Source organism: Membranihabitans maritimus, from assembly GCF_021729145.1.
GTDB lineage: Bacteria > Bacteroidota > Bacteroidia > Chitinophagales > Saprospiraceae > Membranihabitans > Membranihabitans maritimus.
Genome location: NZ_JAJSLW010000014.1, coordinates 57,672 through 115,342, shown reverse-complemented (window position 1 = coordinate 115,342; position 57,671 = coordinate 57,672). Strand labels below are relative to the sequence as shown.

Annotated in this window: 41 protein-coding genes (2 of these 41 cut by a window edge); 6 read left to right on the top strand and 35 right to left on the bottom strand. The window is 39.9% G+C overall.

Going from position 1 to position 57,671, the window contains the following annotated elements:
• From LVD47_RS16725 to LVD47_RS16715, 3 genes are all read left to right on the top strand, one after another.
• Positions 1–664, top strand: the 3' portion of a protein-coding gene (locus LVD47_RS16725; protein ID WP_236978973.1) for an efflux RND transporter permease subunit. 2,498 nt of this gene lie to the left of the window's left edge; 664 of the gene's 3,162 nt are visible here — the last part of the coding sequence; the start codon falls outside the window, past its left edge; its stop codon occupies positions 662–664.
• A complete protein-coding gene (locus LVD47_RS16720) occupies positions 657–2,105 on the top strand; it encodes a TolC family protein (RefSeq protein WP_236978970.1) in 1,449 nt (482 codons plus the stop codon). Before LVD47_RS16725 ends, LVD47_RS16720 begins: the two co-directional genes overlap by 8 nt.
• A gap of 211 nt (positions 2,106–2,316) precedes the next feature.
• Positions 2,317–3,603, top strand: a complete 1,287-nt coding sequence (locus LVD47_RS16715; protein WP_236978968.1) for an APC family permease — start codon at positions 2,317–2,319, stop codon at positions 3,601–3,603.
• Positions 3,604–4,258: 655 nt separating this feature from the next.
• Here the strand turns inward: LVD47_RS16715 and LVD47_RS16710 are convergent.
• Positions 4,259–4,453, bottom strand: a complete 195-nt coding sequence (locus tag LVD47_RS16710) for a type II toxin-antitoxin system VapB family antitoxin (RefSeq protein WP_236978966.1) — start codon at positions 4,451–4,453, stop codon at positions 4,259–4,261.
• Positions 4,454–4,674: 221 nt separating this feature from the next.
• Between LVD47_RS16710 and LVD47_RS16705 the strand changes: the two genes are divergently transcribed.
• On the top strand, positions 4,675–4,854 hold the full coding sequence (locus tag LVD47_RS16705; protein ID WP_236978964.1) for a hypothetical protein: 180 nt from the start codon (positions 4,675–4,677) through the stop codon (positions 4,852–4,854).
• A 318-nt stretch (positions 4,855–5,172) separates the two neighbouring features.
• Positions 5,173–6,540 (top strand): hypothetical protein, encoded by a 1,368-nt coding sequence (locus tag LVD47_RS16700; RefSeq protein WP_236978962.1) that lies wholly within the window; start codon positions 5,173–5,175, stop codon positions 6,538–6,540.
• A gap of 42 nt (positions 6,541–6,582) precedes the next feature.
• Here the strand turns inward: LVD47_RS16700 and LVD47_RS16695 are convergent, their stop codons facing one another.
• The 11 genes from LVD47_RS16695 to LVD47_RS23760 all read right to left on the bottom strand — a co-directional run bounded on the left by LVD47_RS16695 (position 6,583) and on the right by LVD47_RS23760 (position 22,640).
• Positions 6,583–7,725 carry a metallophosphoesterase family protein gene (locus LVD47_RS16695; RefSeq protein WP_236978960.1) on the bottom strand — a complete coding sequence of 381 codons (1,143 nt, stop codon included), beginning with the start codon at positions 7,723–7,725 and terminating at the stop codon, positions 6,583–6,585.
• Positions 7,726–7,844: 119 nt separating this feature from the next.
• Complete coding sequence (locus LVD47_RS16690) at positions 7,845–9,956, bottom strand: glycosyl hydrolase 115 family protein (RefSeq protein ID WP_236978958.1); 2,112 nt, start codon at positions 9,954–9,956, stop codon at positions 7,845–7,847.
• A 15-nt stretch (positions 9,957–9,971) separates the two neighbouring features.
• Positions 9,972–11,684: a RagB/SusD family nutrient uptake outer membrane protein gene (locus tag LVD47_RS16685; RefSeq protein ID WP_236978957.1), complete on the bottom strand. Its 1,713-nt coding sequence runs from the start codon at positions 11,682–11,684 to the stop codon at positions 9,972–9,974.
• A 24-nt stretch (positions 11,685–11,708) separates the two neighbouring features.
• Positions 11,709–14,696 carry a SusC/RagA family TonB-linked outer membrane protein gene (locus tag LVD47_RS16680; protein WP_236978956.1) on the bottom strand — a complete coding sequence of 996 codons (2,988 nt, stop codon included), beginning with the start codon at positions 14,694–14,696 and terminating at the stop codon, positions 11,709–11,711.
• 169 nt (positions 14,697–14,865) lie between these two features.
• Complete coding sequence (locus LVD47_RS16675) at positions 14,866–15,885, bottom strand: mannonate dehydratase (RefSeq protein WP_236978955.1); 1,020 nt, start codon at positions 15,883–15,885, stop codon at positions 14,866–14,868.
• Positions 15,886–16,162: 277 nt separating this feature from the next.
• The gene (locus LVD47_RS16670; protein WP_236978954.1) at positions 16,163–16,906 is read right to left on the bottom strand and encodes an RraA family protein; all 744 of its coding nucleotides are present in this window, start codon (positions 16,904–16,906) and stop codon (positions 16,163–16,165) included.
• 179 nt (positions 16,907–17,085) lie between these two features.
• Positions 17,086–18,558 (bottom strand): GH39 family glycosyl hydrolase, encoded by a 1,473-nt coding sequence (locus LVD47_RS16665; protein WP_236978953.1) that lies wholly within the window; start codon positions 18,556–18,558, stop codon positions 17,086–17,088.
• 43 nt (positions 18,559–18,601) lie between these two features.
• Positions 18,602–19,441 (bottom strand): SDR family oxidoreductase, encoded by an 840-nt coding sequence (locus LVD47_RS16660; protein ID WP_236978952.1) that lies wholly within the window; start codon positions 19,439–19,441, stop codon positions 18,602–18,604.
• A 4-nt stretch (positions 19,442–19,445) separates the two neighbouring features.
• Positions 19,446–20,849 carry a glucuronate isomerase gene (gene uxaC / locus LVD47_RS16655; protein ID WP_236978951.1) on the bottom strand — a complete coding sequence of 468 codons (1,404 nt, stop codon included), beginning with the start codon at positions 20,847–20,849 and terminating at the stop codon, positions 19,446–19,448.
• On the bottom strand, positions 20,842–22,515 hold the full coding sequence (locus tag LVD47_RS16650) for a sodium:solute symporter family transporter (protein ID WP_236978950.1): 1,674 nt from the start codon (positions 22,513–22,515) through the stop codon (positions 20,842–20,844). Before LVD47_RS16650 ends, uxaC begins: the two co-directional genes overlap by 8 nt.
• The gene (locus tag LVD47_RS23760; RefSeq protein WP_255785244.1) at positions 22,512–22,640 is read right to left on the bottom strand and encodes a hypothetical protein; all 129 of its coding nucleotides are present in this window, start codon (positions 22,638–22,640) and stop codon (positions 22,512–22,514) included. The genes LVD47_RS16650 and LVD47_RS23760 overlap by 4 nt, the downstream gene beginning before the upstream one ends.
• A gap of 147 nt (positions 22,641–22,787) precedes the next feature.
• On the opposite strand from LVD47_RS23760, the gene LVD47_RS16645 reads away from it, so the two are divergent.
• Positions 22,788–23,663, top strand: a complete 876-nt coding sequence (locus LVD47_RS16645; RefSeq protein WP_236978949.1) for an AraC family transcriptional regulator — start codon at positions 22,788–22,790, stop codon at positions 23,661–23,663.
• Between the two features lie 300 nt (positions 23,664–23,963).
• Here the strand turns inward: LVD47_RS16645 and LVD47_RS16640 are convergent, their stop codons facing one another.
• From LVD47_RS16640 to LVD47_RS16530, 23 genes are all read right to left on the bottom strand, one after another.
• Positions 23,964–25,535 carry a PQQ-dependent sugar dehydrogenase gene (locus LVD47_RS16640; protein WP_236978947.1) on the bottom strand — a complete coding sequence of 524 codons (1,572 nt, stop codon included), beginning with the start codon at positions 25,533–25,535 and terminating at the stop codon, positions 23,964–23,966.
• A gap of 140 nt (positions 25,536–25,675) precedes the next feature.
• On the bottom strand, positions 25,676–28,747 hold the full coding sequence (locus LVD47_RS16635) for a DUF7133 domain-containing protein (protein WP_236978945.1): 3,072 nt from the start codon (positions 28,745–28,747) through the stop codon (positions 25,676–25,678).
• A 6-nt stretch (positions 28,748–28,753) separates the two neighbouring features.
• Positions 28,754–30,256 carry a DUF7133 domain-containing protein gene (locus LVD47_RS16630; protein ID WP_236978943.1) on the bottom strand — a complete coding sequence of 501 codons (1,503 nt, stop codon included), beginning with the start codon at positions 30,254–30,256 and terminating at the stop codon, positions 28,754–28,756.
• Positions 30,253–31,383 carry a plastocyanin/azurin family copper-binding protein gene (locus tag LVD47_RS16625; protein ID WP_236978941.1) on the bottom strand — a complete coding sequence of 377 codons (1,131 nt, stop codon included), beginning with the start codon at positions 31,381–31,383 and terminating at the stop codon, positions 30,253–30,255. Before LVD47_RS16625 ends, LVD47_RS16630 begins: the two co-directional genes overlap by 4 nt.
• 2 nt (positions 31,384–31,385) lie before the next feature.
• Positions 31,386–32,657: a mandelate racemase/muconate lactonizing enzyme family protein gene (locus tag LVD47_RS16620; RefSeq protein ID WP_236978940.1), complete on the bottom strand. Its 1,272-nt coding sequence runs from the start codon at positions 32,655–32,657 to the stop codon at positions 31,386–31,388.
• Positions 32,658–32,773: 116 nt separating this feature from the next.
• Positions 32,774–33,832 carry a dihydrodipicolinate synthase family protein gene (locus tag LVD47_RS16615; RefSeq protein WP_236978937.1) on the bottom strand — a complete coding sequence of 353 codons (1,059 nt, stop codon included), beginning with the start codon at positions 33,830–33,832 and terminating at the stop codon, positions 32,774–32,776.
• Positions 33,833–33,985: 153 nt separating this feature from the next.
• Positions 33,986–35,002 (bottom strand): NAD-dependent epimerase/dehydratase family protein, encoded by a 1,017-nt coding sequence (locus LVD47_RS16610; protein ID WP_236978935.1) that lies wholly within the window; start codon positions 35,000–35,002, stop codon positions 33,986–33,988.
• Between the two features lie 18 nt (positions 35,003–35,020).
• Positions 35,021–36,247, bottom strand: coding sequence for an Nramp family divalent metal transporter (locus tag LVD47_RS16605; protein ID WP_236978933.1), 1,227 nt, complete (start codon positions 36,245–36,247; stop codon positions 35,021–35,023).
• Positions 36,248–36,404: 157 nt separating this feature from the next.
• Entirely contained in the window at positions 36,405–37,802 is a 1,398-nt protein-coding gene (locus tag LVD47_RS16600; RefSeq protein ID WP_236978931.1) for a sulfatase family protein, read from the bottom strand.
• Between the two features lie 35 nt (positions 37,803–37,837).
• Entirely contained in the window at positions 37,838–38,719 is an 882-nt protein-coding gene (locus LVD47_RS16595) for an amidohydrolase family protein (protein WP_236978929.1), read from the bottom strand.
• Between the two features lie 24 nt (positions 38,720–38,743).
• Positions 38,744–39,631 carry an amidohydrolase family protein gene (locus LVD47_RS16590; protein WP_236978927.1) on the bottom strand — a complete coding sequence of 296 codons (888 nt, stop codon included), beginning with the start codon at positions 39,629–39,631 and terminating at the stop codon, positions 38,744–38,746.
• Positions 39,632–39,690: 59 nt separating this feature from the next.
• Positions 39,691–40,707, bottom strand: coding sequence for an amidohydrolase family protein (locus LVD47_RS16585; protein WP_236978925.1), 1,017 nt, complete (start codon positions 40,705–40,707; stop codon positions 39,691–39,693).
• 30 nt (positions 40,708–40,737) lie between these two features.
• Entirely contained in the window at positions 40,738–42,099 is a 1,362-nt protein-coding gene (locus LVD47_RS16580) for a DegT/DnrJ/EryC1/StrS family aminotransferase (protein ID WP_236978922.1), read from the bottom strand.
• Complete coding sequence (locus LVD47_RS16575) at positions 42,096–43,616, bottom strand: PQQ-dependent sugar dehydrogenase (RefSeq protein WP_236978920.1); 1,521 nt, start codon at positions 43,614–43,616, stop codon at positions 42,096–42,098. Before LVD47_RS16575 ends, LVD47_RS16580 begins: the two co-directional genes overlap by 4 nt.
• A gap of 7 nt (positions 43,617–43,623) precedes the next feature.
• Positions 43,624–44,709, bottom strand: a complete 1,086-nt coding sequence (locus LVD47_RS16570) for a plastocyanin/azurin family copper-binding protein (RefSeq protein WP_236978918.1) — start codon at positions 44,707–44,709, stop codon at positions 43,624–43,626.
• A gap of 10 nt (positions 44,710–44,719) precedes the next feature.
• Complete coding sequence (locus LVD47_RS16565; RefSeq protein WP_236978916.1) at positions 44,720–45,505, bottom strand: amidohydrolase family protein; 786 nt, start codon at positions 45,503–45,505, stop codon at positions 44,720–44,722.
• Positions 45,495–46,397 (bottom strand): amidohydrolase family protein, encoded by a 903-nt coding sequence (locus LVD47_RS16560; RefSeq protein ID WP_236978914.1) that lies wholly within the window; start codon positions 46,395–46,397, stop codon positions 45,495–45,497. Before LVD47_RS16560 ends, LVD47_RS16565 begins: the two co-directional genes overlap by 11 nt.
• Before the next feature lie 93 nt (positions 46,398–46,490).
• Positions 46,491–47,966, bottom strand: coding sequence for a RagB/SusD family nutrient uptake outer membrane protein (locus LVD47_RS16555; protein WP_236978912.1), 1,476 nt, complete (start codon positions 47,964–47,966; stop codon positions 46,491–46,493).
• Between the two features lie 20 nt (positions 47,967–47,986).
• Positions 47,987–51,355: a SusC/RagA family TonB-linked outer membrane protein gene (locus LVD47_RS16550; RefSeq protein WP_236978910.1), complete on the bottom strand. Its 3,369-nt coding sequence runs from the start codon at positions 51,353–51,355 to the stop codon at positions 47,987–47,989.
• A 136-nt stretch (positions 51,356–51,491) separates the two neighbouring features.
• Complete coding sequence (locus tag LVD47_RS16545) at positions 51,492–52,454, bottom strand: FecR family protein (RefSeq protein ID WP_236978908.1); 963 nt, start codon at positions 52,452–52,454, stop codon at positions 51,492–51,494.
• A 238-nt stretch (positions 52,455–52,692) separates the two neighbouring features.
• Positions 52,693–53,268 carry a sigma-70 family RNA polymerase sigma factor gene (locus tag LVD47_RS16540; protein ID WP_236978907.1) on the bottom strand — a complete coding sequence of 192 codons (576 nt, stop codon included), beginning with the start codon at positions 53,266–53,268 and terminating at the stop codon, positions 52,693–52,695.
• A gap of 300 nt (positions 53,269–53,568) precedes the next feature.
• The gene (locus LVD47_RS16535; RefSeq protein ID WP_236978906.1) at positions 53,569–56,193 is read right to left on the bottom strand and encodes a family 10 glycosylhydrolase; all 2,625 of its coding nucleotides are present in this window, start codon (positions 56,191–56,193) and stop codon (positions 53,569–53,571) included.
• A 95-nt stretch (positions 56,194–56,288) separates the two neighbouring features.
• Positions 56,289–57,671 carry the 3' portion of a PKD domain-containing protein gene (locus tag LVD47_RS16530; RefSeq protein WP_236978905.1) on the bottom strand. It continues 210 nt past the right edge of the window, so the window shows 1,383 of its 1,593 coding nt (coding positions 211–1,593); its start codon lies off the right edge, out of view; it ends in the stop codon at positions 56,289–56,291.

Genomic DNA, 57,671 nt, shown 5'->3' with positions numbered 1-57,671 from the left:
TACTACAGACGATGCTATAAAAGCAGTCAGGGAAGTAGCTGATGCCACTTTACCAAAGGGGTATGATATTGCATGGGAAGGGTTGTCATTTGACGAAGCTAGACGGGGTAATGAAGCTATCGTAATATTTAGCATTGTTTTGATTTTCGTTTACCTCGTCCTGGTAGCTCAATACGAAAGCTTTATCCTGCCACTTATCATAGTGTTCTCCCTTCCTCTCGGTATTTTTGGTTCATTCCTTTTACTTACATCTTTGGGATTAGCTAATGATATATACGCTCAAGTCGGAATGGTAATGCTGGTTGGTTTGCTGGGTAAAAATGCTGTCCTTATCGTAGAATACGCCATCCAGAAACACAATCAGGGCATGACTGTCAAAGAGGCTGCCGTCGAAGGTGCTCGAGTCAGATTCAGACCCATACTAATGACTTCATTCGCCTTTATCGCAGGCCTGATACCCCTTCTTTTGGCTACCGGTGCCGGTGCTGTCGGAAACAGGACGATAGGCACATCAGCCTTTGGAGGTATGCTTTTTGGCACCATCTTCGGAGTCATTCTGATTCCCGGTCTATATTACATTTTTGCGAAAATGGCAGATGGAAGAAAATTAATTAAAGACGAAGATTTCGTCCCACTAACTGAAGATTTTAAATACAATGATTAAATTTATCAGATCCTTTCCGCTTTTCTTAACAGGGATTCTTATCCTTTTCATTCAATCCTGTAAGATACCTGAATTGACACAAAAGGAAATCAAACAAGAACTTCCTGAAAATTTTATATCCACCCAGGGAAATGACGTTGATACTATCAATTCTGCCCGAATTCCCTGGAAAGAATTTTTCAATGATCCGTATTTGACGGATTTAATTGATACGGCATTAGTTAATAACAAAGAAATCAACATACTCCTTCAGAGAATAAGTATCGCCAAAAATGAAATTTTCGCGAGAAAAGGGGAATACAAACCTTTTATCAATGCAGGTGCAGGATTAGAATTGGAAAAAGTAGGTCATTATACCCGTAATGGAGCTGTAGAAGAGAATCTGGAAATAGAGGAAGGAAAACCGTTTCCGGAGCTCCTTGGAAATCTTGATATTGGATTGTTTGCATCCTGGGAACTGGATGTGTGGCAGAAATTAAGAAATTCAAGTAAGGTAGCGGTTCTGGAATATATGGCTACCCTGGAAGGTAAAAACTTCATGATAACCAACTTGGTTGCAGAAATAGCCAAAAGCTATTATGAACTCCTGGCCCTTGACAATACTCTCGACAACTTGAAACAAAGCATCCGAATTCAGGAAAATGTTTTGGAAGTAGTAAAAACGCTTAAAGATGCAGGTAGAACAACATCTTTAGCTGTAAAGAGATTCGAAGCAGAAGTGAAAAAGAACCAAAGTGAAATCTATGCGATCAAGCAAGAAATAATAGTGACTGAGAATACAATAAATTTCTTACTTGGGAGACCGGCTCAAAACATTCCCAGAAATTCCGATTCCTTCAATTCTCTAATGCCCAAGTTGGTGGAAAACGGGATTCCATCACAACTTCTCGAAAACAGACCTGATATACGACAAGCAGAATTGGAACTACAGGCCGCTGAATTGAATATACAAGTAGCAAAAGCCAACTTTTATCCATCTTTTGATATACGAGCCGGACTGGGATTCGAAGCTTTTAATCCCAAATTTTTATTAGCTACTCCCAAGTCCCTCGCAATGTCAATAGCTGGAGATGCAGTGGCTCCGCTTGTAAATCGAAACGCCATTATTTCTGTCTATAATAACGCTAATGCAAAACAAATTCAAGTTGCATACGAATATGAACAGACTATATTAAATGCCTTTTTTGAAACCAAAAATCAAATTTCAAACATCAACAACCTGAATGAAAATTATGCTCTCAAAACGCAACAGGTGAATTCACTTTCTGAATCAATTGAAATTGTTAATCAACTGTTTCGATCAGCCAGAGCAGATTATATGGAGGTATTACTTACCCAGCGTGAAGCTATGGAATCTAAATTCGAACTTATTGAGACAAAAAAAGAACAACTTATTGCTGTAGTTGATTTATACAAAGCACTCGGAGGAGGATGGCAATAAGACTATGTTCAAGCCTCCGAATTAAAAAATCCAAACTTAATATTTGGTGTAAACAGAAGTACTACCTGCCACAGTTTTGATAATTGTTTTCTGCTGGCAGGCAGTGCTTTTTTTATTCTTACACAAAATTTTTATTTTGCAGTATATATCAATGATAATCAAAAGGAAAATGTATGTATCAGTTTTTTTTGAATAATCAAATCATTTTCCCATGGCGTCTAAAATAGGATTAAAAGAAGCAATGTCCATTGGAATTGGAGGAATGGTGGGAGGAGGAATATTTGCCGTTCTTGGCCTGGCAGTGTCATTGGCAAAAGGGGGAACTCCACTGGCATTTCTCATAGCCGGGATAGTGGCCTTAATTACTTCCTACAGCTATGTAAAATTATCCCTGTCATTCCCGGATCGTGGAGGTACGGTAAGGTTTATTAACCAGGGGTTTGGTAAAACTATTTTCAGTGGGAGCATAAATAATTTACTCTGGATTAGCTATATCATAATGCTTTCTCTGTATGCATCAGCCTTTGGAAGCTATGCGCCAAACCTCATGCCCCTAACAGGCCATTCGACTATTGATTTTCACATATTTTCCAGTGTCATAATTTTAATAGCTACATTTATCAACTATTACAGCATTGAAGTAGTAGGCAAAATAGAATCATACTCGGTAATTATAAAATTGGTAATACTTATTTCCTTTGTAATAATAGGTGCGTATGGACTAATCGGCAACCCCAATTTACAACAGTTAGCTCCTTCAAGCTGGGAAAAGCCTTTCACCCTGGTAACAGGAGGGATGGTCATTTTTGTAGCCTACGAAGGTTTTGAATTAATAGCCAATTCAGCCCCGGATATAAAAAACCCTGGAAAGAATATTCCCAGGGCCTACTACTATTCTGTTTTATTTGTTATTCTCCTTTACATAGTCATAGCAATTGTTACAGTGGGTTCATTACCCTTTTATAAAATCGCCAGTGCAGAAGATTATGTGTTAGCTGAAGCTGCACAACCCATGCTAGGTAAAATCGGATTTTCTATCATTACGATTGCCGCTTTAATTTCTACGTTTTCGGCTATTAATGCATCACTTTATGGAGGAAGCCGAGTAAGTTATGAATTAGCAGAGGATGACGAACTACCTCATGAATTCACAAGTATTTTATGGAATCAACCCATTGGCCTTATAATCACGTCCGGGATGACTTTACTCCTTGTTAATACACTTCCATTAGAAAGTATTTCCACTGCAGGAAGCGTAGGGTTTTTAGTAGTATTTGCGGTAGTAAACTATACAGGGTTTAAATTGGCTAAAACCATCAACGGTGTAAAATATATCCCGTTATTGGGGGCGGTTTTGTGCATTATGGCTCTGACCGCTTTAATGATACAAGAATATTCGACCAATACATTAGGAGTCCTGGTCGCTCTGGGGATTATTCTAATATGCTTTGCCATTGAGTATAGCTACAAAAAATCAGAAAATACCACGAAAAAATAATATTCGCTACACTATTTTTTCTTTCGTAAAATACTCTCCAATGTAAAGTCCAATTATTCCCGTTGACTTTTGACGATGCCCAATCCCATGTAAATGAATCTTCCGATATATCATAAAATACCATTCGTTGAAGAATATTGTCCTGTTCATTAAAGGTAGGTTGTGAACGAAAGATTCTCCTTTCTCCTTCAACCCTTAATTTATGAAATAAATTGATACCAGATATTCCATATAAAATATGGCCAAAAAAATTAAGAAGTTTTAGATTTTTACGACTTCCAACCCTAGGTGTATTTCTATAAAATCAAAATCCCGGTCGTTATGCAATAGTCGAATATGATTTTCAATTCAAAAAGTCGCAACGATCATATCTATGGCTTTTCTTGGAGTGATTCCATTTTTTCTTAAATAGAAGAAATTTTTTAGCAGAAGCTAAAGAAATTTCCTTTCCACACAGGCTAAAAAATGGCAAACTCTCTAATAAAAGTTTTCCTGTATTCTAGTCAGGTGAAGTAGAAAATCCTAGCAAAACTTCAACCATAATCAAATCTCCAATGATATCTATTTCCTCACCAAGAATGTCATCCAACGCATTCGTATGACGATTTACCAGACCATTAAACTAATCTATCCAAACCGAAGGATTCCACTAAAATCATTGACCAAGTCTCATTTGCTCCAAATTACCTTCCCAATTTAATTTTCCCCGGAAAGTTTTGATCCTTTTCTGCTCTTTTAATGTGACCAAAAGTTTGAGCCCTGCCTCTACAGTGGCTTTTTTAGTTTTGAGACCGGAAACCTTCATCGCTCTCTTCATTAAATTTTCATATATGACAATATTTGTACGCATAAGTGTGTATTTTAAAATCATATATGCACATTATTAAAACTACAATTCCCAAAAAATTTCAGTCCTATCATTCATTGAGAAGATCGGTCTATTGGCTAACACAAATACATAGCATATTTTATTATGCATTCTGCACTGATTATGAGAGATAAAAAAATTATACTTTATTTTTTCTGTCAGATCCTTTCTTCATAACTTAGTAATGAAGAAATGCTATTCGAATGGCGAAAACAAGAACAAGGAAGAAAAAAGCAACCTCGGAAAAAGAGCGTACCACTGAGTCCGGAAAGTTCTATCCGTTAAAAACACGAAATTTGCCTCTGGGACTGCACTATATAGCAGTCGATTGGGGAAATTCGGGTGTCGCCGATATAATAGTGGTCGCGACCCACAAAACATGAATAAAATGATCGGATTTTATCTCGACGATCCCTAATATCTCTTCATCAAGGATTCATTCTATTCGTTCAATATTCAGTATAGAAAATAGGAACAAGATGAAGAGGCTCTAACTTTCTATTTTCTCTTCATCCCCCCTATCGATTGCCAAATGATTCAATAGCCACTATTACCACAAATACTCCCCCTCTTTTATACAACATGGAAAATGATACACATCCCGGGTATGTGTTAAAAATATCAGTTGAATTATCTTTGTAACCATTTGAAATCATGTTACCTTCACAAACAATCTACACCATATAGGGTTACCTGAATATATGCCAAAATCGATTTTTACACTGGCTTTTTATTTCTGCATGCTTGGAGGAGGGCAGGCCACCAATTCCTTTCCCAATAATACAGTATTAATGTCTTATTTTCAGGTCAATGTAACCCCCAATGTAGGGGATCCACTCGCATTTGGCCCCGCCCGGGCAATCCGTGATTCTCTGAGCGCTCGAGGATTAGTTTTGATTTTTGATGAAAAACCGGTAGTAAAGGTAGCAATTGACTGGATAGGCATTTCGAATGAAGGAATGGATGTATTTCGCAAATCCCTTGCAAAAGCGGCAGGAACCAGTGAGGACAGGGTCTTAATTCATGCCTTGCATCAACACAATGCAGTGCGGTGTGATTTCCTGACCCCCAGGATCCTGGATCGGTATGAAGGTTCTGATCTCTACTACGATACGATCTTTCTGCACGACGCCATCGACCGTGTGGCTCAGGTGGTCAGGGAGTCATTATCGGAATTACAACCGGTAACCTCAATCGGTTATGGAAAAGCCAGGGTCAATCATGTTGCTTCCAACAGACGAATTATAGGAAGCAACGGGAAAGTGGAAAAAATGCGCTGGAGTAATACTAAAAGTTCTTTGCTACGTAATGAAGGAGAAGGTTTGATTGACCCCTGGTTGAAGACAGTTACACTATACAAAGGAGAACAACCCCTGGTGTCCATGTCATATTATGCCGTTCATCCGGTCACTGAGTTTGGAGATGGTATTGTATCATCTGAGTTTGTAGGCATTGCCCGAAAGTATCAGGAAATGAAAAGAGGGTACCCTCATATTTACTTTACAGGGGCAGCCGGTAATATAGGCGTTGGCAAGTACAACGACAATACCCGTAATATCCGATATACTTTTGCCGCCAGGATAGCATCAGCAATCGACAAGGCATTAGAATCCGAAATCCGGAAACCCGTTAATAAAAACAGCTTTAATTTGGAAACGACACTCGTATACCTCCCTCTAGCAAATCATTTGGACAAAGATAGCCTGGAGCAGATCGTTTCCGGCGGTAAATACGACCCCGAATTACCCTATCTCCGTGCTATAGCTTGTCTGGCTTGGTGGAACCGGGTACATAAAGATCCTTATGTCCGTATTTCGGCACTACATATAGATGATGTCCGGTTACTCAGTTTGCCCGGAGAACCCTTTGTGGAGTATCAACTAATGGCACAAGATTTATTTCCCCAATATAGAATATGTACCGCCGGCTATGAAGAATATGGGATGGGCTACATAGGTACTCGCAAAGCGTATCGGGAAGGGGGATATGAAACGTCTAAAATGGCATCCATGCTGGGGCCAGGTGCAGAGGATTCCATGATGCGGGGCATCCGGGAAGTATTGGAATAAAATATTTACGGATATTTAAAACAGACCTGATGACAGCTCATATTATAGCGCACCTTCCAAACGCTTAATCGGGATCTTAAATGAATCATATAAATCCAATTCAATTGTATTGTCAAATGTCATTTCAATTGGCAATGTATAATATTCACCGAGGAGGGACATCCCTTCCATAGTTTTTTCGACCCCCATTTTCAAGAACCCGAACCGTGTATCACAATACCTCTCCAGATACACCTCCGGTTGACCGGCACCGAATGCCTTTACCCGGGAATCGCTGACCGCTGCTACCGGATGCAAGTCTGCATAACCGCCGGCTCCCGCAACAATAAAGGGAAGTTCCGTACCGTCTTTATAAATTTTAGAAAACCGTTGATAATTGTGGACATGTCCGCTAAAAACAGCATCTGGTATGATTCCGGCTACATTAAATGCATCTTCCAGAAAGGATATCATGGGTTTACTGGAACCATGATTGATATCGGCCGAATAAGGTGCATGATGAATACATACCAGCAGTGCCCGATCTTCATGTTCCTCTGCGGAATAACGCAACTCTTCGACAAACCAGTCCCGCTGTTCCTGCGTAATGTGTCCGTGTCTATTGACATTGGCATACAGGCCGACGAACCGGGCCAGCGGAGTTTCCAATGTCCAGTATACATGGGGTTGTATAGAAGTATACCGGGTAGGCTTTCCTCCCCATCTGATCTCTCTACGTTCCGTATTGCAGAATACTTTTTGAAAAGCATCAAGGCTATTATATGACACAGGACTGTTCGGATTGACATCTCCGTCATGGTTGCCGGGAATGGCCACTATTGGAGCATTATAGTCCTTATACGGCTCCAGGAATTGACCGGGATATTCACTGGCCTCACCAAAGTTATATACGATGTCTCCTAAATGATACATAAAAGAGGGTGCTGTCGCTTCGGAAGAATTCACCTGTCTGGTTAGCGATGAAGCTACCAATCTCTGGAAATCAGAATGGCGTACACTCCCCGTGTCTCCTACCATATGAAAGAACATACGCTCATGCAACTTTTCGACCCGGTCGCCCATCAACTCTTCCAGGGAAATGCGGTAAGGATAAGCCCCAGATGGAGTAGGCAAGTCTTTAAATTTTATGGAATCATCTTCGATTTCCTTTAGTATCACCGGTGTATTATACTTTAATTCCTTCATAGTACAAAACTATAAAAGAAAGGCAAACTAAAGGTTAAGTCTGGCATCTATCTAACAAGGACTGCTAAATTACCATTTTCCTTATACAACCCTTCATCAAAAATCAACCCTTCCTGAAGTCAAAATTTCATGTCTTCTAGAAATTCTCTGGTCCGCTCCTCACATTCCTCAATATTGAATTTTGTCTCACCGCGATACCAATTTTTCCATTTCTCTCCCCTCGAATTAAATGCCTGTCCTTTATGAACTAAATCAAAGGCGCTAATAGCCTTATCCAGCTCTTCCCTGCATTGGGTTTTATCTCCCTCCAACTCATAGGCCTTCACTGCTGCCACCACCCCTTCTATCCACCGGGTAAAGCCCAAAAGTATTTTTTGTTGCGAAAGCAAGTTGACTTCAAGGAAATATTTTTCCCAGTCATTCAATTCTGACAAAGCTTCTTCTATCATTTCCCCGGCTTTTTCCAATCCGACACGTTGTTCTTTCACTTTTTTTTCCAATTGTTGAAAGGTCAAATCTCCGCATCGTTTATCGACTAAATATGGGTGGGTCCAGTTCATATCTACGCCTGCAATAGCACCATTTTCCTCCTCATTTTTCATTCGGTCCTCCCATCCATTAAGAAGTCGCAGGACTTTTCTCCTGATTTGACCATCTAGAAGAACAGGGGCATTTGTTTGATCATGCATCTGATAGCTGTCAAAATATTGTTGATAAGCAGCTTGGATTTTCCCGGATGCCGAACCAAAATTCTCAGCACACCACTCTTCCATAAATATCTGAGGGTCAAATTCATCAAAATTATGTAACATTTCACCGGAAGCATCCAGTCCAAGTACAAACGTCCTTATATTTGATACGTTTAAGACAACATAATCATCAGACTTGTGATCTTTGCCTAATTTCATAATTTCATGAACCTTATGGGGTGGCACCCCTTGTGCCAGATGAGGTCCGGTTCCCCACAACTGGTGGTGATAGTATATTCCATACTTTCGTCCATGCTCCCTTTTCGTATTAAAAAAGTCTTCCTGCATTTGCCAACCGGGGCTATTGTCTGAAAAAACAACTGTCACCCCATCGGGAAAATCAAGGTGTCCTTCCCTATTGAGATCAGAACCTTCCATCCAAAGAGTTGTGGTTACAGGGATTTCACCCCTTTGATCAACAGAACGAATAATATCCATCTGAGCTTCCATAGCATCAGAGATCAATTTTCCCCGGTCCGCATCCGACTGAGGGATTTTGTCATCCGCCATCCACATTGGACGGTCGGCTACTCCCCGAAGTCCTATCTGCCAAATTACATTCTCATATTTTGACCATTCCTTAGCATATTCAGTCCATACTTCCTCAAGAGCTTCAGGATGACTATAATAGGAGAATTTATAATCCTTACCTCGTTCCTTCCAATAGTTAAAAAATGTATAACCGCTTACACCCAGTGGTTCTATATGGTGCATACTGAGGAAAACACCCCTTGATGCTGCAATATCCACTAATTTGCGTTCGGGTGGATTTTTAATATCGATAAAACTCGCCGGGATAATCAAATTATACCGTAGCCGCACCATAGATTCTACTAATTTCCCCATAATATCGGGATGTACTACCTGGCTATAAAATGGATAATCAATATTGCGTGTACCACCTCCGTTCTTCCATTCTGTAAGTAAGTCCTCATCGTTAATAAACCAGCCCCGGTAGCGGAAAGAAGGTTCATTCTGTTCGATATTCACATTATCCCATGCCAACACCTCCTTTTTCTCCGGTTCGCGATCCTTCCAGAAATACAACGGATCTACCTCCAGGTATTCTTCGATAAAATGATAAATACCAAACATGGTACCTCGGGCGTCACTACCAACGATATACAAATCCCTATCTGTGCTTTTCACTTTGTATGATTCCCATTGACCTTTTAGGTCTAAAAAATTATTATCCGTAGATAGTAATTGTTCTCTAAATTCAGGATTGTCCAATGATCCGATATAAACACAGCCTTTCTTACAGTCTTTTGTATCCCTCACTATTTTCAGTCTATGCCCTGTAATTTTTTCCACGTCGGAAATCAAATCTTCTGCTGCAAGTTTTACAAAATTGGATTCGTCAGGTGAAACTAAAATACTTTTTTGAACATCAGCGGAAACCAAAGTAAAACTAATTTTATCCTTACAAGCAACCAATGCTACGACACATAGACACCAAATAAGATTTAATATTTTTGACATTATAAACCGTTTTTTTTAATTATAGCCAGGATTTTGCTCCAGAACAGCATCCTTATTTGCTTCTATTTCATCAAAAGGGATGGGCCATAATTCGTGATGATCCTTGATTTCATCACCGTTTAAATCATTGTACTTACGCACCCTGTCCACCAGGGTACCTGTTCTATGTAAAGTGATCCGTCGTTGTTCTTCATATACGAGTTCCCTGGCCCTTTCATCCAGTATATAATCTAACGTTACGTCCGATTCACTAATAAGTGTGGCATTAGATCTTTCTCTTAACATATTAATATCATTTGCGGCATTGACCAAATCCCCTTGACGCAAATATGCTTCAGCTCTTAGCAGATACGTTTCTGCCAAACGCAAATAATACATATCCCTATAGGTACTCCCAGCGGTAGTCTTTAAAGTACCCAAATCCTTGTTTTCAAACAACGCATCCGGGTGATCATGAGCGGTCGTAATTTTGGATGGGTACGGGTACCATCTCCAATTTTGGTTTATCCAGGTCGGGCTTGGATACTTTACTGCACTTGAATCAAACCAAACCGATTCAGGGTTTGTATATACAAAGTCCCGAATAATATTGTGAGAGGCATTGCGGATATCTGAATTCCAATCATCTTCCCATAAATCGTTTAGATAAAAATCTGTATTCATCATAAAAGATACACCCCTTCCGCCTGAGTTATAATTTGACTGTCCAAAACCTAATGAACCCTCATTCCCATCAGGATCCTGAAAGGTCAGCCAAGGTACCGGACCTGCCCATCTTTCCAAATTATTTCTGCTTCCTCCGGAAGATTCCAAAAAGCCCCCGGGCACATCAATTTCCATTTGAGCGACCCAAAGTGCTTCCTTATTTCCACTGCTCCTATTTTGATTCCCTTGCTGGAACAAATCCCAATACACATCTCCTTCACCCAAATCCAGGTATTCATCTATAGGATTTTCATTGGCTTTACTTCCAAATCTGTCAGTCATTAAAGACGTATTAGGGTCTTCAATTACAATGGATAATTCTGCTACAGCTCTATCATAATTTTCTAAAGAAATATATGTTTCTGCAAGCAAGTGATGTGCAACGAGATTGGAAACTTTACCATCCACTACTTCACTAATATCTGGAAGCTGGTCTGCTGCTACTTGAGCATCCTCTATAATTTGATTCAAAACTTCTATTTTCGTTGCTCTAGAAAAATTTGTTTTAGGTGAACTGACTTCATCCAAAAGCAAGGGCACACCACCATATAAATATACCAAATATCGAAAAGATAATGCTCTGAAAAATTTGGCTTCTGCCTCTATTGCTACCTTTTGGTCATCGGTTAATTCAGAATCTGGAAGTCTTGAAATAATTGTATTGGCATTGGCTATCACTTTATACCAATTATCCCAATGAAACTCAACCATGCCGTTGGTCGGGACCAACCATACATCATAATCTCCAAACCGATTGGCATCTCCTCTGGCGTGTTTAGCGACATCAGTAGCGAGAAAATGAGCAAAATAGTTTTGATTATTCCCACCATAATGAATATTACGTACCCTCGCATATAGATCCGTCAATGCACTTTCAAAGTTTGTTATCGTTTGATAGGAATTCTCCGGACTAAAAAAGTCTAGTGGTACTTCTTCAATAAATTCTTGCTCATCGCAAGAATATACTGAAAGGAAGAGTATCGTCAGAAAAATTAATCTTAATTTATAATTGAAATAACTCATGATTCTTATATTTTGAAATAACTTCTAAAATGATATATCCAAGCCCAAAGTATATGCCTTCATTAAGGGAAATGCATTGGCATTTCCAATACCTTGATTGGTTTCAGGGTCCCAGCCGTCCCACTTTGTCAAAGTCAGGACATTTTTTCCACTGACATATATTTTTGTATTATTAATTCCAATCTGTTCAAGTGTAGACTTTTTGAAACTGTAAGACAATGAGAGATCTTGCAGTCTTACAAAACTTCTTGAAAAATATTGCGAAGGCTTAATTTGAGCAGCCTCCCATGTTCTGGGATACTTTCCATCCGGATTTAATGTAGACCAATAATCGTAAAAAGTAAACCAATTAGAGTTCTGGGCTGTCCCAGGTGTTCCCGCAACCCCTGATGGATGATTCGCGCCCAGATATCCATTTTTGCCACCCTGTATTGAGTTCACAAAAATGCGTAGACTTAAGCCTTTGTATCGAAAGGTATTTTGAATACCAAACCGAAAGGCAGGTTCTGATCTCCCCAAAATCACACGATCATCAGATGCACTAATAGCACCATCATTATTTTGATCCACTATACGGTATGTTCCCGGGGAAAATCCCTCCTGAATTTCATCGTTGACTTGCCAAATCCCATCAATTTCGTAACCATAAATAGTGCCAATTGATTCCCCAATAAACAAACCACTGGCTACAAGATCATCCTCTTTACCGTCTCCGTTGTTGTCCAGTTGTAATAATTCAACTATCTTATTTTGGTTACGCGAAAAATTCAGATTTAGATTCCATCTAAAATTTTTCTTCTGAACAGGTATAGTTTGTAAGGACACTTCAAAGCCTCTATTTTCAATTCTTCCTAGATTCGTGGTTATTTGGGAAAAACCAGTAATTTGTGGCAATCGCAAATCCCATAACAAATCTGTAGTAGCCGTGGAGTAATACTCTATGTTTCCGCGGACCCTTTCATTAATTACCCCAAAGTCTACACCCAGGTTTAATCCCGTTGATGTCTCCCAGGAAAGATCACTGTTTGCCAATGAAGCAGGAGACAGCCCTAGCGAAGTACCGGAACCATCCCCATATACATAATGATTACTTTCCGATGACAAGACTCTTGCAAGAGAACTATATCGTGCTGCTTGATTCCCATTTTGGCCATAACTAGCTCTAATTTTCAAGAAATTAATATTCGGCATGCTAAAAAATGATTCTTCAGACACTACCCAACCCGCTCCGAGTGATGGAAATAATCCAAACTTGTTATTTGCTGAAAACCCACTAAATCCGTCTCTTCGCAGGGTTCCGGTGAGAATATACCGATTTTTAAAATTGTAATTAAATCTACCCATTTGGTAAGTGGATACCTGTTCCCAGGCATCAGAATTGATTTCGCGAATAATAGATTGCTCCAGGCTATTATAAGATAGACTTAAATTAGGGATATTTTCTCCTCCGGCATAAGTCCTATCAAATTTGACCTTATTATATCCTGCTACCAAGGTGAAATTTACACTGTGATTATTAAATTCTCTATTATAGGTAAGGATATTATCCAACATGACATCGTAATTGGATGCGTGTGCTTTACTGGCTGCACCACTCAACCCTGCTCCGTAAATATTACTTGTAGAATGCGAAAACCAGTTTAGATTATTATTAAAATTCAATTGATATGACAAACCTTTAATTTGAGGTACTTTAATTTTCGCGAATAAATTTCCGGAAACTCTGTTATTCAAATCCCTGTCATCTGCTTGTGCATTCAAAAACGGGTTAACATTATTATCTCCCAAATGATTCACTATTAATTCTCCATTTTGGTCCTTGGGGGCAACCAGGGGAGATGTCCCTCTGGATATACCATTTATGTTTGGATATACACCGGAAAAATCGGCAAAGGAAGCATAGGTATTCGTACCTACTGTCAACCAATTTGTAAGATCAGTTTCGATATTTATACGCGCCGTTGCCCGGGAATAATTATCATTCAAAATAAATCCCTTTTGATCCGTATAACCACCGGATAAATAGTAATTAGTATTCTCCGATCCTCCCGATATACTCAACACATGATTCATTATATGACCCGGTGAAGTAAGTGCACCCCACCAGTCATAATCCGTTCCGTTTTCTATTCCGGATAAAAGTTTGGGCAAAAGTTCCGATTGGTCAAATTCCCAATCAGGATTGGGTTCTGTATAGCCTGGCCCCAAATACGCATTTCTATATTCTATATCTTTTATTTTTTGCAACACTTCTTCCCTGTTCAATATCCTTGCATCTACTGTCGGATTTTGGGTAGAAATGGACCCCGAATATTGAATGGTGGGTTTTTGGGATACTTTACCTTCTTTCGTAGTTATTAAAATCACCCCGTTTGCAGCTTGTGCCCCGTAAATCGCTTTACTACTGGCGTCCTTTAATACATCTACGGATGCGATATCTGCAGGGTTTAAATCGGCAATTCTACCGCGAAATATTATCCCATCCACTACTATCAGTGGAGATGTGCTACCGTTTAATGTACTCTGGCCCCGAACCTGAATCGAAGGTTCTTCTCCGGCCTGATTCACCTGACCGATCTGTACACCAGGTACCGAACCCTGTAAAGATTGCATAATATTTACATTCGGAGATTCCCTGAAAGCCTCTATATCGGCTGAAGCTATCGAACCTGTTAGATCACTCTTTCGTTGCGTACCATATCCTACTACCACTACTTCTTCTAATCCTATCGCACCTTCTTCCAGAACAACATCGATTCGATTTTGAGCATTGACCATCACTTCTTGCGACTTCATTCCCACATATGAAAAGACCAATACCGTATCCGCACCCACATTTGCTAATTCATACTGTCCGTCAATATCTGTCGTCGTCCCATTCGTAGTACCTTTTACCAAAATGGTAGCTCCTATCACCGGTTCTCCGGAAGCATCTTGTACGCTTCCGTTCACTGTAATTTCCTGGGCAAAAATCCCTGTAGAAATAAGGCACAGTGTTATTACTATTACCATATTTCTGCAAAGCCGCTTAGGATTGCCCCTTTTGTAATTTAAAGAAATGTAATCATTCATAATTCCATCATTTAATTTATTTTAAAATCCCATTAATTATTCATTTTCAAATAGCATATCACTATCCGAAATATCCAATTTCATAGAAGTCAATTATATTTTCAGGTTGTTATACTATCTCATGTCTTATAGCATCAGTTTTATTATTTACATATGTCTCCAAGATTCCTTTAATGTATCCAATGGCAAAAACCTTCCCCATTATCTCATAACCCGCAGATATCCCTCCTGAAAATTCCTTTTGTATTTCACCGTACATGGCCGGAGCATGATCAGGCCGTAAGGGACCTTCAAAACCACAGTCGTAATAATGCTTTAGAAGTTCGGCCATAGGGGTCGGGCCATTGTCGTGGAAGGTCTCCCGGAACTTGTATTTATCGCCTTCCACATCCCTTAGATGGATAAAAAAGACTCTGTTGTCCTCAATCCATCGAGCCGAAATAGACTTGAGATCTTCTTCCATTAATCGGAAAGTGGCCTGGCAAAAAGTAATTCCATTGGAAGAACTCGGGTATTTCTCTATAATTCTGTCAAAAGCAGCCGCATTCGTTAGAATTCTCCCCACACCTTTAAGTGGACTCACAGGTGGATCATCCGGATGGAGAGCCATTTGCACACCTTCTTCTTCTGCAATGGGTAATACCGCATCCAAAAAATAAAAGAGGTTATCCCATAGCTTATCTTCAGTAATCTGCAAGTGCTCATCAACCAATTCATCCTGAACCTTTTTGAAATCAAATTCACTACAAAGTGCTCCTCCTCGCTCCGGGACATTCACCCGGGTCCGAAACCAACCTATGGATGCCATAAAATTATAACACAACAACGGGATCCCCAGGCGTCCCATGTTCCGTATCATCGTCTGATATTTCTCAATCCATTCATCCCTCCCCGGCAATCCGAGTTTTATCGCCGACATATCAAATTGATCACCTTCTAATCCATAAAGTTGCAACCCCGCATCATCAAATTCCTCCTGAATACTTTTCAATGCCTTAAAATCGTACGGCGCCGGTTTCCCCGACAGGGAAGGTATCGCTTTGGTAATAGCATAATCCACACCTATTTGCTTCGCAAGGGTCCACTTACGAGCGTCGTATTTGGGTGGTAAAAGCATGGAAAGTTTCATCGTCTAATTTTTTTCTATCTAACTAAAATGAAGCTACTGAACATTCAGGTTTTCAAGAGTCGCGAATGCCTGCCGACCTCAGGTGGGCACGAATAAATCGCTCCCGAATATTTTGGGTTGTCCAATGGACAACCATTCGTGCATTCGTGGCTAATTTTACATTGTTGTTAGCCCTTCTAGACTTATCATTATTTTTTTGTATTCAATTTCAGGTTATCTGTTCTTTGTATGAGCGAATTCCGCGAAGCGATCCATTTGGGAAATTTGCCGTAATAATTCAAAAATACCCTCCCTTATCCGTTATATCCTTTGCAGACCGGCCCTCCTTGACCCATCCAAAAATTTTCTTTTCGTTTTCCCTGATTTCTTCTGCTCTTTCCAAAACCTCAAATGCGATTTCACGGGGAATGGCTAATACACCATCGACATCCCCAATGATTACATCACCCGGTTTAATCAAAACATTTCCAATCTCCAATGGAACCTGATAATCCGTAATCAAGCATCTACCCAATGCCCCGTTGGAAGAACGGTACCGGTAAAACACCGGAAAATCCGCTCCAAGAATCTGGTGTGTATCCCGAATACCTCCATCAACACATGCTGCCTTCACCTTTTTTCCTTTTGCAGTAGCTGTCATTACACCTCCCCAGGAAGTTGATTTGTTATCGTTGCTCGTATCCCAAATTACAAAGGCATTTTCATGCATGGCATCCAACATTCGTGTCCGGTGTTCCATTTCACCCCGCACCACTGTAGTGGGAGCACTTTTTACCGTAAAGGCAAATCCTGCAATGGTTTTATATTCCCTGAGAGGCATAATCCGGTTGGGCAATGCACGATCCATACGTCCGAATTCTCGAAGTACATCGTTGATCGCTCCGCTATATAGGTTTTCATATCGGTTTAATAATGCCTGGTCATCGATAGGAAATGTTATATCCGGAATATTTTCCCGAAGCTCGATCAAACGATCCAACTTCATCATACTCACTTCTTTCTTATATTGATCGGTACTCATATAATTTATTTTTATTTAACGTCAGCTTGACGAATAATTGATTCTGTCATTATTTTTGCTAAAAATGCAAAAATCAATGCCAGAATAGACGATTTTACTTGTTTTCCACCCTGGGTTGGCACCCAGGGTTAATAATATTTCGCCCCTTCAGGGCTCTTATTTTCTCTGTCGAACTCACGTTATTTATTAATTTCTTCGATCCTGATCACACTTTTTTCGGCTATTAGAATAGGTGAATCATAGACAGGAATATTTCGAAAATTGAATTGGGTACCATTTTTATCCCAATCAGCATCCGGTATATCATATATTTTTCCATTTAGCATATCTATATATACGGGATCTTCAAAATTTCCTTTATTAAATTCAAAATCTATATTCGTCTTATCCAATTCATTATTTGGAGTATCTCCATTCTCCCAAATAGTGACCACTTGATAATCGAAGTTTTTAAGGGCGTATCCATACACTGAAAGAGAAAGGTCCGTGGATGAGGAATAAGGATAATTGGGTATTCTAACCAAAGAATGGTCAAAAATAGAAGTTATATTTTGGTATGCACCATACGAAGGTTTTAGGTAATCAACCGAATTATCTTTTTTGGCTTTAATAAGTCCTTTCGTATTGACCGTACGTATTGGTTCTTCCAATTCTATAACCTCATTGTTTTCTCTTCTATATCTTCTTATATAATTGAGGTCAATGATGGTAAAGTACAAGGAATGGAAATCATGCCCCAAGTCACCCAATAGTTTTCGTAATAACCATTTGGATTGTGAAATTTCCGTCCAGTCATAACTATTAAGGGCATACATAGGTTGGTTCTCCGAAGGAGCACCTAATTCTCCCTGGTTCAATTTTATTTTATCTGAATAGGATTGTACCATTTGATTCATCCTGAAATAGCGGTCATACACATCTTCAGGTCTGAATGAGTATCCATGTAAAGTGATTTCATCGACAAGGTTAAGTTTATCTTTTTCTTTCAACGTTTCCAGAAATGACTTTACGTATTCTACATTACCCGGCCCCGCTAAAGAAAGGGCATAAATGGTAGCATCCGGTATTCCATTTCGAATGATTTCTGCCGTTCGGATAAAAAGTTTGGTATATGCTTCCGGGGTATTTTTGGCATTTAAATCACTCTCATTCCAGATTTCCCAAATCTTTACCCTTCCCCGATATCTTCTGACTAATGCTGTCACCCAATTGTCCCATGCTTTCAAAGCCTCAGGAGAGGTCGGGAATCCCCCCGATAAATATATGTCACCTCCTCCTTCATAAATAGGATTTCCGTAAGAAGTTTGTAACCAGGGTTCGATCCCCTGAGCAATAACATCATCGATAATTTCATCCAGCCATTGAAAATTATATTCCCCTTTCCGGGGTTCACATTTTGCCCAACCGGCCTGCAGTCGAATTTTTTTAGCACCGAGAGGCCCCAGATATTGTTTCCATTCATTGTAATCAGAGTAATCCCTGTCCATAGTTTCCCCTCCAATTGCCCAATTGGACGCGACTATTTCATTGGAGCTACGGGATTGAACCGTGCCTATTAATGGATAGTTTATATCTCCCTTAGTTTGGGCATTGCACCAAACTGATAATGCCAAGGCCATTACCAAACACGAAATTTTAAATTTGATTTTCATTGATACCATTTTTTCTACATTACTTGTTTCACTTAAAATAATTTCACACTCCCGAGTCAGCCAAAAACCCACCGTCTACAGGAATTGTAATCCCTGTTACAAATCCTGCTGCTTCGTCATCGATCAACCAATTCAAACAACCCGTTAATTCCGACGCTTCCCCGAATTTTCGCATGGGCGTCTGCCGGATAATACTTTCTCCCCTTTCTGTGTAACCGTCTGGCGTAGTCAATAATTTTCGGCTACGATCATTGAGAAAAAATCCGGGAGCTATAGCATTTACCCTTATCTGTGCAGGAGCTAAATATCCTGCTAGCCACTGCGTAAAATTCATAATAGCAGCCTTGGCCATTCCATAAGCACCTACCTTGGAGAGGGGACGATAACTGTTCATAGAAGCAATATTGACAATATTACCTCCTCCACTCCCTGCCATTTGCCTCGCAAATACATGACAGGGAATTACTGTTCCCATGGTATTGGTATCTACTACGCTTCTGAATGTTTCCATATTGAGATTAAAAAAACCACGTATCCCATTTGTCCCATTCAATTCCCTATTCTCAAATTCCCGGGTAGTAGTTACTGCATCAGGCTGATTGCCACCGGCACCATTGATCAAAATATCGCAAGGACCAAAGGTTTCTACCGTTATTTTTCCAGCCTTTTCCACCTGTCCTTCATTTGTAATGTCAGTACTAATTGATAACGCCTCACCACCTGTATCCTTAATTTCATTTTCAACTTTCTTCAATTTATCCAAATCTCGGCCTAACAACACTATCCGCCCTCCCTGATCAGCCAAATTCCTGGCCATTTCAGAACACAGAGTCCCACCTGCACCGGTAATTACTATTACTTTATTTTCCAATTTATTGCTCATTTATCTAATCTTTAAAAATCCATTTTTTACTATTGAAATAACTGATGTCCTGTACCAATCTAGATAACAGGTCTATATCATGTGGCAAATGCCCTTGTTCTACCCATTCTGAAATTTGTCCGCAAAGAATCCTCCGAAAATACTCATGCCGGGAAAAGGAAAACACACTGCGGCTATCCGTAGTCATACCTATAAACTTCGATATCAAACTATAGTTAGCCGCTACAGATAGTTGACTCTTTATACCCGAATAATGATCATTGTACCACCAGGCTGGTCCAAACTGCACCTTTCCCCACACACCATCCTGCGTATATGAACCGGTTATAGCTGCCATCACCTCGTTGTCGGAAGAATTGAGCGTATATAGTATTAGTCGAGGAAGTTTACTTTCTTTCTCCAGTTGATCAAAGAAATTACACAAACCCGCGATATCACATGTTCGGCCAATTCCAGCATACCCTCCTGACGCACCTGCCAAATTCCTTAACCGACTACTGGTAAATCGCTGAGCTCCTATGTGTAATTGAAGAATCCAATCTCTTTTTGAATATTCCATACTCAAAAAAGATAGTAAATGCCTCTTCAAGGCCAAAAGCTCTTCGCCAGCCAATTGTCTTTCTTTTATCCATTTTGTAAAAATATCAGATACATTCATCGATTCATCATGGTGAAATTTAAAACCACCATCAATGGCATGGTCAGCTAATTGGCAGCCTCCTGCAGAAAATTTATCTAATTGCTCTATAATTGCGGCCTTAAAATTGTCTAAATTACTGATTCCACTCCCGAATTTCTCTTCCAAATTTATCAGCCATTTCGACATTGAAGGCTGGTCAAAAGCCAGTATAGTATCCCCCCTCAACGAAGGGAATACTTCAATTCCTCTTTTTTTTGATACTTCACTATGTGGTTTCAAATCATCCAACAGGTCATCTGAAGTACAGAGGACCTCAATATTAAACTTTTTCACAATATTGACTGCGCCGCATCCTTCCTTTTGCAATTCTTTATTACAGTATTCCCAAACCTCCTTTGCATTCTCTTCAGATAATGATTCGTCAATATCAAAGACACGTTTAAGTTCTAATGAAGACCAAAGGAATAGCGGATTTCCTACAGTTTGAGGTACAACTTTTGCCCAGTTGAGAAATTTTTCCCAACTTGAACTTTCTCCAGTAACACCGCGCTCTGCCACTCCACAAATTCGCATCGCCCGATGCTTGTATGGATCAGAGACAATCCAGGCTTCAGCTATATCTCCAAACACTTTATTGTCTGCAAGGTGTTTCGGATTTAGATGATTGTGAAAATCAATTGCGGGCAGATCTTTGGCAAAGTCGTGATATAGCTGCTCCGCAAGTTCATTGTGTAAATAAAAATCTTTATGTATAAATTTATTAACCATCTATTTTCTCTTTAGTAACTTCTTTTCTTTTTGTAAAAAACCACATTAAACCTCCTATAAAAAAGCAAACTAACCCCGAGGTGACCGATAGTGCTCCACTGTAATCGCTAATGGCCGGAATCCCCATACCTACAAACAGGGCTCCCGATACCACGAGTGATGTCGCATATAGAACTGTCAGTGCATTGTAAAATCCCGGATCAATAGCCGGAGGAATAGCAATTCGTGTATTCAGCCTTTTAAATAATCCCGAAACTTTTGACAAATATTTTTGATTATCAATATTCTGAAATGATGATCCATAGAAAATTACCAGGCAAAATACTGTTTCAATCAACGTAGCCATTTCCCAGGAAAAAACCGAAGGCATACTGTTTAATACAATACCCACAACGGCTCCGAGAATTACTGTATACATAGCCCCCCTGGGTGTGGCACGGCGATTTACAATTCCGAGTACGAGTGGAATCCCAATCGGTATAGCAAAAATTCCCGTAAACAATTTGTTAGCCTCAAATGCACCTCCAAAATCTTTGATAAACAAGCCCCCTATTAGCACTAATAACCCAACTAGAACAGTAGACAATTTAGCAACCATTAACATCTGGCGATCCGTAGCATTTTTATTGACCAATCGTTGGTACACATCCTTCGAAAGTACCGAGGCAATAACATTGTACTCAGAATTTAATGAAGACATGGTAGCGGCAAACATTGATGCAATCATTACCCCCATCAACCCAGGAGGTAAAAGCCGGCTGGATATCGCCACATATGCCATTTCTTTATCAGGCAAATCCGGCATAATGACCTGACTTACAATTGGGGGTATCATAAAAACGATTGGGAATATGAAAAATAGTGCTGCCGTAAGATATCCCACTTTTTGAGCCGCTTTTTCATCCTTTACTATATAAAACCGCTGGATAAAAATCCAGTTTTCATTATATTTTATAATAATCATGATGTAATAGACTATCAGCCAGAAAAATGCGCCTTTCGGACCATTGAAAAAATTAAAATGATCAGGGACTTCGGCCATCAAAGTATTGATACCTCCCACATGATTAATCGAGAGAAAAAACAATATTAGTGATGTAAAAATTAAAATAACAAACTGAACCGTGCCCATAATTGATACAGCCCAAATTCCGCCGTACAAAGTGAATGTTATAACGATAAGGGACGAAATAATCAAGGCCGTTGGCAATGAAAGTGGAGTAACAGCAATTAAAAATATCCCGATTGCATACAACCGTACCATATTATCCAAAATCCGCATGACAATCCCCACCCATCCAATAATTTGACGTACGGTCGGATTAAATCGCGTTTCCAGGTACTCTATGGGTGTTGATACTCCAGCGCGTCGCCATCTTTTTGCAAAAAATAAAGCCGCTATAATACATGCGGGAATCGTACTCATAAATACTGTTACCGAGACTAATCCGTGTTCATAGGCAATCCCGGCATACGCTACAAAAACAAAAGTACTGAACAAAGCCATAAAATTACTCACACCTGCTGCTATCCATGGAATAGTATTTGATCCTTTGGTATAGGCGTTTATATCCTTGACATACCATTTGAAAAAGATTCCGATTCCCGCCATCAATATCAAATAGAGGGAAATAGCTATATAATCCAATGTGACTAATGAGGTCATAGCGTCCTTACTTTAATGGCAACAATTTCATCATATAGATCTAAAAATTCAAGCGGCAACTCCCGGCCATTCGTTAATGCCGACAACACAAAACAACGAACAAAACCCAACCGCATATACATCATAATTCAGTATTTTATATTACACATACTCTTTACCACAAAACAAATGTAAAATGAAAAAACAAAGACCAATAAGATAAAATTTGCCATTATTTGAACTATATTTGCACGATAAATCCAAATCAGCAATAAATAGTATAAAATTGTGCTATGAAGCCCATTTATTTCCGTAAATACGCTACCCAACCCGACCATTCTTTCCTGGTAAAATATGCGGAAGTATCACATACTTATAACCAATTTCACTACCACAATGAATTTGAATTACTTTACCATATTGAGAATAAGGGTACCCGGTTTGTAGGTGATAGCATTCAGCGATTTAACAATGGGGACCTGGTGTTGGTAGGCTCCAATATACCTCACTATTGGCTAAGTGATGAAGAATACTTCCAAAATCCTGATTTAAAAGCCAAGGTGGTTTTAGTACAATTCGCACCGGATTTTTTGGGAAATACTTTTATGCATCTACCGGAGATGAAACTGATCGATGATCTTTTGATAAGAGCTACACAAGGAATTCAAATTTGTGGAGAGGAGGCGAAATATATTGGTCAAATACTTAAACAATTGCCTAAAAAAGAGGGTTGGGAAAAAATGCTTCTCATGATAGAAATCCTTTGTAAAATGAGCCAATCCCGAAATTACAATTTATTGGCAAGCAGGGGTTTTTGTGAAGCCAGTAAATTGGGTAATGAAGAAAAAATTAGTCAAATATTTAATTTCATCGTCAAGAACCACAATAAAAATATAGCCCTTGAAGAAGTTGCCAACGTAGCCAACATGAACCCTTCAGCATTCTGCAGATATTTTAAACGTTCAACCAGCAAAACCTTTTCTACCGTGCTCAATGAAATCCGGATTGGGTTTGCCTGTAAAGACCTCATCAATACCGACAAGTCCATATCTGAAATAGCCTATACAGTGGGATATTCCCATGTCTCATATTTTAATAGAAAGTTTAAAAAAATAAAGAAGGTTACCCCACAGGAGTATCGGGAGAAGTTTAGAAGGGTGGTAGTATAATAATTCGCATTCTAAATTCAAGGCTCTTTAGTGTTTTTCTTTTTTATGCATTTTAGAAAATACTAAAAAACACCCCAAAAAGAATAAATCAATTAGAACGATATTTTTAAGAATTATTTGAAAGCATACCTCTCCTCTGACCTTATACTCAGCCTCCAACAAACATTATGATCGGCCCTTATATAAATCAGAAATCAGGTTCCACAAAAAGAAGGAAGTTCCTGTGCGTGAATCTGAAATCTTACCCTCTTAATTTTCTTTCTATTTCTCCTAAAAATTCAATGTATGTTTTACCAAAACCTATATTCCACCTTCGTTGCTGGTCCTTACGGCATTGATTTCCTCCTCCGTCACTTCCGAAGCTTCATTACCAAAACTCGACCGCACATAAGTTAAAATTTTTGCAATTTCATCATCTTTAAGAAATGAAAAAGAAGGCATATGTTCATTGTATGTCACCCCATTAACTACTATTTCACCAGACACCCCTTTCAAAACGGTATTGATCAGGTTTGAACTTTCTCCCAAAACCGTTTTGGTACCACTCAATGGAGGGAAAGTGCCTTCTACTCCCTTACCGTCTTTTTTATGGCATGAGGAACAAAAATCACTGTAAAGGCTTTCTGCCGTCACAGTAACCACTTCTGCATCTTGATTTCGTCGATATTTATATTCCAACACAGAGTCTGGAATTTCTTTATCTGAAATATTGAATAACCGAATAATTCGGTCGTCATCTTTCTCGGGAGTATTGGTTCTGTACCAATCCCGGTTACTCGTTGAAATATAAACGTCTCCCTCAGGGGAGATACAGAGATCCCTTATCCGACCATATTTATGATCAAAGAAAATATCTTCTGAGACAATGGATCTTCCATCTTCACTCAGCTTCAACACTCTTAAACTGGAACCTTTTAGTGTGGTTAACAAAAGCGAATTATTCCACTCCGGTATGGATTTGCTATTATAATAATCAATACCTGCCGGCGCAATTGTAGGAGTCCAATGTATCATTGATTCTATTATAACAGAGTCACTACAATAAACTTTTTCTTCCTCAGTATCACAAATTCCCCGTACATCAGGCCAACCATAGTTACCTCCTTTTTGTACAAAATTCACCTCATCATCAGTAGCATCACCGTGATCCGACGTATAAATCCTACCGTCTTCGGTCAAAACCAAGCCCTGGGGATTGCGGAATCCCCAGGCCCATACCGGGTTGTCCATAAATGGATTGTCGTCCGGTATTGAACCATCGATGTTCATTCGAAGTACCTTACCTCCCGGATCATTCACATTTTGCGATTCTTCCGCCCGGGCTGCCTCACCGGAAGAAATATATACCAACCCATCGGCTCCCACCTTGATCCGCGAACCGTTATGTCCACGTGCTCCCGGTATTTGTAACAATACCATTTGGTCCGTCAGTCGGTCTCCGTCTATCCTGAACCGGCTGATATTTAAAACAATTTTCTCATCACTTACTTTTTGATTGTGCAATGCAAATAAATACGGGAAATTTTCAAGATCGGGGTGAAGGGCAATACCAAGTAATCCAGGAGTCGTCCTAGTATAAACACTGTCCAACTTGTGGATTATAACTTTCTCACCCGTCCCGGGATTGATCTTTCCAATTTCTCCCTTAATTTGAGAGTACCAGATCCAATTATCCGGTCCCCACGTAATTTCCCAGGGGACATCCATTCCAGTACTAATCGTACTCACTCCAACAGTTGTTTGATCTAATTGGAAAAATTCTTCAATCGGAGTATCTATCTGAAGGACAGTTGACTTTCCGCTCTCGGAACAACTCACCACCAATATCTGAATTAACAACACTCCCAGCAGCACTCCTAAACTATTTTTCATCCTATTTTTTTGATTTAAATTCCATAAAAAATCTCATTCCTCCATATGAGTATTAAAATGGTAAAAACGCAAGTCTCAAAATAATACCTATTTACAAACTTTCGGCCATTTGTTCGCCTACATCATAGCAATTACTGCTTCTAATTTGCGGATGTTTTCTGAATATAGGCAAAAATATCGCGTACTTCCTGATCCTTGAAGCCATCCAGTAAACCTTCCGGCATCAGAGAAGACTTCATGGGTTCCAAATGTTCAATCTGAGCATCGGAAAAGGTTTGTTTCTCACCACCCAACGGCTGAATAGTAACCATTTTACCACTCTGATCAACGATTCTTCCCACTACTAGCTGTCCAGTGTTTGTTTTTAAAGTGTAGGTGACATAGCCTTCCCGGATATCAGCATTTGGATCAATAGTATTAGCAATAAAGTATCCAGCATTCCTTCGGTCATAACCGGTAAGATCCGGACCAATACTTCCTCCTTCTCCGAAAAGGCTGTGGCACGTACCACAGACCGTCATAAATAAGGTTTTTCCCCTTTCAATATTACCTGCCTCGCCTTCCTTCAATACTTTTTGCACTTTCTTTATCCTTTCCGCCAATTCATCTGCAGTACTGCTTTTTGCATTTGGCCAAATATCAAAAATACGATTTGACAAATTATCATCCTCCAGGTACTTCATCCGGTTGACTACGTCCAATGGTATATCTTCTTTGTGGACAACCCTGCTATTTTCAATTTCATCCAGTAGTTGATGGGCCCAAACGGATCGACTGGCTAACAAGTCGATCGTTTCCATTCTAAGGTTATTGTCCGCACGCAAATGATTGGGGTACTGCGCCACTAATACTTTACCGATTCCCGGATCAGAATACCTCTTTAAGGATTGTATTGCCAATTGCTTTGCTGCGGCGGGGTTGGAAACATTTTTTACAACATTAAGTAAAACAGGTACTGCTTCTTCGAATTCAACCTCGCCAAGAATCCGAATATACGTTATTCGCTCACTGTGAGAATGGTCGCTGTCATTTATGATTTCACTTACCTTATGTAAGATGGTAGTATCCTTATTCCGAAGGCCTCCTGCCAATTCGGGCTCCCCTTTACTTTTTCGATAATTAGATAACAAGTTACTGAGCTCTTCCGGTATTTCATTGGTCTTAATACCCCTCAATCCCTCTTCTAATCCTTCCATCAAAAGCGGTGAATATGAATTATCAGGTGCAGATTTAATAAGGGTTAAACAACTTTTATAATTTTCTTCCCCTCCTGCAAGAGAATATCTTTGAACAATCCTTTTTAGCAAAATTTCCCGAACTATTGGTCTTTTCCAGACCTCATTATTTTTAAAAAATTCTAAAACTTCTGAACGACCGGACTCAGCCTTGGCTTCCAGGGCCCACCAAATCATCAAGGGAATATCGGGATCTTCCATATCATTGTGATAAATAAGTAAAGATTGAATAACTGGCAATCCTACTTTCGCCGGAAGCCTTTTTGCAGAAGCGGCAAGCTGACTTCTTACGGATATCTCCGACTCTTTTTCGGCAAGAGCAATGAGCTCTTCAGATACAATGTCAGTTGCTTCCTTCCTATCTCCGATTAACCGGACACTCCATTCCCGCACAAAGGAATCACTATGCTTCAATCCCTTTAATGCAATTTCATCTGTGAACCCACCTAATAAATTAATAGCCCATAGACATTCTAATGCGATCCTGCTGGTATCTGAATCCAGTCGCTCTTCCAGCACTGGCAATACTGATTCATCCTGACGATCTGCCAACTCTTGCAATGCCATGAATCGATACCATTTATTGGCTTTATAAAAAAGTTGGATTAGTTCATATGACGTATATAAGGACAAATTCTTCCCGAGAACGGACTTTTCTATATTGGCGGACTTATCCCTAATCCGATATATTCTTCCCGTACTTTTACTCCAGGTATCCCTGGCATCCACATGTGACAACCTACTGTCGTACCAATCAGTGATATACACTCCACCATCCGGTCCCGTGAGAATATTAATAGGCCGAAACCAGTGGTCATCTGTCTGAATTACTTTTCCAACATCAATATTTTTTAGAGAAGATCCATCTCTTTCAACTTTGGAAAGTACAACCTCGCTTTGCAAGGGATTCAATGCAATAAATTGATTTTGATACCTTTCTGGTAATTGCCCTCCTTCATATCTCACTAAAGCATGGGTAAAGCGCAATCGTTCTCCCTCCAATTCCATATCGGGAAGATAGCCAAAAGCATAGGGATTGGTAAGGGGACCATGCTTCCCCCAACTTTTTTTATAATAACATCCCTGCTTGTAATAAGGGCCCCTTCCATATCCATTTTGACCACTAAACACCTTTCCTTTTGAGTCAATTTCCACGTTAAATGTATTGCCCCCTCCCTCGGCATAAATCTCGAAAATTTCGGATTCCGGATGATAGCGCCAAATCGCCTGTCCGCTAAAATATATATCCTTTGATACAGAAGAACTGATATTAGCAGTAGTAGTACTTCCCTGTGCCCCGTAGATCCATCCATCCGGTCCCCAACGAAGGCTATTCGCCACAGCATGTGTATCCTCCAGTCCAAATCCCTCCAACTTAACTTCAGGATCTCCATCCGGTATTCCATCACTATCCGCATCCGGGTATGCCAACAAATACGGCGGGCTCAACACCCACACTTTACCTCTCCCCCACAACACACTTGTGGTTATATTCAATCCGGTAATTACATCCCTTGATTTTTCAAACGTCCCATTACCATCCAAATCTTCAAACACTGTTATTTTATCAGCCCCCTTTACCCCACCTGGAGGTGGCAAGGGTATTTTATCAAATTTAAGCCTGAGGTGATTGTCGATATCTACTACTTTCAATCCCTCGGGATAGGGATATTGATTGTATTGTACTACCCACAAGCGGCCACGGGAATCAAACTTCATTTCCACAGGTTGATGAATATCCGGTTCCGAAAGGACAAGGTCCACCTCTATATCCTCAGGATGAATGAATTTTTTTACGGATTCTTCGGGATCTGTAGGCTTTGAATCGTCAGTTAATGCACCCCGTCCTTCGAAAGCCCTTAGATATTCCGCTACTTTTTCATTCGCCGCTAGCCGGCCGATATCTTTTTTATTCTCAGAATTGTTACTACAACTCAAGATTATTATCATTGTAATAAAAAGACACCAACCTTTCATTTTATTCTATTTTAAATGATTGACAGTATAACATATAAGACTGTTTCTCAATGTATCGCCATCTTCAGAAACCATATTTTTCAATTGCCATTCATACACACGGTCCTTTTCCATAATATCCAGTTCAATATTCACCTCTCGACCTGCTTTCAGGACTTCCACATTTTTAATCCCTATTTCTTTCTTATCAAACTGCTCCGAACCGTATTTCGCATGATATTCGTAATAATAACTATTAATCAAATAATTATCGGGATTTTTTAGAACCTCCGGATCCACCGGCTTTGTAAATCGAATGCCAAAACCCTCTTTCCGAATTTGCATAGTTTCAATATCCAATGGCAACTTACCGGTGAATCTAATACGCTGGATCCCAGAAGCACCTGCCCATCCACTCGCATTTTGTCCTACCCATAAACTCCCATCCGGAGCAAATGCTAAGCGGTTGTTACCTTTTCTCAATCCCTGTTTGTCTAAAAACGGTACACAAGCTCCCTGTAATTGTCCATCTACTTCTTCCAACATGACCCGCACGATCCGTTCCTGATTCATTTCCCCCACTAGTATCTGCCCTTCAAAGGGTCCGAATGCCCCATCAGTATCAATACTCAAGGGCTGGGTTGGTGAATTCGCCATAACGTTATGGGGAAATAACACCACCGGCTTCTCACGCATGCTATCCAACACTTCTACCGGAAGTTCCGCCGGTTTACCTTTATCCCATCCTTCCTGCCAAACCAAGCCTGCAGGATGTCCATAAAACTTGCCCTTTTCGACCTGAAAAAGTGGACTCGTACCTACCCAATCACCCTGATTATCCGTCACTAACAAATGTCCTTCTTTATCAAATCCCAATCCATTTGGAGAACGAAATCCCGTTGCATAAGGCTCCAATTTACCGTCCCGAGACAACTTCATAATCCAACCTCGATAAGGTACTGCAGAATACATTCCCTTTTCACGAAATCCCTCCATTTTTATTTCACCACGTACCTCCTTCATCATTTCTCCTCCACTAGAGGTTGAATTCAACCCAATAAATATATCCCCGGATTGATCCCTGACAGGGCCGTACGTAAATTCGTGATAATTGCCTGCGATTCCAAAATCATCTGTGACTTTTTCATAAATATCAGCTTTCCCATCCCCATCCGTATCCTTTAATCGAGTCAGTTCGGGATATTGCATCACTAATACCTCGCTATTGGAAAGGGGTAGCAGCCCCAACGGCAAGTGAAGCCCACGGGCAAATACCGTCCATTTATTTTCCACGCCATTAAAAATCATCACCTCTCCTCGCCGGAAAGAAGCAATCAAACGACCATCGGGCATAAATTCCAAAGCGCCTACCTCGCCACTTAATCCTTCAGGCATTTCGATAGAGTCTACAACATATGATGCAGTCAATGTTACTTTATTCGTTCCCTCGGATTGACAACCATTCAACAAAAACAATACGATCACAGCCAGGATCCCAAAATCTGCTTTTCGTTTATCCCCTTTTTTCATTGTTTCGAAGTTTGATCAAATATTTGGTGTATCACAAATTCAGGGACTTCGCCAGGCTTTATTATCCCTGGCAAATTCAATACCTCTCCTTCCTTGGTTACCGTTTTTACGCCCAGTCCTTTGGTCCAGTAAAAATTCACTTCCATTGTTGCTGGTAAATTTTCCATCCGGAACCTACGCTCTATGCCGTACTCTTCTCTTAGTGGACGTATTCTTTCAAAAGTTCTTATTCCGTTTACCAAATAATAAAATTCTGGATATCCTTCTTTTGTCAATTGATAGCCCAAATATTCAACCACCTGGTCCCCATCTCCCATTTGTAATGGATGTAGTTGTTCTTCTATATATATTTTCTCCCCTAATAATTTTGCCCGGGCATCTCCTTTGATTGACCAGGGTTCAGATATATCCAAAAATCCACCATCCCAAATATATCTCAACCGGCACTGGATAGCATCCCAGCAATACGATAAACCTTCCGTAAGGTGAACCGCAATGGAAGCCGGTCCGGAGTCGGGCATAAATATACGATACATATTGGGTGGGGCAATGTCATATGGATGTTGCTTTTCACTTTTGTGGTGATCGTGCGCCATTCCCATTTCCGAATGTACTCCTTCCTGTCGCCGGTGCTCGGGAACATTCATGTCCCCTGCCAACGGGGGAAGTTCTTTTTCAGTCACATACATAGCTCCGTACATTATGGTCCCATGCCCCGGATACGTGCATACGTACGGATAAACACCTTCCTTCTCCGGTGCTCTAAATTCCAACACCTCCTCCTCTCCGGGTGAAACCACCCCAATACTTTCCAGGATAAAAGTACTCTCAGGAATAAATTCCTTTGCAGGACCGTCCGCAGCCAATTGAAAGGCCGCCTCTACCACTTCCTTCCGCTTTCCTGCATCTGTGATTAATAGATTGTGATCCATATCATCTGTATTCTGGAAAAGTAAACGTACCTGACTGCCTGGGGGTACCTGAAACCGGACCCTGTCATATTGTAATCCACCCACTGCCTTAATTACCACTTCTTGTATTTTAAAATCCTGAGCAAACAGGCCAAGGCTAAAGACCATGCTACAGACAAACAAAAAACCGGTAGATTTATAAAAATTTATTCTCATAATTATACGACTGATTCGTAATGGGAAGAAGAAGTAAAAATCCCTCCACTGGTCTGGTAAAATTCTCCGTTTAATGAAAAAACACCATCTTGCGCATCCGTCCAGGCATCTTTTCCTCCATTGTGATACTTTTTCATTTCATTCCAAGTTACATAATTCATATCTCCATTGGTCTCCATTATACCCATTTCTAGACCTGGGAAAGGAGCCAACCTGGATGCTAAATTTTTGTGCCAATCCACTAAAATCGGATTAACGGTCAAATCAGAACATACACAAGGGATTTTTTGCTTGTGCGCTACGGTCGCCATTTGAATGGATAAACTCAATGACTTTGCAATTCCTTTTAATACGATCACTCCATATCCTTTTTCCAAACGAACTTTCACATCATCGACCGTATGGACACTATCGTCTGCAGCAATGGGAACAGGTAAATCCCCGACGTATTCATCATTCTCTTCGCTCAGGGGTTCTTCAATAAATAATATATGGTCCAATGCTCCAATTTCAGATGCAAAATCTATAAACCTTTCTAATGTTTCTTTTTTATAGTACCGTCCATTGGCATCAATCGTATAGATTAACCGGCCATCTTTAGTCTGGGGTGTTCGATAGTTTTTAAGAACTCTGTGAATTTCGGATAATCTATCTTTATCCTTTTGTAACATTTCTTCCTGGGTACCCGGTTGTCCTGTTTTGATTTTAATAATAAAATATCCCTGGTATGCCGCTTTTTGTATATCCGAAATATCCATGTTGTACGACACTTGAAACATTATTCCCACTTTTTCATTTCGATGGGATAATGATTCACGAAATGGTTCCGGAATCAAATCCTCTAGAACAGTAGATCCCGTCACCCCGGATCTCAAGCCCCACAAAGCGTTGTCTATACTTACAAGGGCATTTAGCACAAAATTTGGATTTACATTATTCAACCCTGTTATTCGCTCCGCTATCTTCCGGGAAACCGGAATTAATTCATTATTAAAAAATGAAATGTGGTCATCAATTTCACTCCCTTTTATCTCGCTCAAAACTTGTTCGGTAAGGGAATACATCAAAGCATTTCCCCCTGCTTCTGAATATTTAGAAAACAGAACCGGATCACCATATAAAACACTTTGTGTAGCCAGACCAACGGAAGAATGGTTTCCGGACCTCAATCGAACTACCGTTTGCCAAAGTTCCGTTAAATAACCTCCTTTGAATCCAAAAGGAAAGCGAAGTTTTTCACGTTCAAAATTAGAATTTACACCATCAATTTTCATCAATTCTTATTTACATTACATAGACACCTGAAGGATAATTGCCACACGGTATTTCCTTATATACAATTGCATGATTTCTTGAGTCATTACTGATTTTCGGAGTAGGGTTTTACCCTTTATCCTACTTTTTGTTCAGCTAAAAACTTCCGCACAAATTCATCATCATTTAATTCAGGATAATTCAACTGTATCCGGTCCAATTCTTCAGCTTGTCCTGTCGACATTTCCTCTTTGGGATTTAGGCACCAGGTACCTTCCAGTAGTCCCTGCCTTCTCAACACTTCATGAATACCCGGTATACAACCGTGAAAGTCATTAGCTGCATCGAACAAAACTGCATTGGCATCAGTAACCTTGATATTTCGTGTCAGCATTTCTGCCGGTATCCCTGAATTGGACTTCCGTATTTCCTTTATCTCCTCCAACAATTCAACGGCCTTGCTTGTCCATACCGCCCAATGACCTAACAGACCTCCAATGATTTCTTTTCGAACTTTTTTCCCCTCTACTACAAATTCATAGGTGGTTAATAAATCTGCAATAATATTATCATCATTCCCCGTGTATAAAGCAATTTCATCCCGACGGGGAGAATGGCAAACTGCTCGTACTACATCAATTGTCTGGTATCGATTAAATGGTGCCATTTTAATAGCATGCACCGAGGGAATTTGAGCAAAATCTTTCCAGAATTCGTAACTTAACAATTGTCCTCCTACGGCCGGCTGTAAATAGAATCCAAATATAGGGAGGACTTCACCTACTTTTTCAGCGCGCTTTATCAACTCCAGCTGAGAATAATTTTTCAGACCTCCCATACTGAGAAGCCCTATGTCATATCCCAAACCGGAAGCAATCTCGGCTTCCTTAATTGCCTGATCTGTGGGACCTACTATACCCGCTACAGCAGCAAAAGGACGGTCTAATTGAGCCTGGTTAATTTCTTCCATTGCCAGTCTTAATACCGGTTCAAACAAGCCGATTTCTTTATCGCGTATTTCAAATTGAGTAGAGTGTACTCCTACAGCAACGCCCCCGGCGCCACTGGCCATATAATATCGGGTTAACAATCGTTGACGTTCAACGTCCAATTGCCTATCTGCATTTAATGCCAACGGATGTGCTGGTATTACTGTTCCCTCTTGTATATGTGTCTTTATATCTTGTTGTAACATTTTAGTGTATTTATAATTATTCCAAGTCAGAATCCACCCCCGACCATAGGCCACCCCCGCCAGCGGGGTTTAGGGGGGGCATCAAGTTAATCATGTCTTCATTTTTCAATATCTACAAATGGTGACCTGCCAGATAGATTTAAAACAATTTCCTCAAAATTTCCCCGAGCGTACTTGAAAATGTGTAGGCTTATCTATCGTTTTACCACCTTCCAGCACCCATTCTTCGGTCCAATCAATCACCTGGTTCAATGATACGAGTGGATACCCAAACAAGTGATGTGAATGTGATGCGTTATTCAATAATGCCGTCGATTGCTCTTCATTTTCAAATTGGGGTTCTTTACCAAATCTCTTACCAAAATCTTCCGCTAGTGCTCGAATTGAGATGGTCTCAGGACCTGTCACGTTTAACAATTTGGGGGGAGCAGAACAATGCAATAGCGAACGTAAAGCAATGGCATTAGCATCTCCTTGCCAAATAACATTCATATGTCCATTTTCCAGGTTTATGGTCTTTCCCTCATACACCGATTTCGCAATCTCCAACACGTTCCCGTAACGCATTTCTACCGCATAATTTAATCGGTAAATCAACATCGGAATTTGATGGCGGTGCGAAAAGTGTTCAAATACACGTTCACGGCCCAGACAGGATTGTGCATACTCTCCAATTGGCCCCGGAGGTGTATTTTCTGTAGCTCCCCCTGATCCAAATGAAACGAATGGATAAATATTGCCCGAAGAAAACACAATGATTTTTGAATGCCTGAATTTCTCTGCTACACGACCGGGTAAGTACGAGTTCATAGCCCAGGTTAGGTGCTCATTACCTGAAGTTCCAAACTTTTTACCCACCATATATATAACATTCTCTACTTCCGGTAAGCTTTGTAATTCTTCCTCATTTAATAGATCAGCAGCAATCGTTTCCACTCCCGATTCCTCTAACTCTGACCGCAATCCTTCATCCGAGAATCTTGATACGCCAATTATCCGCTTTTTGCCGTTCGATTTTTCATTCGCCCGAGCGGCTAACTTTGCCAGGCTCGGCCCCATTTTACCGCCTACACCCAAAATCATAATATCACCTTCAATCGAAGTAAAATCATCAATTAATGCCGCTGAGGGCTGCGACAAGGCATCTTCCAGTTCATTTATTGTTCTCATACAATTAGTATATCCTTTTTACGATAAAAATATATTCTTAAAATTTGCAATGGCCAATCCAAAAAGTACTAACAGACCTATAATTGCTAATATGTTGTCCACCATTTTATTCTTCAAATCCCCCATTATCCTGGCATCATTGGCAACTATAAAAATTCCCAATCCGATAAAGGGGACAACAAAAATCGTAACGCCCTGAGCAAACACAATTAATTCAAGTGGCAGCCGACCAAATATTATCGCCACCGCTGCTCCCAGAACCATAATAAGGGAAATAAGTAACCGAACGGGCCGACTATTCAAATTCTTACCAAGCGACAAAGCATCAGCAAAAAGCGTCCCACCAATACTTGCATTCCCGATGATAGATGAAAATGAGGCTCCAAATAATCCCAACATAAATAGTCCCGTTGCCCAATTTCCGTATAAGGGTTGCAATGCCAACCCCATATCTGCTGCTGCTTTCACCTCAATCCCCTGTGGGTGGAGAATAGCACCTGAACTTATCATAATCATAGCAGATATTCCTCCCAATACCAGTATTCCAGTAAAACTTTCTTTGACTACTTGTTTAAACTGTCCTTTTTTCCACCCTTTTTCCTGAACAAGGTATGACTGATAAAAAGCACCTGCAATAGAAAAACTCGAAGCCATCAATGCAACGACCAATAATAGCGCCCCATCCGGGATCCCCGGTTTCAAACCCGCAAAAACATCCAATAAATTAGGTTTGGCAATGATTAATGTCAACAAAAATGAAAGCAACATTATTCCCACCATAGCTATCATTACTTTTTCCAACACTTTATAGAAGGACTTGAAAAATAAAAGGGATATTCCACATAATGTAATCATGATAATCCACGGCGTTGCCCCCGTATTAAAAGACTCAGCAAAAGAAATTCCCGCACCCGCAGAATTTCCTGCCTGAAATGACGCTGTTACCAAAAATATTCCTATTCCCGTTCCAATTGACGCCCAGGACCCCCATTTATTTTTGAAAGTCTGTAATAGAGAAGCTTCCGTTGCTATCCCTATCCTCGCCCCCATACTCGTGTATACCATCATGAGTATTGTCGCAGATGCTATAACCCAGATCAACTCATATTGATATAACGCCCCTAATTTTGAGGTAATGGTCAAACTGCCCGGACCAAACACCAATGCAGCCGTAATGATCCCCGGACCTAAAAATGTTAACCATTTTTTAAGTCCAAAATTACTATTTCCTTTTGTTTCACTCAAGTTATAATTATTTTTCGTTTCAATATCTTTCAAAACTACGTTAAAGAATTTTGCCAAGATATGAAAATCAATTTACGGGTACGTTACCGAAAGATAGGTATTTTCATTAAACGGGCAAATTTTTTCTGCCAATAAAATCTTAGAGGTCAATTAAAACCTAAAAATCCTTAAAAGGGCCCCGCGGTTCGGCATTTTCCATTTCCTTTTTCCACGTACCAAATTCCATTTTCATCCTGGATAGTATATCAGGGTATTGTTCCGAAAGATCTGTGGTCTCGCTTATATCTTCGGATAAATTGAATAATCCGGTTCCCCTCCTGGAATCTATCCATTTCCAATTGTCAATTCGCGTGGCAATATCCCCTCTAAACTGCCAAAACATTTTTGTTCTATCAGACTGTTTCCCGCCTTTGAGCACTGGCATCATATCAAATCCATCATAAACAATATTTTTTGGTAATGACCAATGGGCAGCATTCACGATGGTAGGAAAAATCTCAAGAGCTGAAAGGAACTCATCACTCACAGTACCAGGAGGTATTTGCCCAGGCCATTTAACAATACAAGGGACCCTTATGCCTCCCTCAAAAAATTGAGCCTTTCCACCCCGAAGAGGAAAATTATCCGCATTTCCCAATGAACCTCCGTTGTCCGAGAGAAATATCACCAGAGTATTATTTTCTTCCCCCATTTTTTCTACCTCATTGAGAATACTTCCAATGGCATGATCCATTTGTGTAACTGCAGCCATATACCCCCTTCGTTTCTTTTCTTCCCGCGAAGTATCCTCCGGGTAAAGGTCAAGGTATTCTTCAGTGGCTTGCACAACACCCCTTAATTCAGGATCCAGTGTAGAGGGCAAATGCGGTGCATTAAAAGAAAGATACAGAAAGAAGGGAGATTCGCTATTTTGCCTGAGAAACTCAAGGCTTTCTCGCTCAAATAAATCTGTAGCGTAAATACCTTTGTCACGGGTGGTTGGTTCATTTCCATCCAACATCGACGGCGCACCATATCTTTCGTGCGTGAAATAATCAATTCCCGTATTGGCAAATCCGTAAAAATCGTCAAACCCCTGCTGCAAAGGCAAGTATCTTTGTAACTGTCCGAGATCCCACTTTCCGAAATAACCATTCCTGTACCCGGCTTCCTTCAACACTTCGGATATAAACACCTCCCTCAAGTCTGTCCCCAGTATTCGTTCAGGAGAAACACTGTACTCATATTCCGTATATTTATGTCCGTAGTTTACCATATTGTTCCGGAAAAGTTCAAAGGTCCCGTTTCGCTGAGGGTATCTTCCTGTCAATAAACCACTTCTGGAAGGAGTACAGCCGGATCCAGTGGTATAAAAATTGGTTAATCGTACTCCCTCTTCTGCCAATTGATCCAGATTGGGTGTCTTAATGACTGCGTTCCCATAGGATCCCAGGTCGTGATACCCCTGATCATCGGAGATTATGAGAATAATATTAGGCTTCTTTTCCTGGGCGATTAATCCGATTAAAGGAATGCTCAACATCAGTCCTGTAATCATCCAATTTATAAATTTCATAATGATTCCATTTTGTTATAGGTTTTGGTTTTGATCTAGGGATCAATAGCAAGTCCTTTCTTTTTAAAAATTGACCGCGTCAAATCCCTGTAATTCCCACCCAATATCTTAGTCCGATTATCATGAGAGATCGATGCATCCAGAACTTTTGCTAACTCTGTGGAATACGACCGGCTCGGTCCATGACCACCCCATACGATCCGGTCTGCACCCAGTTCATTTACCGCCAGATCCACCGATCCCGAATGAGGGTCGGAACCACAAAACTCCAGAAATACATTTTCACATTCCCGGATTGCTCTGACACCCAATTCCCAATCTCCACCGGCATGTCCGCATATAAAAACAGTATCGGGGAATCTCTTTGCCAGGTTGACAACATGCCAGGGAGTGGATTCCCCGGAATAATTTCCTCCCCCGGGAATTCGGGGACTACCTCCTGTCTTGATCCAGGTATGGATATATATGATTGCACTGAGGCTCATTGCCTTTTGAACAATATCATTATTATTCGGATGATCACATGTAATCCCCTTATCGTTGAACCCCGCATACTTAATCCCAATACAAGGGCCCTTTTCAATCCACGCTTCCATCTTCCTCATGCTTTTTTCCGGATAACTCGGATCAATTCGAATTATTCCGGAAAGGTTTGCACTGTTCCTTTGCAGGTATGACCTCTTTTCCTTATCAAACGGAGAAGACCCAAAGGGAACTTTCCTTGTACCACCTACATCCAAAGCAATCACTCTTTCCACACCCATCCGGGAAACGAACTTCATCATTTTTTCATTGTAAGATATCGGATCTTCATCATTCAAAAAACCGTGATAATGGGTATCCCAAATTCTTAAATCCTTCAATTGCTCTCTATCCGGTATTCCGTATTGCATAGGATCGAAAACAAAGTGGTTCATTTTGGTACAATTTTGAATAAGATATCAGGGTTTTAGAGAAAGTCCCTTTTTCTCAAATATTTTCGCTGCCAGAATTCGGTAATTACCGCCAAATATTTTGACTCTTTCTTCATGTGAAATAGAGGCATCTAACACTTTTGATATTTCCGTCGAATACGAACGACTCGGACCATGTCCCCCCCATACGATTCTATCTGCACCCAATTCATTCACCGCGAGGTCAACTGAACCGGAATGCGGATCCGCACCACTAAATTCAAAAAACACATTTTCATATTTGCGAATCGCTCTTGTTCCCAGTTCCCAATCGCCCCCTGCATGGCCGCAAATCATTTTGGTGTCGGGAAAGCGCTGAGCCAATTCGGCTACATGCCATGGGGCAGATTCACCATCAAGGTTTGCTCCCCCAATCACCCGGGGATCTCCGCCGGTTTTAATCCAGGTATGAATATAAATGACAGCATCAAGTTCCTTCGCTTTATTTATTATAATATCATTATTGGGGTGGTCACAGGTAACACCCAGTTGATTTCCGCCAACGTATTTGATTCCGATACAAGGACCGCTTTCTATCCATTCTTCCATCTTTTTCACACTCTCGTCCGGAAAACCAGGATCAATAGGAATAATCCCAGAAAAAAAATTCGCATTATCTTCAAGAAACTTTCTCTTTTCATCATCGTATGGTTTGGGTTCCAACGGACGTGGAAGGGTCCCCCCGATATCTACTGAAACAACTCTTTCTACCCCCATTCTTTTGACATAAGACAACATCTTTTCATTTTGAGCGATAGGATCACCTCCGGTCAAATACCCATGGTAATGTGTATCCCAAATACGAAAATCCTTTAATTCCTCTAGGGTAGGGAGACCGTATTGACTGGGATCGAAAACTTGGAAGTCCTTTTTCATTATTAGTATATTTTAAGTATTTGATATAAGCCCACAGATTTATCGTCCTGGATTACAACTCAAATCTTTAGTAATTTCTCTGCATTGTCCCTCATGATACTTCTCAATTCGGATTCGCTCATGGGGTATTCAAAAAGCTTAAGCAAGGCCGATTCGACAGGAAAATACGGTGCATAAGATCCAAATAAAAAACGTTCAGCAGGAATTTTGGTGTCAGGACCATACCACGAATCTCCATGGATTAATCCACCTACTTCTCCGGCTCCTTCCACTCTTGAAATATCAAAGACTATATTGGTTTCATCACCCAACCTCTTTAATATTTTATCATCCAAACCGTGTAGGCGGTTTTTCCCAAACATATGGTGGGACTCTCCTGTCATTTGTCCCAATAGATTTTTATTAATTCTTCTATTCCAATGCAATAGCTGTATTCGGGCCTTCGAATACTTCTTTCCAATATCCACGAGAGGAGCAAAATCAATATTTCGAATTTCCAACAACGGATGATGATGTCGACGGTCTTCTACATCTCCTACAATCTGTATCAACATTTGATACCGCGTTGCCAATTGGACAAATTTTTCAAATTTTTCTCCACTCAGTTCATTCATTTGATAGAGTGGAAATATTCGAACGATATCCATTTGGTATTCTTCCTTACACCGTCGAAGATCTTCTTCCCAATCCGGCCAGGTAAGATTCACACTGCCCACAGGCACCAGCATATCTTTGCCTTTTGTATCCACTTCTCCGCGCAATTTTCGATTGGCTAAATCAATATTTTTGTGAAACAGGTGTTCAAAACTGCCCGCCCATGCCTCGGAAATCTTATGTTTACGGAGCTTGTTAATAAGGTCACCGGTTTGAGAATATTTTAAATTCCTAAAAGGATAATCGAATAATTGTACATACGTATCAATAATTTCTGGACCATCCCCTTTTATCTTATTTGCTTCCCTTTCAGGAAAGTCGTTAACCTCTTTTTGTCCTAAAATACTTCCAGGAAAAGCCAATGCGGCTGATGACAGCAAAGTGTTTTGACAGAAATTCCGCCTGTTAATTTTTTTGGTCATGATGTGTTGTTCTGCTACAAATAAATTTTGTTAAAGATCCTTCAATTGGTGCCGGTTTTCATAGACTTTCATCACCCCATCGACGATCATTTGCATTTCTTCCTGACTGCCCAACAGTATGCCTGAGCCCCAAAGGGACACATGGGTCTCATCGGTAACTTTATCACAATTAGGCATATCCATACTTTCTTTGAACTCCATAAGTCTTTCACTACTGTACATGGTTTGATATTCTTTTAATCCCAAAACATGGTCCACCCAGGGTTCTCTGTGAAATCCGTTACGAATATAAGAACTCAATGGAATCCCTTCTGCCACAACGGCCTTTAAAAATTTTGATCGGTCCGCCCCATTAAAAGCCTCCTGATTATAAGACAAGGCATAGCGATAATACGATCCACTCTCCGTACCATCATATTGCTTCTGAGGTTTTGCACCCGGTAAATCTTTGAATTGATCATTTAAAAATGTTGCATTTTTGTCCCGCGTATAAAATCGCTCTTTCGCCCCTTTGATCTGTCCCATCAATACAGCCCCTTCAAATTCATTCATCCGATACTTCGGTCCTATAGTTTCATTCTTTCCCTGGCGTGAAGAGCCTCTGTTTTGGATCGTATAACATTCTTCCATTAATTCCTTGTCATTTCCTATTACAGCGCCACCTTCTCCACAAGCTATGGCTTTGCTCGCCTGAAAACTAATACATCCCAAATCCCCTATTAAACCAATTTCCTGCCCCTGATAGCGAGAGAAAGGAGCCTGACACGCGTCCTCGATAACTTTTAAATTATATTTTTCTGCCAACTCCATGATCTCCTCCATATTGGCAGGTAAACCCGAAATATGGACAGGCATGATAGCTTTGGTGTTGGCATTTATCTTTTTCTCTACCTTCTTCGGATCCAATTGAAATGACTCGGGATCTAAATCGGCCAAAACCGGTAAGGCCCTGCAAGTCAATATAGAAGAAATGGTCCCAAAATCAGAATACGGCGAAGTAATCACTTCATCTCCCGGGCCAATGCCCAGGGCGAATACTGCCGTGCTAAGTGCTTGTGTACCCGAACCCGTTGCCACACAATAACCTGCATTCATCATTTCTGCAAATACCCCTTCAAATGTCGGCACCTTTCCATTTCTGGATTGAATTCGGCTCCAGATCCCGCTTTTGGTAGTTTCTACTACAGAGTTTACCACATTTTCGTCTATATAAGGCCAATCTACACCAATTTTAGCAGAAGGTACGACCGGAGTTCCCCCCATTGCAGCCAGGGTATTACTGCCAGAATTGATATAAAACGGAGGTAAAATGCCTGGGGAGATAGCCCCTGCAGCTGTTCCTGCAGAAAGAGTTGATATAAATTTTCTTCTGTTAATTTTCTTTTTGATCATTTTAGATGATTTAAGGTGTAACAAATAAGATTGTTTTCCAGGATTTTGCCATCTGCGCTTTTGAGATTTCCAAGCTTAAATTCATAAATGTAGCCGGCCTTGAGTTCCGGTAATTCCAGAGACAATTTTTTCCCATCCCGGGAAACAGATAAATCGGAAACGGCTACCTCCTGTACATCAACCTGAATGGATTTATCTACCGGTTCATCCAAATCCTTTTTGTAATAATCATAGAAATAATGTCTAATTTGAATTTGAGCAGAATCAAATACAGTCTCTGATACAGGGGTTGTAAAATTCAGATCAAATCCGTCCTTTGTTAAATTTACTGAATAGACCTCAAAAGGTCTGGTTCCTGTATATCTTATCCTTTGGATGCCTTTCGCACCTGCCCAACCGTGCTCAGTTTGTCCTACCCAAAGACTTCCATCCGGGGCAAATGCCAATCGGTTATTTCCTTTTCTCAACCCCTTATTATCCATAAAAGGTACACATGCACCTTGTATCTGACCATTCACCTCTTCCAGCATAACGCGGACAATTCTTTCCCGATTCATTTCTCCAATAAATAATTGACCGGCAAAAGGCCCAAAACGTCCGTTTGTAGGGTCAAAAAGTGGTTGAGAGGGTGAATTCGCCATGATGCCCTGGGGGAACAATACAGAAGCTTTCGTCCTCATTCCATCAAGTTCACCAATAGGAGTTTCAAAGGGATTTCCGCCTGTCCAATCCTCTTTCCATACCAAACTGGCAGGGTGCCCATAGAAATTGTTTTCTTGAATATGATACAAGGCACTGGTTGAAACCCAATCACCCTGGTTATCAGCTACAAATAAATTACCATCCTGGTCAAATCCCAATCCATTAGGAGACCTGAGTCCATAAGCAAAGGGTTTTACATCACCTTCTTTAGAAATTTGCATCATCCACCCCCTATATGGGACCACAGAATACATTTGCTTCTTACCATCTTTTCCATCCATTCCCCGAAGATCTAATTCCCCTCTTACAATTTCTTTAAATCCAGCCCCTGAAGAAGCAGTATTCAAGGCTATATAAATATTTCCATCGGTATCTAAAACCGGTCCATAATTAAATTCATGATAATTTCCGGACAGACCAAAATCATCTGTAACTGTTTCATACAGATCAGCACTCCCATCTCCATCTGTATCGACGATTCTGGTTAACTCCGGCTGCTGCATAACAAGAATCTCTGAATTATTTATTACTTGGATTCCCAGAGGATCGTGTAGTCCATAGGCAAATAAATTCCACTCTTTTGTCTCTAAATCATAGGTCATAATTTCCCCTCGATGGAAACAGGCAATAAGATTACCATTAGGAAGAAAATCCAGTCCTCCTACCTCTCCTGTCAGCCCTTCAGGCAATGATATATCCTCCACTATATAGGATTCGGAATGACTATTCTCAGTATTTGAATCACAAGAAAAAAGCAAAATTGTAAAAATGGAAATAGTAACCGTATACATTTGATTAGAAAATAGATTTATCATTTTGGGATTAATTTTTAATGGTTAATGAAAATCTACTGCCTTCACTTGATGGGATTTGGATATAACCGTTTTTCCGTGCTCCTGAACTTACCATAACATTTGGGTCATAAGGAATCCAAATATCAGTATCCAGATTTTCAATTGAAAATTCGCGTATAAGTTCATCTTTATTACCGCCAACGGTAATTTTTTCATTCACTACATAGCCATCAACAGAATATTTAAATACGGGAAAACCCTCTTCTAAGGTATACCCCTTAAATTCAATCTTATTCGTTATGTTCGAAGCATCCCCAAAGCGCAATAATTGTGTATCATGATTTTTATAAAAAATTTCTCCTAATATTTTGGATTCGGTGTTCTTGTGTCCTTTCCAGGCCACAGAATTATCTATAAAACCACCATTCCAGGCATATAATAGATTACAAGGACCTGCATCCCAGCAACAGGAAACATTGTCTGATAATCTAATTGCAATGGAAGCCGGGGTGGCGTCGGGCATGAATATTCTGTAATAATAAGGAGGGTCCAAATTGTACGGATGAGGTTGTGTGTGAATATGATCCGTATTACCGGCACTTGCCTTTTGATTATTCCTCCTGAACTCAGGAATATTTGTATCATTGTGTAATGGTGGGAGGTCAGAAAGTTGAACATAAATTGCTCCATACATAATATAACCGTGCCCGGGATATGTACATACAAACGGGAGTATTGATTCTTCTGATGGAGCTGTAAACACAACAAATTTCTCTTCTCCCGGTGCCACAACAGGAATAGACCATAATACTTCTGGAATCGCAGGAATAAAATCCATTTCAGGCCCTTTTTCTGCTAAAGCCATTCCAGCTTCAACCACTTTAACTCTCGATTCAGATTGGGTGACGACCAGATTATGACTCATATCATCTTCATTTGAAAGAACTAATTTCACCTGAGTCCCGGGTTTGACTTTTAATCTCACCTTATCATACTGCATTCCTGCAATAGCCTTGACCATAATAGTTGTATCCGGTACAACCAGAGCTCTCGAAGCAACAAGGGTGTTTACTAAAACCATTGACAACAAGATTATGTAAATTGTTCTATTCATAATTAGTCATTTAGGATAAATTCAAGAATTGAGATGCATTTTGATACTTCAATTTGTCTTTAACCGACTCATCATATTCTCTGTCCAGATACTCAATTCTTAGTCTCGGAGTGCAATAATCAAGGATAGGGGTATGAGTACCAAATGCAAACTTATCATCCCCAAAAATCTTTAAATGATCTGATAACCGATTCAGCATCCGGCCAGATGTATCCATTAAAACATTACTCCTTTTAAATAATTCTAAATTTTCATCCGTCAGGCTGGTACTATTGGCTACATTTAGAATAAGATACTTGGCGTCAGGTACCTCTTTTAATAATGGCAACACATCTTGCAGTGCCCATTCCCTTTCAATATCCAGCCAGGATCGTTGTCTAAAATCTACCATTCGGAGTGTCAAAGCCACAGGTACATCGTTTTCTGCGGCCAGGACTGCAAGCTCAATAAGCTCTGGATCACTAATACTATAGTCATGATATTGAGGATAGACACAAACACCACGCATTCCCCAATCGTTTATGCATTTATTAAAATCATATTTCCACCCCGAATAAGAAGGATTGATTATACAAAATGGAATAATACGTTCTTTCAGTATAGAAGATGACTTGCATTCTTCGTAAAGTGCATGATTGGCTGTTTGTGTATTTTTATAAAATATACCATTAAGGCTACTAACCACTGATCGATCAACTGCAAATTGATCCATTCTCCGAATTAATGAGACACCATCTTCAAACATCAGTTTTTTAAAAGGCCATTGTCCAATTTTTGCATTTATATCAATTAACATGGTAGCCTCCTTTTTTCAAAATTGAATTATAATTATCGAAGAAAATCTTTTGTTTTTGACGCTCGGTAAGGTTCGAGGATAATATTTTCCCTACCCCTTGAAAATAACTATTGTCTGTCCCAAAAAAGATACGATCTTCCCCCAGACATTCTACCGCGAAATCAATCATATTTTCTTCGTTATTGCTTCCACCGGCATCTACATAAATATTCGGGAATTCACGAAAAGATTTGCACATGTATTCCCAATCACCACCCCCTCCAATATGGGCAAACTGAAACATAGCTTCCGGATACCTTTCAGCAGCTTCAACAAAATCCTCAGGCCTCGAAATATTTGGGGGACGGCCTACATCGTATTGCATCTTATACCCTCCCACCCCAATCTGAGCTTCTCCATGGATAAAAATAATCATTTTCAAGTCAATCAACTTCTCTATGACCGGGTAATACAAGGGGTCATTGATCTTCACCTGATAATATAATCGGGTACCGACCATTCCTTCCCCTACACAGCGATTAATTTCTTCCAGAGACTCCTTTCCGTACTGTGGATTGACAGATATTTGCCCCACCACCTTCCCCGGATATTTTTTCATTAACCCCAGTATTTCATTATTAGCAGCGATAAACTGTTCTGGGGTCCATTCTTTCCAGGCCATTGGTTTGCCCACAAACATTTTTTCAATTCCCAGCTTATCAACCATATCCATTTGAGGATCAGCTGTACAGTAGGAATCTATTTTACGATAATTGCCCACTTTTCCCAGCATATTATATTCACCTTCTTGACTCCCCCTCTCCGTACTGCCGGAGAGGTCCGGATAAAAAATCAAACCGGCTGAAGCCAGAGAAGTATTGGTAAGAAACTTTCGTCTGCTAAGAAATTTCATGTAATGTCTATTGAATTTTCACAACAATTCAAATACGAAAAACTAATATAAATGAGGCTACCTCCCTTTATTGGAAACAGCCTCTATGAATCTTTAATATCCATCATTCTGCGAGAGCACCCCAGGAGCTGCCAATTGAATTTGTTCATAAGGTACAGGAAAATACTGCATATAAGGTTGCACATCTATTCTTTGAATCTCTGCTTGCCCGGATCCGGGATTGTATTCTGTCTCAAATTCGGACAATTCATTCGTAAATCTTCCTGAGCGCACCAGGTCAAACCACCGTTGATTTTCAAAAGCAAGCTCAAGCCGTCTCTCCAAAAGTAGAACATCCATAAATGATTCTTCATCACCGATATCTGCTGAAACAATATTCATAGAATTATTACCAAATGCCCTTTCTCTAATCGCATTTATTTGCTGTAAAGCTCCATCACTATCGCCATTCTTATATAAAGCCTCTGCATATAACAACAAGACATCTCCAAGTCGCATGATAGGAAGATCCAATCCCGAACTGGAACCAGCCATTGGTACTATGTATTTATTCACATACGGATACCATATCGGGTCGTCATCCGGTTGGGAATTAGCCGTTAATTGCGTTTCAGAAATTGTAACTTCAAATCTCTGATCCCCTTCTTCAAAAAGCTGGTGAAGATCCCAGGAAGGCCGGCCCACCCGACTTCCATTATTAAGGTAGCCATAAATTCCTCCCAGGGGAGCAAAGGCATAGGTAATACCCTGACCATTGGTACCTTCTATAAAAGTAACCGAATAAATAGCTTCACTATTACTTTCAGTTTCTAAAGAAAAAAGGCTCTTAAAATCTCCTACAAGGGAATAATTAAAATCGTTAACTACCTGTCCCAGATAGGTCTGTGCATTAGCCCAGTCCTCCATGTGGACATAAACTTTACCCAACAATGCCATTGCAGCCGCTTTGGATGCACGACCTCTCTCGATATCCTCAGGATTTGGAAGAGTATTAATAGCCTCCTTCAGATCAGCAATAACCTGGTTCAAAACCTCACTTTTGGAAGTCCTGCCAATCTGTTCTGCCTCACTTACTGAAAGAATTTCCGTTACTAAAGGAACATCACCGAAAATTCTGGCCAAATCAAAGTAAAATAACCCCCTCAAGAAACTGGCTTCACCACTATACTGCTCTTTTTCTCCCGATACATAATCCGTCGGATTATCGATATTGGCCAGGATAGAATTTGCCCTAAAGATACCGTTGTAGGAAGTTTTCCAGAAATTATTTAAAATATTATTTTCTGAAGAAACTTCAAGGACTTCAACTTCAGCTAACCCCGGCTCCGTAGCATAATATTCAGCATACATGTTGTCCGACGTCATTTCCATCAGGAGATAATCCTTTTGTACTTTAGATTGTAAGCTATTGTACACCCCCAACACCCCTAAGTCAATATCGCCGGAGGTATTAAAAGCATTGCTGGTAGTCAGTACGGATTCGGGCACTGGACTTAGTAACTCATCGTGGCAAGATCCGAAAACGAACACCACAACTAATAATATATATATTGATTTTACACTTTTCATTATAATCGTATTTTTAATGTTTAGAAACCGACATTTAATCCGATTGCAAATATTCTTGCTATGGGTTCTGACCCACTATTATAACCGGGGATACTATTTATTCCGCTTATTTCTCCACCCGTAGTACCCTCAGGATTATATGCACGGTTATTTTTATCGCGAATCATTAGTAAATTATTGACTGATGCATAGACACGGCAACGGCTCATACCTGCCTTTCCTGCTATATTTTCTGGTAATGTGTATCCCAGGTTAATATTTTTAAGTGTGAGGAAAGAAGCATTTTCAATGTAGAAATCAGTATTAGCATTGTATTGTATCAACTGACTCAATGCAGCTGCCGGTGTTTTACCATCACCCGGTTCCTCTGGTGACCACCATTGATTTTCCACTAAGGACCTTCTCATTGCCCCCAGTGTATTCCCTTCGTAATACTGATTTTCAAAGTTGTAAATCTTAGCTCCTAGAGAAGATTGAATGGCTACGCTTAAGTCAAAATCCTTCCAGGAAAAGTCATTTACCATACCCAAAAGCATTTTGGGTTGGAAATTACCAAGTACGACTTTGTCTTGAGGATCTATTTTACCATCTCCATTTGTATCTTCCACAATTGGATTTCCGGGTTTTGCTCCAGGTAAGTGCGGACTTGCTTCTACTTCAGAAGCCGTCTGATACACGCCTTTTGTTTGGTACCCATAATAAGAAAACATGGGATCCCCTTCTCTAAGTATCCAGCTCATTCCCAAAGAGTGATTATAAATTCTTTCACTGACAGCCCCCAGATCTACAACTTCATTTTTGTTTTTTGAAGCATTGAAGGAAGTTGTCCAGTTGAAAGTACCTACTATATTTCGGGTTGTTAATTCCAGTTCAACCCCTTTATTGTTTATTTCACCTACATTGGTAATCGTGCTGGTAAATCCGGTAATAGCCGGGATTGATACATTGTATAATAAATCTGAAGTGGTCTTGTCATAAAAATCCAATGAAAAATTAAAACGATTGTTCATAATTCCCACATCCAATCCGATATCATAACTCGTTGTCTTTTCCCACCCCAACATGGCATTTTCGAAGGATACTGGTGCCTGGCCGTTAACCAATACATTATTGGGCGAATAATTAACCGCTCCTACTCTTCCCAGATATGCAAAATCTCCGATATTAAAGTTTCCTGTCGCTCCATAACTAGCTCTCAATTTCATCTCGCTGATTATAGAATTATCCCTAAGGAAATTCTCTTCAGAAATTCTCCATGCGACAGACATGGCAGGGAATATCGCCCATTTATTGTCAGGGCCAAAACGAGATGAAGCATCGGTACGTAGCGAGGCGGAAAGCAAATAACGGCTATCATACGCATAATTCAACCGGCCAAAATAAGATACTAATCCCCACTCAGATTTAGTAGTCCTTGTAGCTGATGGATTTATAATTGCATTATTAAGTGTTTGGATAATTTCATTGTTAAATGAGCCTCCTACAGCACCAATGGCTGTTGACCGAGACGTCTGACGCTGATATGAAGCCCCTAGCAATCCCGTAATATCATGCATTCCTGCAATAGTCTTATTATAATTTAACGTATTTTCATTAACCAGGTTGATGCTTTTATAGTCGCTTGCACTTCCGGCAGTTGCTATTAAGTTATCACCTGCTCCCCCTCTGAAATAATCGCTTGAATTATATGTAAGATTGGTTCCAACTGAAGACTTTAAAACCAATCCTTCAGCGAGATTCAGGGAAATAAACCCACGAGCAATATTTTTAAAATATTCTCCTGTATTATTGGTACCGTATAAATAAACATAAGGGCTTGCCTGCCCTGAATGTCCTTTGGGTATGTAATCTTGAGTTCGGGGATAATTTCCATTTTCATCTTGTGGCGCTACAAACGGTGGGTACTTCACAAGGGAGACCATATTACTTCCCGCCGTTCTTGTTTTACTGTAAGAAGGACTCAACTCAAATCCCGCGTCAATCCAACTATTAATTTCTACGTCTACATTTGCCCTCAAACTATATTGCTTATAAGAGGCGGTAAGGATATTTCCCTCTTCATCTTTATAGCTGGCTGAAACATAATACCGGGTTTTATCACTTCCCCCACCTACGGATAAATTATAATTTGCAATGGGTGCGTTCCGCGTAATTTCATCTTGCCACACCGTTTGGGGTAATTCGTATGTCAAAGGATTGACCTGGTAATTACTTGGCCTCCTTTCATCACCAAACATGGGTAATGAAACATCTCCTCCTGCCCATGCAAATTCTCTGTTTTGATATTTAACCAAATAATCATACCATTCTTCTCCCGTCAACCAATCATCGTGCAACATAGGGGATGACACTCCATAATAGGCATTAAAATTCAAGGTAGGTTTTCCTTTCCCTCTCTTCGTAGTTATAATTATGACACCTCCAGCACCTCTCGAACCGTAAATAGCAGCAGCGGAAGCATCTTTCAACACTTCAATTGATTCTATATCATTCATATTAAGTTGTCCCAGATCACCACCAGGGAACCCATCAATTACTACCAATGGACTATTTCCTGCATCAATTGACCCTGCACCACGAATTCGAATCAAAGGAGCCGCTCCCGGAGTATTCCTGTTATTGACAATGCTTACTCCTGACATCCTACCTGCCAGTGCATTCTCTACTCGCCCCGTAGGCATTTGGTCCAGTGTTTTATTTTCAATTTTCGTGATAGCACCCGTTAAGGAACTCTTCTTTTGTGTACCATAACCGACCACCACTACTTCATCAAGGGTTTGACTGTCTTCCTCCAATGTAATGGTCAATGAAGATCTGCCATCCAAAGGCACTTCCAATGTCTTATACCCAATATATGAAACGGTCAAAACAGCGTCTTCTTCGACATCACTTAAAACAAATTTACCTTCAAAATCTGTTGACGCTCCCTTCCCTGTTCCTTTTACCGAAATATTCACCCCGATTAACGCTTCTCCTGCTGCATCTACCACAACCCCGGAAACGTCTATCAGCGCGAAATTCTGAGCCATTTCATTTTTTTTCTGAACTTGTAATTCTTCTTCATCCGTTCGAATAGGAGGACCCTCTACTCTTGAAACCCCTATCATATTACCGATCTTTTTAAATCGTAAAACAGTTTCGGACTCCAGATTGGACAACACGAGTTCTAATGATTCATTTTTTGCATGAATTGATTCTATTGAAACCCTGTTTATCACTGAGGGTTTATACACAAAAGAAACATCTGCCTGTCGCTCTATTTCTTTAAAGATCTCCTCAACACTAACATCACTAAAGTCCAGAGTGACCTTTTGCCCTTCTGCAAAATTCGCCATTAAAAACGTACTGAATATCATCTGAACCCCTGTAACCAGCGTCGTAATTCGCATACACTGTAAGATTAATGGACTATACGTCCTCCAAGTGAAGAAAATTTTTATCATCTTTACATAACTTTATTTAATTAACTAATTGGTTAGAAAGCTGCGGTCCTCGCCTCGCAAACTTGGACTTGTAGCTTTCTTTTTATTTCATAATTTCTATTTTTCCTTTTTCAATCTTTTTGTATTCAAATTCCATCGTATACTTCAAGACCTCTAATACATCATCCAATGGCTGGTTATCCAGTTTTATCGAAATCGTTTCGGAGCTCCAAGCGGACATGTCCCCCAGGATCTCAATATTATATCTACGTTCCAAAGCATTCATTACCTCAAAAATACTTTCGTCATTAAATACCAGGCGCTTATCTTTCCATGCAGCAATGGCCTCTTCGGATGCATTTTCCTTCATCATTTTTTGCAAATTAAGGTCTACAACCACTTGTTCCCCCTTAATAAGCTTAACAGTTTCTGATTCATTTTCCCCCCGATATGCAACATCTACCTTCCCCGACAAAACACTTACTTTAGCAGAAGCCTCCTCCTCATACTCTTTCACATCAAATGAAGTACCTAACACTGTAACTTCAAGATCTTTTGTACGCACATAAAATGGCTTTTTTTCATCTCTGCTCACATCAAAAAAAGCCTGTCCATTCTCTAACTCAACAACTCTTCTATTTCTATCAAATTTTTTGGGATAACGAAACTTTGAGCCAGCATTAACCCAAACAACAGAGTTATCCGGCAAGGCCACTTCTTTTAATTCACCATACGAAGTTTCGACAAGAATCCATTCCTCACGGTTGAAATTCTCCCAAACAAAAATCCCAATAAATACAAATACTATGGCAACAACAGCGATAGCTGCTCTATATCCCGAGAAATATTTTAGTTTCTTGTTCTTTTCCCTCCTAATTTCACTTTTCAACCTGCTCAATATTCGTGTTCTTACATCTTCCTTAGACTCATCCACCTGAATGATTATATCTTCATCCAAAGAATTCAGATCTTCTTCGTACCACCCGTGAAGTTCCTGTTTCTCTCCATCAGAGGCAGTTCCCGAAAGATACTTTTTTGCTAATTCTTCCAATCTCTTTCTATCCATTCAAGTCAAATTCTGTTGTTATATTTATAATTCTTTTCATAAATTTTCGCTTACCTAAAGAATACAATACATGAAGCCCCCTGTCAATAATCTCTTTAAGCCCCTTTCATTTATATTGAGTAAGCTAAGAACGATTATCCCTTAGTACCCTTCTATGTTTTTTTTGAGATCCTCCTCAAACAAAACATAAATATCTACAAATCAGAATCTTATAAAAAAAAATAATTCTTGAAAAATATTAAAAGATGGTAAGCAGCACCAGCAGCAGGCTAATTAATTTATTCATCCTAAACCGGATAAATCGAAGTGCTTTCGTCAAATGAGCTTCAGCTGTTTTCGGAGATATTTTGAGTTCGCGGGCAATTTCCTTAATAGACCGGTCATGTAATTTATTATACGTAAATACCAACCTACAACGCTCCGGTAATTCAGTAGCCAACTCACTAATCATTTCTAACAGGAATTTATTTTCGTAATTAATATGTATTATCTTCTCATGGCGAAAATATCCATATTCTTCTTCCCGCTTCTTTAATTTTTTCTCTTTAGCAATATGTCGATAAATAGCATATCGGGTCATAGTAGAAAGATATGCTGATAAATTATCAATTTCCAGATCACTTCTTTTTCTCCATAGCTGAAGAAATACTTCTTGTACAATTCCTTCAGAAGTATTTGTGTCTTTAAATTTTCTATACGCAATAACATATAGTCTTTCCCAATATTCATTGTAAATAGCAGTAAAGGCAGATTCATCTCCAGCTTTTAGAGATTCCAACCGTTGTTTCTCTGGTATACCTAAAATACTACGCATGATCAGAAAGTTAAACAATCAAATTTCACATACTTCTTCCCATGATTTGAAGATAAATAATTGATATTCTTCAAGCATTGAGTCGGGTACGTTACCGAAAGGTAAATAATATTTTACTTAATTAAAAAAAATACCAATAAAAATAAAAAAGAGAGGAAAAGAACAGAATTTTTAAAAGAACAAAATAACCACACACAACTTACTGACAGACAATAATATACATACACCAAATACCTTTTTACAAAAACATTTAGCATTGGGCCTGAAACATTGTTCACCGTTTACGACAATATCCCTTTATCACATCTTTATAAATCTTTGCACACCACTTCCTTTCCCTTTTTTGCCAATAATTCGAAGGAAGTAAAAACCTTTGTTTAGAGAAGATATATCAATTCTTGCACCATTTGATTCAAAACTTAAATCTTTATTTTTCACAACCTTCCCCGCTAGATCAAGAATTTCAATCTTTATGGTTTTTTCATTAATCCCAAAATTATTTATCCTCCGGATCCAAAGAAACCTGTCTGTCGGATTAGGAAAAACGATAAAAGCCCCCCCATAAGAATTTAGGACAATAGAAGTCATAGTCCTGGAAAATCTCAGGGTATCACTCCATTCTCCACATCCGCCCTCATAGCTCCCGCATACCCTTGCAAAATATGGTCCTTCTCCAGGTAACTCAAAATCAAAATCTCTTTGATACCTGGACAATATGGTATCTACAAAAACATCTGCAAAACTGGTATCGTCTGCAATCATAAGTCTATACCCATTTGCAAAATCTACTTTTGTCCATTCCAGTAGTAAAATTGGATTATCAACTTCCACACTATCTTCCGGTGAAATAAATACAGGCCTTTCGGGAATATCGGTTGTTGTAGTAAAAACAACTATTTCAGACCATTCCCCCATCCCATAATCATTAATTCCTCGAATTCGTAAAAAATACTCTGTCCATTTATTGAGCGGGATGGAATTAATTGAAGTCTGATTTACAACGATACTATCCATTTGAATATTTTCAAAAGTTGAATCTGTCGCTATTTGTACGTTGTATTGTAACAAGTCGTCTCCCGGGTTCCATATTAATTCTGGTTCAAGTGGTACGAACATTTGGTCCGGTTCCGGAGCCTGAATAGACACGGATGCTGGAAAACCCGTTTCAAAAGATGAAACAACACTCTCCTTGCACCCATTTCCATTACAAGCAAATACTTTCCAATAATATTCCCGCTCCCCTTTTAATGCCAACTCCTCTATCAGAATGGATGTATCACGAATCAATCCCGAGGTATGGTATATATCTAAAAATTCCGGAGAATCTGAAATTTCAATGTAATATACTGAAGCATTTTCTGTATAGTTCCACCTTAACGATTCGAATGAAGCTAATTTTTCTTTGCTCGTCCCGTGAACGACCTCCGGTGTTTCCACATTCAAAATTTCAGTACTATAAAACGATGGGTTTACCCGACCAAACCTATTAATCGAATAAACTCTGTAAAATGTAGTTATTGTATCAGCAGGTAATAAAACACTTTCTTCATAAGAAGCAGCTTCGAAAGTCACGGTTCCTTTTTCATCAGCACCTTCGATCCAATAACGATTAGTCGGCTCTCCTTCCCAGATAAAACTTGAAACAGGACTTTTTTCTTTGCGACCAAAAGTAGAAGCAGAAATCCCTGTAGGCAACGGTGAAAGTTCACCTTCAGATAAAAATTCCGGCCAAATGCTAATACTGTCGAAGACTTCGTTCCTCAACATTTCGGTCAGCCCTTCCACTCTTTCCAAATCACCCTGTGAATAGAAAACCATACCTAAAGTACCTTTATCCCGATGATCCCTTAACAAATCAATTTGGCTAAGTATTTCATTGGTTTCCCATTCTTGAGAGGAAGAAGATGGGGGTTGGTCTCCACTAAGTCTATAAGTTCCCAAGGAAGGATAACAGGCAATCCCATTTTTATTACACTCCTCTGACCACCATTCAATCAATGTATTAAAATCCTGTCCACCGCCTCTTTTCCAATACAATTGAGGAGATAAATAATCCAGTGTTCCTTGTTTGATCCAGGCCAGTGGATCACAATATATAATATTATAATTATCCCTTCCTGTAATTCCGGAAGGCAAAGATGTTTTATAGGTTGCAGCCGCAGAGGGATCAGTAGAATATATCCCCGCAGGACTTACACCAAAACGCACCCATGGTTTTACTTGTTTTATTGTATCATAGACTTCAGCAATCATTTGATTAACAGATCTTCGGCGGAAATCAGCTACCGATTCTCCTTCATTACCAAAAAGTAGGTATTCTTCACTGTCTTCAGTAGATATCCCTGCGGGATAAAAATAGTCATCAAAACATAGTCCGTCAATATCGTAGTTCTCTAAGATATCACCTATTATGAGTTTTAGGTATTGGGTTACTTCCGGATTTCCTGGATTAAAATAGGTCTTTCCATCTACATCTATCATCCAATCTGGGTGCTCACTAATCACCTTTCCTTCCTTTCCTGAATATCGCCCCGAAGAAGTTTCAAAACGATAGGGATTCACCCATCCGTGCAATTCAATCCCCCTCTTATGTGCCTCGGATATTGCAAATTCCAGGGGATCATATCCGGGGTCATTACCCCGTTCACCTGTTAACCATTCTGACCATGGTTCATAAGAAGAATGGTACAATGCATCAGCCGTAGGACGTATTTGTAATACAGCGGCATTCATATTGGTTGATTTCAAAGAATCCAGGATTTCTAAAAATTCTTCCTTTTGTGATTGCGCATTCCCCTGGGACACAGGCCAATCTATATTATAAACTGAGGCTACCCAGGTTGCCCTGAACTCGGCATCAGGTCCTTGTGCTAAAATATGAGTTGAAATAATTAACAGTATAAAAAAGGTAAATATTTGTCTCAATGTATTCAAATTTTGTAAAAAAGGACCTGAAAGACTGGTTATCCTCACAGGTCCTTATTATAAAGTAACCCTAGTTAAGAGAAAATAGAGGGGGGTTACCGTTTTTCTTTATCGATTCCAATTCCATAAGGAATAATTCCCTTTATAAAAAACTCCGGTTTCAAAGAACCGTCCAACTTGTACCTTTTCACACCAGAATTACTACCATCACCAACTACTACACCCGAATCATCAATATCATTACGATCACGGTAAGGATAATACAAATACCCATTTTCAGAATCAATCTCCATGTCAGTAACATAGGTCATTTCAGAGGCACCACCTTCAGTTGAATAATCAGGCATTTCATCAATAAGTGAAATATTATTACCATCTATGTCGGTAACATAAAGGCCGGGATCTACTCCTCCGCTGGCAATATTTATAGCTATATAAATTTTCAGGTTTTCAAGATCTACGGCAAAAGATCTGATTTTGTAACTCGACAAAGCATCAATTTTCGAAATAAAATTACCGTCAGTTGAGTATTTATATAAACCTTTACCTGTCCCGTGTTTGCTATACCATATTTCACCATCTACAAAGTTGACATCACCATCGGTCCAACCATAGGTAGAGGATTCACCTATATCAGCAGCCAGAAGGGGGATAGCTACATCAGGATATGCTGCATTTTCCGATGCTAAGGGCAATTTGCGAACCCCCTCGAATCGATTGACCCAATACACATTTCCTTCATCGTCTACCGTAGAAGAGAATGGATCACGGACATAAGCATTACCGCCTTCGTCTGTAGTTGTTATGATTTTCATCCCCCCGCCACTGAGGTTTGTTTTTATTATTCTTCCGTCGGCCGGTGTTCCCCAGGCCGAATATTTGATATTATCTCCCGCCTCAGAAATCACTAAATTTTCCTGATACACATTTACCCCTAATGGATGCAATCCAAGGGATAAATCAGTAGCCTTTAGCTCCGAAGGAGCAGAATTAAATAATTTCTTTCTATAAAGTTTACCACTAATGGCGTCCGTGGCATATAAAGTAGGAGCCAATTCCCCTTTCACCTCGATGGCTTTGGAGGTTGTGAGTGTTTCCTCCGTGTCGTTGATCGTAAGTGTAACAGTATAATTTCCGGGGACCTCATAAATGACTTCGGGATTTGCCTGAATGGATGTCTCTCCATTTCCAAAATCCCAGGAATAAGTCACATCGTTTTCTTTCCCTGGATACATATATAATTTGGCCGAAAAAGTAACTGGCTCCAAAAATTTAATGGCAGTAGGTGAAACAAAAATGGTTGGTAGGGGTTTCAGAACATCAAAATGTAGTTCCATAGAATTTGATTCTCCATTTACCGTGGTGTTTAATGTCGCTGTATAATTTCCAGGTTCTTCGTATAAAACACCTTCCGGCTGAATCCCTGTATATGCTGTCTTTTCCGTTACAAGACCATTCTCTATTACCTTACCTTCTGG

Bases quoted from the DNA above. Each gene is read 5' to 3' on its own strand.
- LVD47_RS16720 (WP_236978970.1), top strand. From the start codon at position 657: ATGATTAAATTTATCAGATCCTTTCCGCTTTTCTTAACAGGGATTCTT.
- LVD47_RS16715 (WP_236978968.1), top strand. From the start codon at position 2,317: ATGGCGTCTAAAATAGGATTAAAAGAAGCAATGTCCATTGGAATTGGA.
- LVD47_RS16710 (WP_236978966.1), bottom strand. From the start codon at position 4,453: ATGCGTACAAATATTGTCATATATGAAAATTTAATGAAGAGAGCGATG.
- LVD47_RS16705 (WP_236978964.1), top strand. From the start codon at position 4,675: ATGGCGAAAACAAGAACAAGGAAGAAAAAAGCAACCTCGGAAAAAGAG.
- LVD47_RS16700 (WP_236978962.1), top strand. From the start codon at position 5,173: ATGCCAAAATCGATTTTTACACTGGCTTTTTATTTCTGCATGCTTGGA.
- LVD47_RS16695 (WP_236978960.1), bottom strand. From the start codon at position 7,725: ATGAAGGAATTAAAGTATAATACACCGGTGATACTAAAGGAAATCGAA.
- LVD47_RS16690 (WP_236978958.1), bottom strand. From the start codon at position 9,956: ATGTCAAAAATATTAAATCTTATTTGGTGTCTATGTGTCGTAGCATTG.
- LVD47_RS16685 (WP_236978957.1), bottom strand. From the start codon at position 11,684: ATGAGTTATTTCAATTATAAATTAAGATTAATTTTTCTGACGATACTC.
- LVD47_RS16680 (WP_236978956.1), bottom strand. From the start codon at position 14,696: ATGGTAATAGTAATAACACTGTGCCTTATTTCTACAGGGATTTTTGCC.
- LVD47_RS16675 (WP_236978955.1), bottom strand. From the start codon at position 15,885: ATGAAACTTTCCATGCTTTTACCACCCAAATACGACGCTCGTAAGTGG.
- LVD47_RS16670 (WP_236978954.1), bottom strand. From the start codon at position 16,906: ATGAGTACCGATCAATATAAGAAAGAAGTGAGTATGATGAAGTTGGAT.
- LVD47_RS16665 (WP_236978953.1), bottom strand. From the start codon at position 18,558: ATGAAAATCAAATTTAAAATTTCGTGTTTGGTAATGGCCTTGGCATTA.
- LVD47_RS16660 (WP_236978952.1), bottom strand. From the start codon at position 19,441: ATGAGCAATAAATTGGAAAATAAAGTAATAGTAATTACCGGTGCAGGT.
- uxaC (WP_236978951.1), bottom strand. From the start codon at position 20,849: ATGGTTAATAAATTTATACATAAAGATTTTTATTTACACAATGAACTT.
- LVD47_RS16650 (WP_236978950.1), bottom strand. From the start codon at position 22,515: ATGACCTCATTAGTCACATTGGATTATATAGCTATTTCCCTCTATTTG.
- LVD47_RS23760 (WP_255785244.1), bottom strand. From the start codon at position 22,640: ATGATGTATATGCGGTTGGGTTTTGTTCGTTGTTTTGTGTTGTCGGCA.
- LVD47_RS16645 (WP_236978949.1), top strand. From the start codon at position 22,788: ATGAAGCCCATTTATTTCCGTAAATACGCTACCCAACCCGACCATTCT.
- LVD47_RS16640 (WP_236978947.1), bottom strand. From the start codon at position 25,535: ATGAAAAATAGTTTAGGAGTGCTGCTGGGAGTGTTGTTAATTCAGATA.
- LVD47_RS16635 (WP_236978945.1), bottom strand. From the start codon at position 28,747: ATGAAAGGTTGGTGTCTTTTTATTACAATGATAATAATCTTGAGTTGT.
- LVD47_RS16630 (WP_236978943.1), bottom strand. From the start codon at position 30,256: ATGAAAAAAGGGGATAAACGAAAAGCAGATTTTGGGATCCTGGCTGTG.
- LVD47_RS16625 (WP_236978941.1), bottom strand. From the start codon at position 31,383: ATGAGAATAAATTTTTATAAATCTACCGGTTTTTTGTTTGTCTGTAGC.
- LVD47_RS16620 (WP_236978940.1), bottom strand. From the start codon at position 32,657: ATGAAAATTGATGGTGTAAATTCTAATTTTGAACGTGAAAAACTTCGC.
- LVD47_RS16615 (WP_236978937.1), bottom strand. From the start codon at position 33,832: ATGTTACAACAAGATATAAAGACACATATACAAGAGGGAACAGTAATA.
- LVD47_RS16610 (WP_236978935.1), bottom strand. From the start codon at position 35,002: ATGAGAACAATAAATGAACTGGAAGATGCCTTGTCGCAGCCCTCAGCG.
- LVD47_RS16600 (WP_236978931.1), bottom strand. From the start codon at position 37,802: ATGAAATTTATAAATTGGATGATTACAGGACTGATGTTGAGCATTCCT.
- LVD47_RS16595 (WP_236978929.1), bottom strand. From the start codon at position 38,719: ATGAACCACTTTGTTTTCGATCCTATGCAATACGGAATACCGGATAGA.
- LVD47_RS16590 (WP_236978927.1), bottom strand. From the start codon at position 39,631: ATGAAAAAGGACTTCCAAGTTTTCGATCCCAGTCAATACGGTCTCCCT.
- LVD47_RS16585 (WP_236978925.1), bottom strand. From the start codon at position 40,707: ATGACCAAAAAAATTAACAGGCGGAATTTCTGTCAAAACACTTTGCTG.
- LVD47_RS16580 (WP_236978922.1), bottom strand. From the start codon at position 42,099: ATGATCAAAAAGAAAATTAACAGAAGAAAATTTATATCAACTCTTTCT.
- LVD47_RS16575 (WP_236978920.1), bottom strand. From the start codon at position 43,616: ATGATAAATCTATTTTCTAATCAAATGTATACGGTTACTATTTCCATT.
- LVD47_RS16570 (WP_236978918.1), bottom strand. From the start codon at position 44,709: ATGAATAGAACAATTTACATAATCTTGTTGTCAATGGTTTTAGTAAAC.
- LVD47_RS16565 (WP_236978916.1), bottom strand. From the start codon at position 45,505: ATGTTAATTGATATAAATGCAAAAATTGGACAATGGCCTTTTAAAAAA.
- LVD47_RS16560 (WP_236978914.1), bottom strand. From the start codon at position 46,397: ATGAAATTTCTTAGCAGACGAAAGTTTCTTACCAATACTTCTCTGGCT.
- LVD47_RS16555 (WP_236978912.1), bottom strand. From the start codon at position 47,966: ATGAAAAGTGTAAAATCAATATATATATTATTAGTTGTGGTGTTCGTT.
- LVD47_RS16550 (WP_236978910.1), bottom strand. From the start codon at position 51,355: ATGCGAATTACGACGCTGGTTACAGGGGTTCAGATGATATTCAGTACG.
- LVD47_RS16545 (WP_236978908.1), bottom strand. From the start codon at position 52,454: ATGGATAGAAAGAGATTGGAAGAATTAGCAAAAAAGTATCTTTCGGGA.
- LVD47_RS16540 (WP_236978907.1), bottom strand. From the start codon at position 53,268: ATGCGTAGTATTTTAGGTATACCAGAGAAACAACGGTTGGAATCTCTA.